This window comes from Metabacillus sp. 22489, assembly GCF_052044855.1.
In the GTDB taxonomy this organism is placed as follows: Bacteria; Bacillota; Bacilli; order Bacillales; family Bacillaceae; genus Metabacillus; species Metabacillus niabensis.
In genome coordinates, this window is sequence record NZ_JBQENT010000035.1 from 1 (window position 1) to 56748 (window position 56748).

Annotated in this window: 54 protein-coding genes and 1 other annotated feature; of the genes, 40 read left to right on the forward strand and 14 right to left on the reverse strand. The window is 35.0% G+C overall.

From position 1 onward, the window contains the following. Nucleotides 1-209: 209 nt before the first annotated feature. Entirely contained in the window at nucleotides 210-1508 is a 1299-nt protein-coding gene (locus ACTJJ9_RS18100) for a methyl-accepting chemotaxis protein (protein WP_145581741.1), read from the forward strand. A 57-nt stretch (nucleotides 1509-1565) separates the two neighbouring features. Here ACTJJ9_RS18100 and ACTJJ9_RS18105 read toward each other — a convergent pair whose 3' ends face one another. The 3 genes from ACTJJ9_RS18105 to ACTJJ9_RS18115 form a co-directional block, all read right to left on the reverse strand. Next, nucleotides 1566-2708 carry a glycosyltransferase family 4 protein gene (locus ACTJJ9_RS18105; RefSeq protein WP_440768793.1) on the reverse strand — a complete coding sequence of 381 codons (1143 nt, stop codon included), beginning with the start codon at nucleotides 2706-2708 and terminating at the stop codon, nucleotides 1566-1568. A 91-nt stretch (nucleotides 2709-2799) separates the two neighbouring features. Next, the gene (locus ACTJJ9_RS18110) at nucleotides 2800-3354 is read right to left on the reverse strand and encodes a phosphatase PAP2 family protein (RefSeq protein WP_145581739.1); all 555 of its coding nucleotides are present in this window, start codon (nucleotides 3352-3354) and stop codon (nucleotides 2800-2802) included. A 719-nt stretch (nucleotides 3355-4073) separates the two neighbouring features. Further along, nucleotides 4074-4592 carry a gamma carbonic anhydrase gene (locus ACTJJ9_RS18115; protein ID WP_145581738.1) on the reverse strand — a complete coding sequence of 173 codons (519 nt, stop codon included), beginning with the start codon at nucleotides 4590-4592 and terminating at the stop codon, nucleotides 4074-4076. A gap of 220 nt (nucleotides 4593-4812) precedes the next feature. Here ACTJJ9_RS18115 and ACTJJ9_RS18120 point away from each other — a divergent pair, with 220 nt between their 5' ends. Both ACTJJ9_RS18120 and ACTJJ9_RS18125 read left to right on the forward strand, forming a co-directional pair. Continuing rightward, on the forward strand, nucleotides 4813-5598 hold the full coding sequence (locus ACTJJ9_RS18120; RefSeq protein ID WP_095301700.1) for an alpha/beta hydrolase: 786 nt from the start codon (nucleotides 4813-4815) through the stop codon (nucleotides 5596-5598). 104 nt (nucleotides 5599-5702) lie between these two features. After that, nucleotides 5703-6782, forward strand: coding sequence for a tetraprenyl-beta-curcumene synthase family protein (locus ACTJJ9_RS18125; RefSeq protein WP_095301699.1), 1080 nt, complete (start codon nucleotides 5703-5705; stop codon nucleotides 6780-6782). Between the two features lie 198 nt (nucleotides 6783-6980). Here ACTJJ9_RS18125 and ACTJJ9_RS18130 read toward each other — a convergent pair whose 3' ends face one another. Both ACTJJ9_RS18130 and ACTJJ9_RS18135 read right to left on the reverse strand, forming a co-directional pair. Further along, a complete protein-coding gene (locus ACTJJ9_RS18130) occupies nucleotides 6981-7553 on the reverse strand; it encodes a class I SAM-dependent methyltransferase (RefSeq protein ID WP_440768794.1) in 573 nt (190 codons plus the stop codon). Continuing rightward, a complete protein-coding gene (locus ACTJJ9_RS18135) occupies nucleotides 7550-8515 on the reverse strand; it encodes a TIGR01212 family radical SAM protein (RefSeq protein WP_095301697.1) in 966 nt (321 codons plus the stop codon). The genes ACTJJ9_RS18130 and ACTJJ9_RS18135 overlap by 4 nt, the downstream gene beginning before the upstream one ends. A gap of 203 nt (nucleotides 8516-8718) precedes the next feature. On the opposite strand from ACTJJ9_RS18135, the gene ACTJJ9_RS18140 reads away from it, so the two are divergent. Together ACTJJ9_RS18140 and ACTJJ9_RS18145 are read left to right on the forward strand one after the other, a co-directional pair. Then, complete coding sequence (locus tag ACTJJ9_RS18140) at nucleotides 8719-8982, forward strand: YtzC family protein (RefSeq protein ID WP_095301696.1); 264 nt, start codon at nucleotides 8719-8721, stop codon at nucleotides 8980-8982. Between the two features lie 10 nt (nucleotides 8983-8992). Beyond that, a complete protein-coding gene (locus tag ACTJJ9_RS18145; protein ID WP_174880756.1) occupies nucleotides 8993-9160 on the forward strand; it encodes a glycogen biosynthesis protein GlgD in 168 nt (55 codons plus the stop codon). A gap of 132 nt (nucleotides 9161-9292) precedes the next feature. Here the strand turns inward: ACTJJ9_RS18145 and ACTJJ9_RS18150 are convergent, their stop codons facing one another. Continuing rightward, nucleotides 9293-9484: an alpha/beta-type small acid-soluble spore protein gene (locus ACTJJ9_RS18150; protein WP_095301694.1), complete on the reverse strand. Its 192-nt coding sequence runs from the start codon at nucleotides 9482-9484 to the stop codon at nucleotides 9293-9295. A 594-nt stretch (nucleotides 9485-10078) separates the two neighbouring features. Here ACTJJ9_RS18150 and ACTJJ9_RS18155 point away from each other — a divergent pair. The 8 genes from ACTJJ9_RS18155 (at nucleotide 10079) to ACTJJ9_RS18190 (ending at nucleotide 20177) form a co-directional block, all read left to right on the forward strand. Further along, a complete protein-coding gene (locus ACTJJ9_RS18155) occupies nucleotides 10079-11269 on the forward strand; it encodes an MDR family MFS transporter (RefSeq protein WP_440768795.1) in 1191 nt (396 codons plus the stop codon). Between the two features lie 235 nt (nucleotides 11270-11504). Continuing rightward, nucleotides 11505-11734, forward strand: a binding site (T-box leader). Between the two features lie 136 nt (nucleotides 11735-11870). Continuing rightward, on the forward strand, nucleotides 11871-14285 hold the full coding sequence (gene leuS / locus ACTJJ9_RS18160; protein WP_145581732.1) for a leucine--tRNA ligase: 2415 nt from the start codon (nucleotides 11871-11873) through the stop codon (nucleotides 14283-14285). Nucleotides 14286-14424: 139 nt separating this feature from the next. Beyond that, a complete protein-coding gene (locus tag ACTJJ9_RS18165; RefSeq protein ID WP_095301691.1) occupies nucleotides 14425-14745 on the forward strand; it encodes a rhodanese-like domain-containing protein in 321 nt (106 codons plus the stop codon). A gap of 231 nt (nucleotides 14746-14976) precedes the next feature. Then, the gene (locus ACTJJ9_RS18170; protein ID WP_145581731.1) at nucleotides 14977-15159 is read left to right on the forward strand and encodes a sporulation protein Cse60; all 183 of its coding nucleotides are present in this window, start codon (nucleotides 14977-14979) and stop codon (nucleotides 15157-15159) included. A gap of 681 nt (nucleotides 15160-15840) precedes the next feature. Further along, nucleotides 15841-17451, forward strand: a complete 1611-nt coding sequence (locus ACTJJ9_RS18175; protein ID WP_145581730.1) for an extracellular solute-binding protein — start codon at nucleotides 15841-15843, stop codon at nucleotides 17449-17451. Between the two features lie 157 nt (nucleotides 17452-17608). Beyond that, the gene (locus tag ACTJJ9_RS18180) at nucleotides 17609-18529 is read left to right on the forward strand and encodes an ABC transporter permease subunit (protein WP_145581775.1); all 921 of its coding nucleotides are present in this window, start codon (nucleotides 17609-17611) and stop codon (nucleotides 18527-18529) included. Nucleotides 18530-18559: 30 nt separating this feature from the next. Then, complete coding sequence (locus tag ACTJJ9_RS18185) at nucleotides 18560-19462, forward strand: carbohydrate ABC transporter permease (protein ID WP_095301688.1); 903 nt, start codon at nucleotides 18560-18562, stop codon at nucleotides 19460-19462. Nucleotides 19463-19547: 85 nt separating this feature from the next. Beyond that, nucleotides 19548-20177 (forward strand): YesL family protein, encoded by a 630-nt coding sequence (locus ACTJJ9_RS18190; protein WP_145581729.1) that lies wholly within the window; start codon nucleotides 19548-19550, stop codon nucleotides 20175-20177. A gap of 192 nt (nucleotides 20178-20369) precedes the next feature. On the opposite strand, the gene ACTJJ9_RS18195 is transcribed toward ACTJJ9_RS18190, so the two are convergent. Both ACTJJ9_RS18195 and ACTJJ9_RS18200 read right to left on the reverse strand, forming a co-directional pair. Then, nucleotides 20370-20771, reverse strand: coding sequence for a hypothetical protein (locus ACTJJ9_RS18195; RefSeq protein WP_145581728.1), 402 nt, complete (start codon nucleotides 20769-20771; stop codon nucleotides 20370-20372). Between the two features lie 21 nt (nucleotides 20772-20792). Next, entirely contained in the window at nucleotides 20793-22061 is a 1269-nt protein-coding gene (locus ACTJJ9_RS18200) for an NAD(P)/FAD-dependent oxidoreductase (RefSeq protein WP_145581727.1), read from the reverse strand. Nucleotides 22062-22377: 316 nt separating this feature from the next. Here ACTJJ9_RS18200 and ACTJJ9_RS18205 point away from each other — a divergent pair, with 316 nt between their 5' ends. Together ACTJJ9_RS18205 and ACTJJ9_RS18210 are read left to right on the forward strand one after the other, a co-directional pair. After that, nucleotides 22378-24006 (forward strand): polysaccharide biosynthesis protein, encoded by a 1629-nt coding sequence (locus ACTJJ9_RS18205; RefSeq protein WP_145581726.1) that lies wholly within the window; start codon nucleotides 22378-22380, stop codon nucleotides 24004-24006. Nucleotides 24007-24157: 151 nt separating this feature from the next. Continuing rightward, nucleotides 24158-24886 (forward strand): pseudouridine synthase, encoded by a 729-nt coding sequence (locus tag ACTJJ9_RS18210; protein ID WP_145581725.1) that lies wholly within the window; start codon nucleotides 24158-24160, stop codon nucleotides 24884-24886. A 111-nt stretch (nucleotides 24887-24997) separates the two neighbouring features. Here ACTJJ9_RS18210 and ACTJJ9_RS18215 read toward each other — a convergent pair whose 3' ends face one another. Further along, the gene (locus ACTJJ9_RS18215; RefSeq protein ID WP_046590011.1) at nucleotides 24998-25219 is read right to left on the reverse strand and encodes a DeoR family transcriptional regulator; all 222 of its coding nucleotides are present in this window, start codon (nucleotides 25217-25219) and stop codon (nucleotides 24998-25000) included. 330 nt (nucleotides 25220-25549) lie between these two features. Between ACTJJ9_RS18215 and ACTJJ9_RS18220 the strand changes: the two genes are divergently transcribed. The 4 genes from ACTJJ9_RS18220 to ACTJJ9_RS18235 all read left to right on the forward strand — a co-directional run bounded on the left by ACTJJ9_RS18220 (nucleotide 25550) and on the right by ACTJJ9_RS18235 (nucleotide 29551). After that, a complete protein-coding gene (locus ACTJJ9_RS18220; RefSeq protein ID WP_145584233.1) occupies nucleotides 25550-26263 on the forward strand; it encodes an ABC transporter ATP-binding protein in 714 nt (237 codons plus the stop codon). After that, on the forward strand, nucleotides 26260-27414 hold the full coding sequence (locus ACTJJ9_RS18225; protein WP_186324285.1) for an ABC transporter permease: 1155 nt from the start codon (nucleotides 26260-26262) through the stop codon (nucleotides 27412-27414). The genes ACTJJ9_RS18220 and ACTJJ9_RS18225 overlap by 4 nt, the downstream gene beginning before the upstream one ends. 269 nt (nucleotides 27415-27683) lie before the next feature. Then, entirely contained in the window at nucleotides 27684-28430 is a 747-nt protein-coding gene (gene map / locus ACTJJ9_RS18230) for a type I methionyl aminopeptidase (RefSeq protein ID WP_145584229.1), read from the forward strand. A 209-nt stretch (nucleotides 28431-28639) separates the two neighbouring features. After that, the gene (locus ACTJJ9_RS18235; RefSeq protein WP_095301680.1) at nucleotides 28640-29551 is read left to right on the forward strand and encodes an ArsR/SmtB family transcription factor; all 912 of its coding nucleotides are present in this window, start codon (nucleotides 28640-28642) and stop codon (nucleotides 29549-29551) included. A gap of 131 nt (nucleotides 29552-29682) precedes the next feature. On the opposite strand, the gene ACTJJ9_RS18240 is transcribed toward ACTJJ9_RS18235, so the two are convergent. Next, the gene (locus tag ACTJJ9_RS18240) at nucleotides 29683-30987 is read right to left on the reverse strand and encodes an NCS2 family permease (protein WP_145584226.1); all 1305 of its coding nucleotides are present in this window, start codon (nucleotides 30985-30987) and stop codon (nucleotides 29683-29685) included. Between the two features lie 247 nt (nucleotides 30988-31234). On the opposite strand from ACTJJ9_RS18240, the gene pepV reads away from it, so the two are divergent. Further along, the gene (pepV, locus tag ACTJJ9_RS18245) at nucleotides 31235-32629 is read left to right on the forward strand and encodes a dipeptidase PepV (RefSeq protein WP_440768796.1); all 1395 of its coding nucleotides are present in this window, start codon (nucleotides 31235-31237) and stop codon (nucleotides 32627-32629) included. A 238-nt stretch (nucleotides 32630-32867) separates the two neighbouring features. Here the strand turns inward: pepV and cysK are convergent, their stop codons facing one another. Continuing rightward, a complete protein-coding gene (cysK, locus tag ACTJJ9_RS18250) occupies nucleotides 32868-33797 on the reverse strand; it encodes a cysteine synthase A (RefSeq protein WP_440768797.1) in 930 nt (309 codons plus the stop codon). Between the two features lie 189 nt (nucleotides 33798-33986). Between cysK and thpR the strand changes: the two genes are divergently transcribed. From thpR to ACTJJ9_RS18275, 5 genes are all read left to right on the forward strand, one after another. Beyond that, nucleotides 33987-34556 (forward strand): RNA 2',3'-cyclic phosphodiesterase, encoded by a 570-nt coding sequence (gene thpR, locus ACTJJ9_RS18255; protein WP_145584220.1) that lies wholly within the window; start codon nucleotides 33987-33989, stop codon nucleotides 34554-34556. Between the two features lie 129 nt (nucleotides 34557-34685). Continuing rightward, nucleotides 34686-35666, forward strand: a complete 981-nt coding sequence (locus ACTJJ9_RS18260; RefSeq protein ID WP_145584218.1) for a nuclease-related domain-containing protein — start codon at nucleotides 34686-34688, stop codon at nucleotides 35664-35666. Between the two features lie 174 nt (nucleotides 35667-35840). After that, nucleotides 35841-36770, forward strand: a complete 930-nt coding sequence (locus tag ACTJJ9_RS18265; RefSeq protein ID WP_145584216.1) for a YegS/Rv2252/BmrU family lipid kinase — start codon at nucleotides 35841-35843, stop codon at nucleotides 36768-36770. A gap of 13 nt (nucleotides 36771-36783) precedes the next feature. Beyond that, the gene (gene pulA, locus ACTJJ9_RS18270) at nucleotides 36784-38919 is read left to right on the forward strand and encodes a type I pullulanase (RefSeq protein ID WP_440768798.1); all 2136 of its coding nucleotides are present in this window, start codon (nucleotides 36784-36786) and stop codon (nucleotides 38917-38919) included. A 369-nt stretch (nucleotides 38920-39288) separates the two neighbouring features. Beyond that, complete coding sequence (locus tag ACTJJ9_RS18275) at nucleotides 39289-40101, forward strand: phosphotransferase family protein (protein WP_145584212.1); 813 nt, start codon at nucleotides 39289-39291, stop codon at nucleotides 40099-40101. Here the strand turns inward: ACTJJ9_RS18275 and ACTJJ9_RS18280 are convergent. Further along, nucleotides 40098-40376, reverse strand: coding sequence for a YtzH-like family protein (locus ACTJJ9_RS18280; RefSeq protein ID WP_095301671.1), 279 nt, complete (start codon nucleotides 40374-40376; stop codon nucleotides 40098-40100). The two genes, ACTJJ9_RS18275 and ACTJJ9_RS18280, sit on opposite strands and share 4 nt — an antisense overlap. A 218-nt stretch (nucleotides 40377-40594) precedes the next feature. Between ACTJJ9_RS18280 and trmB the strand changes: the two genes are divergently transcribed. Then, nucleotides 40595-41239 carry a tRNA (guanosine(46)-N7)-methyltransferase TrmB gene (gene trmB, locus ACTJJ9_RS18285; protein WP_095301670.1) on the forward strand — a complete coding sequence of 215 codons (645 nt, stop codon included), beginning with the start codon at nucleotides 40595-40597 and terminating at the stop codon, nucleotides 41237-41239. A gap of 180 nt (nucleotides 41240-41419) precedes the next feature. Then, nucleotides 41420-42265 carry a YtnP family quorum-quenching lactonase gene (locus ACTJJ9_RS18290; RefSeq protein WP_145584210.1) on the forward strand — a complete coding sequence of 282 codons (846 nt, stop codon included), beginning with the start codon at nucleotides 41420-41422 and terminating at the stop codon, nucleotides 42263-42265. Between the two features lie 42 nt (nucleotides 42266-42307). Here the strand turns inward: ACTJJ9_RS18290 and ACTJJ9_RS18295 are convergent, their stop codons facing one another. Continuing rightward, on the reverse strand, nucleotides 42308-42619 hold the full coding sequence (locus ACTJJ9_RS18295; protein WP_145584208.1) for a PepSY domain-containing protein: 312 nt from the start codon (nucleotides 42617-42619) through the stop codon (nucleotides 42308-42310). Nucleotides 42620-42858: 239 nt separating this feature from the next. Here ACTJJ9_RS18295 and ACTJJ9_RS18300 point away from each other — a divergent pair, with 239 nt between their 5' ends. The 10 genes from ACTJJ9_RS18300 to ACTJJ9_RS18345 all read left to right on the forward strand — a co-directional run bounded on the left by ACTJJ9_RS18300 (nucleotide 42859) and on the right by ACTJJ9_RS18345 (nucleotide 53831). Continuing rightward, a complete protein-coding gene (locus ACTJJ9_RS18300; protein WP_145584206.1) occupies nucleotides 42859-43932 on the forward strand; it encodes a M42 family metallopeptidase in 1074 nt (357 codons plus the stop codon). 227 nt (nucleotides 43933-44159) lie between these two features. Beyond that, a complete protein-coding gene (locus ACTJJ9_RS18305; RefSeq protein ID WP_095301681.1) occupies nucleotides 44160-44678 on the forward strand; it encodes a DUF84 family protein in 519 nt (172 codons plus the stop codon). Between the two features lie 134 nt (nucleotides 44679-44812). Beyond that, on the forward strand, nucleotides 44813-45310 hold the full coding sequence (locus tag ACTJJ9_RS18310) for a hypothetical protein (protein WP_145584203.1): 498 nt from the start codon (nucleotides 44813-44815) through the stop codon (nucleotides 45308-45310). A gap of 116 nt (nucleotides 45311-45426) precedes the next feature. After that, nucleotides 45427-45744, forward strand: a complete 318-nt coding sequence (locus ACTJJ9_RS18315) for a thioredoxin family protein (RefSeq protein ID WP_095303351.1) — start codon at nucleotides 45427-45429, stop codon at nucleotides 45742-45744. Between the two features lie 36 nt (nucleotides 45745-45780). Beyond that, nucleotides 45781-46584: a DUF1444 domain-containing protein gene (locus ACTJJ9_RS18320; protein ID WP_145584201.1), complete on the forward strand. Its 804-nt coding sequence runs from the start codon at nucleotides 45781-45783 to the stop codon at nucleotides 46582-46584. A gap of 368 nt (nucleotides 46585-46952) precedes the next feature. Next, nucleotides 46953-49679, forward strand: a complete 2727-nt coding sequence (locus tag ACTJJ9_RS18325) for a DNA translocase FtsK (protein WP_145584199.1) — start codon at nucleotides 46953-46955, stop codon at nucleotides 49677-49679. Nucleotides 49680-49781: 102 nt separating this feature from the next. Then, the gene (locus ACTJJ9_RS18330) at nucleotides 49782-50414 is read left to right on the forward strand and encodes a hypothetical protein (protein ID WP_145584197.1); all 633 of its coding nucleotides are present in this window, start codon (nucleotides 49782-49784) and stop codon (nucleotides 50412-50414) included. 304 nt (nucleotides 50415-50718) lie between these two features. Further along, complete coding sequence (murC, locus tag ACTJJ9_RS18335) at nucleotides 50719-52017, forward strand: UDP-N-acetylmuramate--L-alanine ligase (RefSeq protein WP_145584195.1); 1299 nt, start codon at nucleotides 50719-50721, stop codon at nucleotides 52015-52017. Between the two features lie 120 nt (nucleotides 52018-52137). After that, entirely contained in the window at nucleotides 52138-53067 is a 930-nt protein-coding gene (locus ACTJJ9_RS18340; RefSeq protein WP_440768799.1) for an ABC transporter ATP-binding protein, read from the forward strand. Then, on the forward strand, nucleotides 53064-53831 hold the full coding sequence (locus tag ACTJJ9_RS18345; RefSeq protein ID WP_145584191.1) for an ABC transporter permease: 768 nt from the start codon (nucleotides 53064-53066) through the stop codon (nucleotides 53829-53831). Before ACTJJ9_RS18340 ends, ACTJJ9_RS18345 begins: the two co-directional genes overlap by 4 nt. Nucleotides 53832-53927: 96 nt before the next feature. On the opposite strand, the gene ACTJJ9_RS18350 is transcribed toward ACTJJ9_RS18345, so the two are convergent. Continuing rightward, on the reverse strand, nucleotides 53928-55043 hold the full coding sequence (locus ACTJJ9_RS18350; RefSeq protein WP_145584189.1) for an aminopeptidase: 1116 nt from the start codon (nucleotides 55041-55043) through the stop codon (nucleotides 53928-53930). Between the two features lie 295 nt (nucleotides 55044-55338). Here ACTJJ9_RS18350 and ACTJJ9_RS18355 point away from each other — a divergent pair, with 295 nt between their 5' ends. The 3 genes from ACTJJ9_RS18355 to ytxJ are packed head-to-tail and all read left to right on the forward strand — an operon-like array spanning nucleotide 55339 to nucleotide 56587. Then, nucleotides 55339-55770 (forward strand): DUF948 domain-containing protein, encoded by a 432-nt coding sequence (locus tag ACTJJ9_RS18355; protein ID WP_145584187.1) that lies wholly within the window; start codon nucleotides 55339-55341, stop codon nucleotides 55768-55770. A gap of 35 nt (nucleotides 55771-55805) precedes the next feature. Beyond that, nucleotides 55806-56231, forward strand: a complete 426-nt coding sequence (locus tag ACTJJ9_RS18360) for a YtxH domain-containing protein (RefSeq protein ID WP_145584184.1) — start codon at nucleotides 55806-55808, stop codon at nucleotides 56229-56231. 26 nt (nucleotides 56232-56257) lie between these two features. Then, on the forward strand, nucleotides 56258-56587 hold the full coding sequence (gene ytxJ / locus ACTJJ9_RS18365) for a bacillithiol system redox-active protein YtxJ (RefSeq protein ID WP_095303368.1): 330 nt from the start codon (nucleotides 56258-56260) through the stop codon (nucleotides 56585-56587). The last annotated feature ends 161 nt before the right edge of the window (nucleotides 56588-56748 follow it).

Consider the following 56748-nt stretch of genomic DNA (forward strand, 5'->3'; position numbering starts at 1 on the left):
ATTAGTGAGTAAATGTGGTGCAAAAGGGAAACCCATTCAGTGGGCCTTTAAGGCCGAGGCCGGAAAGAGAGGCTTTTAGCCGCAGAGCAAACCACCAGTTCTCACTGGTGGTTTTGATTTAATTTTAGAAAAATAGTAAAAAAAGACTAAATGACAGCGGAAACATAGCCGATATTACTAGTATAAATGAAAGAATGTGAGGGAGTAAAATGAATACCAGAATTAAGCCTATTCAAAAGGTGTCTGTACAATTGTTAATAACCTTGATTATTTTAGTCGTTGTTATGACTAGTTCTATTGGATTATTAGGTTATATATTCGCAGAGAATGCGATAGAAAAGGGGACAGCAGCTAGTTTTTTATGGATAATGCTTGGTGTAACAGCTGTTATTACGATTATTTGTTCTGCCATTTTGTATTTCCTTTTAATAAGAAAGGTGAAATCATTAAATGAATTGGTAAAAGCGTCGACACAGATGGCGGAAGGTAACTTGTTGGAAACTCCTTTAAAAGAAGGAACAGATGAAATTGGTTTAATTGCCAAGTCATTTAATCGAATTAATGATGGACTTCGCGGATTTTTTCGTAATCTACTTGAAACTGGACAATTATTGGACAAATCTTCAAATGAATTATCGTCATTGTCTGAGTTAACAAAAGTCACAAGTCAGGAAATTGGCACGGCGTTAAATGAGATTTCCCGAGGTTCGACATCTCAAGCTTCTGATATTGAAGCGACAAGTCATAAAGCAAATGATTTGCAGGAAAGCATAAACAAAATGTCTATGGAAAGTAATGGGATTATTCAGTTAACTGAAGACTGTGCGAAAGCCGTTGAAACAGGAAAGGAAAGTGTAACTGGATTACAAGTATCTAATAAAGAGAATAGTGATATGTTAGAACAAATTAGCATAGGTATTACAACACTTTTTCAAAGTGTTGATCAGATTTCAGGTATCGTTACAACGATTGATAATATATCCAAACAGACTAATTTATTAGCATTAAATGCAAGTATTGAGGCCGCTAGAGCTGGAGAGCATGGAAAAGGATTTGCTGTTGTTGCTGAAGAGGTTCGTAAACTTGCAGAAGAGACAAACCAGGCTACATCACAAATCCAATCAATGATTCAAAACATTGAAAAAGAAACGGAATCAACTGTGCTTATTATGGCTCAAACAACTGAAATCTCCAATGGGTTAAATAAAAGTGTTGTTGATACAGAAAATGAATTCAATCATATTTCAACATCAATTGATAAAATTATTGAGGGAATTTCCAAGCTCAATAAAGAAATTGATAAAGTATCAGCAAATAGTACTGTTATTTTAGATTCAATCCAGAATGTTTCTGCGGTTGCGGAAGAAACGGCTGCATCAACAGAACAAATTACAGCTTCTGTTGATGAACAGGTTCAAACGATTGAAGCAATTAATGAATCCTCTACGACAATTCGAGAAATTAGTGCAAAAATAAATGATATCGTTATTAATATTGCAGAAAAATAAAGCTTTTGAATAATGATATTAAAAAAGGTGAGTCCTAATAGGATTCACCTTTCTCATTTATGCATAACGAATTTGAGCATTTTCACTAATTGCATCTTTATACTCTTTTAATAGTTCATCAAAAATACTGTTCCATGTCTGTGATAATGCATACTTACGTGCTTCCTCAGACATATGCTTTCGAAGGATATGATTAGATAATAGATGAATAATAGCATTTTGAAACTGATTACTATTTTGTGGTTCGCAAAGAATTCCTGTTATGCCATCCTTGATGATATTTTTGACTCCTCCTGAGTTAGCACAGATCGCTGGTGTTCCTGATGCTAATGCTTCTAAAACAACATTACCAAAGGTTTCAGTTGGTGAAGGGAATACAAACAAATCTGAACTAGAATAAATTTCCGCAAGACTTTCACCGCTTAAATAGCCTGCAAATGTCATATTTTCTGGGGCATTCGTCATCATTTCTTCCTTTGACGGCCCATCTCCTACAATGATCCAATGGATATGTTTATTAAGTTCACTAGGAAGATGTAAACTTACATTCATTAATGTTTCGATATCCTTTTCAGGAGCTAAACGTCCGACATAAGTTAAAATAAATTTTTCTTTAATTTGGTATTTGTCTCGGATTTGTTGTTTTGAATAATTAGGGTGAAATAGTGCGCAATCAACACCTCTTCCCCAAATTCGTAAGTTAGCAAAGCCTTTTCGTTTCAATTGATCCAATGTTTCGATAGAAGGTACAAAGATTTTTCTTAATGGTTTATGAAACCAATGCATGTATTTCCATAAAACTTTTGATAAAAATTGTAAATCATAATATTTCAAATATTGATCAAAATCAGTATGATAAGACCCAACAATTGGGATGTTTAGTTTTTTTGCATAATGTAACCCACATAATCCAATGTTAAACGGTGTTGCAACATGAATTAAGTCTGGCTTAAAGCGCTGTAGCTCTGCCTTTACATGAAGCATATTCGGCAATGCTAGCCGACATTCAGGATATAAAAAGAACGGTAAACTTGTAAATCGGTGAATATGACTAGAAAATAGGCTCTCACTTGTACTTTCGGGAGCAAAAACTCTATATTCATACCCGATTTTATCAAGATAATCAGTAAACCGTTTCAGCGTTCTGGCCACCCCATTAACATCCGGAGCAAAAGTATCTGTAAATATAGCTATTCTCATCGTATCCCCCCAGTAACTAAGTGAAAAAAGGTACTAGAAATATGAAGCTTATTTAACAAGACTTTTTAAGCTAGGATTCTACATATTAAGGTTAAATAGCAGCTGTAAATATAAGCTGGTTAAGCATAAAGGAGCTTAATACACCAGATGAACAGCCTAGTAAACAACCGGCTAAAACATCGGAAGGATAGTGCAAGCCTAAATACATTCTTGAGATCCCAACGCTAATGGCTATAGGTAAAAGTATGAAAGAGAGTTCAGGGATAAATAATATAAATGGAATAATAACTGAGAAAATAGCTGTTGTATGTCCCGACGGAAATGAATGGTCCTTTAATGGATTAGCTGGTACCTTCGTTTCCATTAGGGTAATATACGGCCGTTTACGTGGGTACAGCTTTTTTACTAGTGCAACAGGTAGGTGACTAATTAAAAGTGAAATAGCACTTGCAATACCTGTTAATTGAATGAGTCCCTTTGTAAAAAAGATAAGGATAAGACTAGCTGTAATTGTTGCAATAGCACCTCCAAGATGTGTAATATGCCGAAAGTAAAAATTAAGGAACTTCCGGTCATAATGACGATTTACACTTCGAAATAACCTGCATTCGAAATCATACATGTTTGTAAAAAGCTTCGTTTTCATATGAGAAACTCTCCTTTTTAACTCCTTTAGTAATATTGTAAGTGACAAATATAAAGTTAATAATAAGAATTTGTAAATTATTTCATATAATATTTTTCAAAAAATTAATGTTCTCTACACAAACAGGTAATTTTGTTTTAGAAGGACAATTGCATGTAACATTTAAATGCAAATTAGAAGTTGATTCTTAGGAAATCAAAATGAGAAATGTCGTTTGATTTTTTGATATATGATTGAAGTAGTTTATTTCTATGTCAACCTTTAGAAAAAATAAGTGGATTGAAATCATAGGTTTTGAATTTTGACAATTTCAAAACAATTTGGAGTAAGGAGTGGTTAAATCATTCTTGAATGGTACTATATAAGTGGTAAGTACAACGGAAAACATCCCTACTAATGAAAATATGGTAGAAGGGATGTCTTTGTTCCAGTTTTTTACTTTGGCATTTTTTGCGAAAAAAGCGTTGATTTACTCTAAAGATGGTGCTTTGCTGATGGATGGCTGTAAATCTTCTTGGGGATAGTCTTCATAATTAGCTTAATCAACTTAAAAAAACAAAATGGTCATAGAAAATGTAAGAGTGTAGAAAACTTACAGGCTATTATTGGAGCTTGTAGGGCAATGCTGAATTTTTCAGTCTTGCTTCTGTAAGGCATGAAATCTATCTTAAATACTTAGCAGCCTATCTCCTTTAAATAAGCTTGCGCTTTTGTTCAATTTATTCGATATTTTGCAGCGACTTATAATATTGCCCTTTTTCAACGTATTCGTTTCGTATTCGTTCCATATCTTTTTCATCTTCATTCGTTAAGACTCTGATCACCTTTGCTGGTCTACCGAAGGCAAGGGAATGAGGAGGGATTTTTTTTCCTTGTGGGACAAGGCTACCAGCTCCAATAAATGCCCCTTCACCTATTTCTGCACCATCTAAAATAATTGATCCCATCCCAATTAACGCATTTTTTCGAATGATTGAACTATGTAAAATGACCTGATGTCCTATTGTTACATCATCCTCTATTATAAGCGGACGATTAGGGCTTTGATGGAGACAGCATTGGTCTTGAATGTTCACTCGTTTGCCGATAATAGTTGGAGAAACATCCCCACGGATAACTGATTGAAACCAAATGCTTGAATGTTCGCCGATTGTCACATCACCTGTTATCGTTACAAAATCAGCTATAAAGACTGAATCATCTATTTTAGGTGCTTTTCCTTTATAGGGGTATATCAAAAGTATCATCCTTTCTTTAAGAAGAGATATTATAGCCTTTTTATTAGTGGATAAAGCATTGTTTTCTACCATATATTATAACAAAGGTAAAAAGGAGTTACGATTTTAACTCTTCCAAAGTGTACATTTAGCAAAGAGCACCTAGATTTTTAAGGACATGTCCATTTATCCATAAGGAGATTTACTTTTGCTCGTAATGATTAAAGGGAGGCTTTCTTTCATGTGGAAATGGAAAACAGAGGTGGAACAGCCAAAGGGTGTTGTGATCATTGTTCATGGTGCTGCTGAACATCATGGACGTTATAAATGGCTAGCTGAAATGTGGAAATTGTCTGGCTACCATGTTGTTATGGGTGATTTACCTGGACAAGGTACGACGACGCGAAGAAGAGGACATATTCAATCATTTGACGAATATATACTAGAAGTAAATGAATGGGTGAAGGAAGCGACTCAATTTGGATTACCATTATTTTTATTAGGACATAGCATGGGTGGACTTATTTTAGTTCGAGCTCTTCAAGAGAAAAGCCTTAATGCTCAAGCTGTCCTGTTATCATCCCCGTGTTTAGGAGTCTTGTACAGGCCGAACAAGGTTATCGATCTCGCTTCAAAGGGACTAAATATCGTTGCACCTTCTTTTAAGGTTGAATCCCATTTAAGCATTGACTTGGCAACAAGAAATAAAGCTGTCCAGGAAATAGATGAGAATGATTCATTATATGTGACAAAAGTGTCAATTAGATGGTATCGTGAACTAGTTAAAGCAGTGGAAGAAGCTCATAAACAAATCGATAAATTTCAAGATATCCCCCTTTTTATTATGCAAGGTGGAGAAGACAAAATTGTTGATAAAGCAGCTGTAAAGGATTGGTTTAATAAGGTAAACATTCTTGAAAAATCGTATAAAGAATGGAAAGGTTTTTACCATGAAATTTTCAGTGAACCTGAGCGTGAAGCTGTTTTTGAAAGAGCAAGGCAATTTTTCGATGCCCATTGTAAGTAAAAAAGTGGTAAACTTAATGGTGAGAATTTATAAACGAAAACGTACCAATAGTATTTTTAATATCGTTTGAGCGTGAATAATGAAAGTAAGAGGTGACACCCCCTTTGACAGTACCAGAGCATCCTTTAAGATTAATGACGAAAGTATATAAAGAAATTTTCCCAATTGTGCATTTTTATATTCGATATTGGCGTGAGCAGGCGGAAAAGATCCCGAATGAGGAATTAAGAAATCAGGCATTGAGCAGTATTGATAAAAAGGAATTTCACTGTGAAGGCGGCGGCATTCTTGCGATGATTTCAGGAGAATATAAGCAACAATGTATAGAATTTATCGTCGCCTATCAAACAATTAGCGATTATTTAGATAATTTATGTGATAGAAGTACTTCATTAGATCCTGAAGATTTTCGAATGCTGCATCAATCAATGTTAGATGCCTTAACTTGTGGTGCACCGTGTAAAGATTATTATCGTTATAGAGATGACAAGGATGATGGTGGGTATTTACATAAGCTTGTGCAAACCTGTCAAAATGTATTAGCAGATATTAAGCATTATCCAATTATCGCAAAGTATTTGCTTGAATTGTCTAGCTATTATTGTGATTTGCAAGTACATAAACATGTACGTAAGGAAGAACGTGTTCCTCGTTTAGAGAATTGGTTTGAAGCTCATAAAACAAATGTGCCTGAAATGGAATGGTATGAGTTCTCAGCATGTACAGGCTCTACGCTTGGCATTTTTTGTTTAGTTGCATATGCCTTTCAGGATGGGTTTGATGAGAAACATGCGTTACAAATCAAAGAAAGCTATTTTCCATATGTACAAGGTCTTCACATTTTGCTTGATTACTTAATAGATCAGGAAGAAGATAAGCTTGGCGGGGATTTGAATTTTTGTAGTTATTATGCTTCAGAAACAGATATGATGGAAAGACTTGAGTATTTTGTGGAAAAGGCAGACGAGCATCTTACAGGGATTCCGCATGAGAATTTTCATCGTTTAATTAACCGAGGATTATTAGGAGTCTATTTATCAGATGATAAGGTAGCGGAACATAAGGAGCTGCATAAATTAGCCAAAAGACTAATCAAATTAGGTGGGTTAACGTCGTTCTTTTTTTATTTCAATGGAAGAGCGTATAGGACAATCCAAAAGCTTCCATGGAAAAGAAGTTCATAAAAAAGCAGTGGGTTTCGACCACACTGCTTTAGGCATTTCATAAAGATAAAAATCTACAATAATAAAGAGCAAATAGATTAAATTCTTCTTGACTTTGTTTGCTTTTAAGAAAAAAACGTAAGTTAAATTATTTCCTTCGCACTGCTTTGATAGAACTAGGCTTCAAAGGAATTTTTTCTCCTATGACATCACAACCGTTTAACATTTTTCAATTGCAATAATAAATGGTGGATGATTGTTTTTGTTAATAAACTGATACTTCAAGACATGTGCAACACTCGGATCAATTGTTTGAACATAGTTCATTACTTTATCACGCTCTATTTGACCTTCTTTATGACCATGATAAATGACAAGTACAATGAGTCCTTCTGGCTTTAAAATAGCTAATAGTTGTTCAATTGCCTCAATCGTTGTTTCCGCAATGGTAACGACTGCTTTATCTCCTCCAGGTAGATAACCAAGATTAAAAATTGCTCCAGCAATCTCACCATGTTTTTCCTTAGGCACTGTTTGAAAAATATGCTGATGACCTTGATGAAAAAGTGTTACACGGTCTTCGAGGCATTCTACTTTTAACCGTTCATTTGTGTTAGCAATCGCTTCTTCTTGAATATCATATCCATAGACATGTCCTGATTTACCGATTAATTTAGCTAAAAAAACAGTATCATGACCATTTCCAATCGTTGCATCGATTACATAATCACCTTCGTTAACTGAGGCTTCGAGTAACTGTTTGGCAAATGGTAAAATCCGTTGTAATTTCATCTTTTAATAACTCCTTCTTGCTGGTAAAACCTTCCTTGATAGCTATTTCTTTTTATTAACTCAGCATCGATTGAATTTAGCACGTTCCACTTATTTACACTCCACATAGGACCGATCATTAAATCAATTGGACCGTCACCAGTAATACGGTGGACAATCATTTCTGGTGGAAGTATCTCGAGTTGATCACAAACGAGATTCACGTAATCATCTTGTGACAAAAATTGTAATTGACCTTTTTCATATTGTTTTACCATTGGTGTACCTTTTAATAAATGAAGGAGATGAATTTTTATCCCTTGAACATCTAAGTTAGCAACTGCTTTCGCGGTCTCCAGCATCATCTTTTCATTTTCTAAAGGCAATCCATTTATAATATGGGAACAAACATTAATTCCATGTTTACGAAGCTTGTTGACTCCTTCAACATAACAATTGAAATCATGTGCCCGATTGATTAATAATGCAGTTCGCTCATGGACTGTTTGTAAACCGAGCTCAACCCATAAATATGTGCGTTCGTTAAGTTCAGCCAAATATTCTACAACATCATCAGGTAAGCAATCAGGTCTTGTTGCAATTGATAACCCGACAACACCTTCTATGTTTAAAACGGATTCAAATTTTTCTTTTAATACTTCAACTGGAGCATGAGTATTTGTGTACGCTTGGAAATATGCCATGTATTTCCCATCTTTCCATTTTTCGTGCATTTTAGCTTTAATGCTATGAAATTGTGTTACAAGGTCATCTGCTCGATTACCCGCAAAATCCCCTGAACCGGCTACACTGCAAAATGTGCATCCTCCATGTGCTACAGTACCATCACGGTTCGGGCAGTCAAATCCTCCGTCTAAAGCAACCTTAAACACTTTATGGCCAAATGTTTGTCGTAAATGATAATTCCATGTATGATACCGTTTGTTGTCAGATGCAAATCTAAATGGATTTGTCTGTTTCATATGAAAGCTACCTCTCTTTTCTCCGAATGCTCGTTATGCAAACAAATGTGTCCTGTCAAAAAATTTTATCATGATATGTGCTTAATGGACAGTGTTCAACGTAACTTACCAATTATTTTAACTCAAGTTTTTTAACAAACATGCAAACAATAGTAACTGATGAAGCTTATAATGACTTCATACCGTTTGGAGGAGAGACTTAGATGGCAACAAGACAATCTGTTGACGAATATATGCAACGCTGTAATCAAGCACTCGAATATGCACGTGAGCAACAAAAAATCGGTGCAGAACAGGAACATTATAATGAAACTGAATATACTCAAGCTCTACAAGGGCTTGAAAATGCTGTGAATGACATCAATCATTTAGCTTTAAGTGCTAATGATGAGCAGCAAGATCGCATTTACCGGATGAGACTACAATTGCAGCAAGTGCAGAATGAAATGATTTTAAGAAGATATTAGGGGGATGACAGTGAAGAAGCGGTCTAAGCAAAATAATCCTGAGCAGAAAACAAAAAACGGTGTAAATAGCAATGATTTAGAATTAGGCAAAGATTACGATCCTGTTAAGCTTATTAAAAGCAATAATGCAAAGAAGGGTCAGCCGATAAAATCGAAACAGCGAGATGAAACGAAGTAAATTTAAGGTAGGGCTAGATCATTTGATTTGGCCCTTTTCTAAGTAGTTATACATAATCGAACAAAGAACTGTAATTAGATGGCTATAATAGCAAGGAACCCCACAACATGAGGTTCCTTGTTAATCATCAAACTATTGCTTTTGATTCTGTAGCTGGCGTTCACCTAAAGCGATCAAGCGCTTTGTCATTTCTCCACCAACAGAACCATTTGCACGAGCGGTCGTATCGGCACCTAGTTCAACTCCTAATTCGTTTGCAATTTCCTCTTTTAAGGAAGCTAGAGCATTTTCTGCACCTGGCACTAATAGTTTATTTCTAGCCATTGTACAACACCCCTTTTATTGAATATAGGAAGGTACCTTATGAGCACCGATTTAATGCTCAAGATTATGATTCCCAGCTACAGCTTTTTTACACGCTTTTCCTTATATATAAAGGTAAGAGCTGTTTATTAGCGGAAATTTGTGAATTGGGGCTATTTCTTTTCTGATTTTAATATAAGCTATGTTGGAACGGATACATAAGACTCCTGCATGGTTACGTGTGCTAGCAACAAATAAAAGTGCATACCAGTTTTACAAAAAATGTGGGTTTATTAAATAGGGAAGGCATATCAAGGAATCTTATCTGACAGTAAATTTGTCGACCATATCTTAATGTATGTTCTTGTAGATTAACGGGTAAAAGCAGGCAGAAAAGTCGGTAAATTCCCATTATTACAACATTCCTTAATAGGTGTAATATTCATTGCAAATAGGGTGAAAAGGGGCTAAAATTCTCTGAGGAACAGAAGGAAACACTAGGTAATTGTGTCTATTTTTATTTGAAAATAGCATGCTTTTTTTGTTCAATGAAAGCTATAAAATTCGTAGAAAACTAGTTTTATAGCTGTAAATTTATTTGTTAGGAGGATGAAGATGCCACGATCTCTTTGGTTACTTGTAATTGGAATGCTAATAAATGTAATGGGTTCGTCTTTTTTATGGCCTTTAAATACCATTTATATTCACGACCACTTAGGGAAAACGTTAACTGTTGCAGGAGTTGTTTTAATGCTAAATGCAGCGGCAACAGTAATAGGAAATTTAGTTGGTGGTGTTTTATTCGATAAGATAGGTGGTTATAAAACAATTCTTATTGGAATAATCATTACATTAGTTTCTGTCACATTACTTATGTTCTTCCATGGTTGGCCAATCTATGTTTATTTACTTATTTTGATCGGCTTTGGTTCAGGGATTGTTTTTCCGGCGACATATGCGTTAGCAGGAACCGTATGGCCAGAAGGTGGAAGAAAACCGTTTAACGCGATTTATGTAGCACAAAATATTGGTGTTGCAGCAGGTGCCTCACTTGGTGGAATTGTTGCTTCATTCTCATTCACATATATTTTCATAGCAAATGCGGCGTTATATGCAATCTTTTTCTTTATTGCTATTTTTGGTTACCGAAATATAGATGATACAAATGTAAGTCAGACATCAATCCTTGAGGAAAATCGAAAAGGGAATAATGGACCGAGATTTCAAGCGCTTGTTATTCTATGTATTGGTTACTTATTATGCTGGGTTGGATATGTACAATGGTCAACAACGATTTCTTCACATACTCAAAGTTTAGATATTTCGTTAAGTCAATATAGCTTATTATGGACAGTCAACGGTGTTTTAATTGTATGTGCACAGCCATTAATATCATTATTTGTTAAATATTTTGCTAAAACGTTAAAGAAACAAATGATTGTAGGGTTTGTTGTTTTTATTATTTCTTATATAGTTGCAGCGAATGCTGAGCAATTTGCTGGTTTTCTCGTTGCGATGGTGATCTTAACCTTTGGAGAAATGTTAATATGGCCAGCCGTCCCAACGATTGCTGATAGCCTTGCCTCAAAGGGAAGACAAGGATTTTACCAAGGCTTCGTTAACAGTACAGCTACTGGTGGAAGAATGATCGGCCCGCTACTAGGCGGACTCATCGTAGACCATTACAACATGAACCTTCTCTTCCTCATCATCATCAGCCTACTATTCATCGGAATCTTCACAACCTATATTTATGACAAAAAGCTCGTTACTGGGGACAGTCCCCAAAAAGAGGCTCTTCAATAATTATTAGGTGAAAGCAATGATGATTGGGGACAGTCCCCAATCATCACTTAAACCTGCCTGTTCAAGGGTTTGAGCGATGAACTTTGGTAGAGATTAGTGATTGGGGGACAGTCCCCCAATAAGTGGTTTATCGATAATAATCGACTCAGTTCAACGAAATGGGGACTGTCCCCCATTTTACATACTTGCATATCATGACAAATTTATATAAAATAAGGTTTAATAAATGTATACGAGATGAACGGAGAGAAGGAATAGTAGGTAGCATTTGATCGTTCAGAGAGTTGACGGCTGGTGTGAGTCAATCGATTGTTGCTATTGAACTCGCCTTTGAGTTACAAATGTGAAAGCCAAATTAGGGTCCTGTAATATTTGTCGTTAATCCACGTTACGGATGTCAAAGTGGGCATACAGTCTATGCCAAAGTTGGGTGGTACCACGGGAACTAAACCTCTCGTCCCTGTTTGGGATGGGGGGTTTTTCATTTTTTTCATATATCTATGAATAAGTACAGTCATTTGGTCCATACTTTGATCCGTTCAAACGGTTAATACTATAAAATCACGATACATATTGGAAGTTTAGAGAAGGAGGATGCAAAATGAGCTTCGATCATCAACAGATTGAAAAGAAATGGCAAAATTATTGGTTACAAAATAAAACATTTAAAACTACTGAGGATACAGATAAGCCGAAATTTTATGCGCTAGATATGTTTCCATATCCATCAGGTGCAGGATTACATGTTGGTCATCCTGAAGGCTACACTGCAACTGACATCCTTTCAAGAATGAAGCGGATGCAGGGCTATAATGTACTTCACCCAATGGGTTGGGATGCTTTCGGTTTACCTGCTGAGCAATATGCACTTGATACAGGGAATGACCCTGCAGAATTTACAAAACATAATATTGATAACTTTAGAAGACAAATCCAATCGTTAGGATTTTCCTATGACTGGGATCGTGAAGTAAATACGACAGATCCTGAATATTACAAATGGACACAATGGATTTTCCTTCAATTATATAAAAAAGGCTTGGCATATGTAGATGAAGTTCCTGTAAACTGGTGCCCTGCACTAGGTACAGTATTAGCAAATGAAGAAGTTATCGATGGGAAAAGTGAACGTGGTGGTCATCCTGTAGAACGACGTCCGATGAAGCAATGGATGTTAAAAATTACAGCCTATGCAGACAGACTGCTTGAGGATTTAGAAGAAGTTGATTGGCCAGAAAGCATTAAAGATATGCAACGCAACTGGATTGGTCGTTCTGAAGGAGCGCATGTCCACTTCCAAATCGATGGTCACGAGGAGACTTTTACAGTTTTTACTACACGTCCTGATACTTTATTCGGTGCAACATACGCTGTATTAGCTCCTGAGCATGCATATGTAGAGGAAATTACAACAGCAGAGCAAAAAGCAGCTGTTGATGCGTATATTGATCAAATTAAACATAAAAGTGACTTAGAGCGTACTGAGCTTTCAAAAGAAAAAACAGGTGTATTTACTGGAGCATATGCAATAAATCCAGTTAATGGTGAAAAAATGCCAATTTGGATTGCAGATTATGTTCTAGCAACATATGGAACAGGGGCAATTATGGCCGTTCCTGCTCACGATGAACGTGACTTTGAATTTGCGCAAAAATTTAATCTACCAATTAAAGAAGTAGTTAGTGGCGGAGACATTTCAAAAGAAGCTTACACTGGTGATGGTGAGCATGTAAACTCTGATTTCTTAAATGGGCTAGGCAAGCAGGAAGCTATTGAAAAAATGATTACATGGCTTGAGGAAAATAAAAAGGGTGAAAAGAAAGTAACTTATCGTCTCCGCGATTGGTTGTTCAGCCGTCAACGCTATTGGGGTGAACCAATCCCAATTATTCATTGGGAAGATGGTACTATGTCAGCCGTTCCTGAAGAGGAGCTTCCGCTCGTATTGCCGAAGACAAAGGAAATTAAACCATCAGGTACAGGTGAATCACCACTTGCGATTATTGACGACTTTGTTAATGTCGTTGACCCTGAAACAGGGAAAAAAGGTCGCCGCGAGACAAATACAATGCCGCAATGGGCAGGTAGCTGCTGGTATTACTTACGTTATATTGACCCGAAAAACAGTGAAGCATTAGCGGATGATGAGAAATTAAAGCAATGGTTACCTGTTGATATTTATATTGGTGGAGCAGAGCATGCTGTTCTTCACCTGCTTTATGCACGTTTCTGGCATAAGTTTTTATATGATATTGGCGTAGTACCAACGAAAGAACCATTCCAAAAATTATTTAACCAAGGAATGATTCTTGGAGAAAATAATGAAAAAATGAGTAAATCAAAAGGAAACGTTGTTAACCCTGACGAAATTGTTGAATCACATGGTGCTGATACACTTCGACTTTATGAAATGTTTATGGGCCCATTAGATGCTTCTATCGCTTGGTCTACAACTGGACTTGATGGAGCAAGACGCTTTTTAGATCGAATTTGGCGTTTATTTATTGAGGATAATGGTGAATTAAGTCCAAAAGTAGTTGATCAAAAAAGTGATCAATTAGAACGTGTTTACCATCAAACAGTTAAAAAGGTAACGGAAGATTATGAAGGCTTACGTTTTAATACAGCTATTTCACAACTGATGGTGTTTATAAATGAAGCATATAAAGCAACAGTTTTACCGAAGGAATTTGTTGAAGGCTTTGTAAAATTATTATCACCGATTGCACCTCATTTGTCCGAGGAATTATGGAATAAGCTTGGTCACGAAACAACAATTTCATACGAAGCATGGCCTACTTATGACGAAACAAAGCTTGTCGAAAATGAAGTGGAAATCGTTGTTCAAGTAAATGGAAAAGTCCGTGCAAAGCTTAATGTTGCAAAGGATATTACGAAAGAGCAACTAGAAAATGTTGCCCTTGAGGATGAGCGCGTTAAGGAACAAATCGAAGGTAAAACCATTCGTAAGGTTATTGCTGTCCCTGGAAAGCTTGTTAATATTGTAGCTAATTAAGGGAAATTTGAAAATCGCCTCGGCCTATACTGAGGCGATTTTTTTGTAACAGACAGATTGCCCCATGATTGGCATCTAGTTATGTGAGTTTGTTATAATGCAAATATAAGTTGATTTTTAAAATGAGAGGATGTCTATGATGTTTGAAATAAAGGAAATATCACCAGAAGAAGTTCAAGAGAAATTAGAAAATGGAGAAAAGCTAGAATTAATAGATGTTCGTGAAGACGATGAAGTAGAAGCAGGAATGATTCCACAGGCGAAGCATATTCGAATGAACGATATTCCAGATAAACTAGATGAACTAGATAAGGACAAAGAAACGATTTTTATTTGCCGTTCAGGTGGTAGAAGTGCAAACGTATGTGCATATTTGCATGACAAAGGTTTTAACGTTGTAAATATGACAGGTGGAATGCTTTCATACACAGGGGAAACGAAACCGAAAAGCGAGATATAAACAAGGATTTTAATTTATTTTAAAAAGGGTGGCTTAAAATTAAAGGTTCAGCCCCATCAGACACAATATATAGACTAAAGACGAGGTTAGTTTACTATATACTGGTGTTTGTTGGAGGGGGCAGACATTTTTGAGTCATCCTCTTTTTTGTTTTTTTAATACTAAGAGAGCATAGCTTGGCATATGTAGTACACCTCAATAATAAACTAGTCAAAAAGAGGTGAATACTAAATGTTACAAGTAGCAGTATTTGATGAAGAACACGAAAAGGATTTAGAGGAAGAAATGAACGCCTTCTTAGCAGAATTAGATGATATACAAGTTAAGGACATTAGATACAGTGTTACGTTAACAATTGATGAAGATGGTGAGCAAATATATTGCTATTCTGCGCTAGTTTTATACCAAATATAAAAAGGATTTATATGAAAGATAATCTATTTATCGAAATTGTAGAAGGAGGGTTAAATTACTCTCCTTATTTTATTTGGAAAATCCTAATTTTTACAACTAGAAAAAATGAGATTTGTCTTTCAAAAGGTTGATGGAATCCTTAAAAGAACATAGATGTGAAGCATCTATCCTGAAAAAGTTACATAAGGCGCATTTTGATAAATTTAATAACAGCTTTATTCGACAAACAATGACAAAAACCTAGAAAGTCTAACAAAAGGATATGCGCTGTCTTCATATGATGGTGTATATTTTTTTTTATTGAATTTGATTAAATTTTACTATTTTTATCAAGAAGGAATGCCTGAACAAAATCTTGAAATTAAAGCGTTTTTGAAAGCAGTTAAATAGATATTTTAGTATTTTATGATTGAGTTAAATAAAATGAACTTTTTCAGTTAAGTACAGAAAAAATAGAAAAATACAAAAAAAGATATGTTTTCTAAGGAATTGTGAATTCTCATCAATAGAAGCAGTAGCGTAATATAGGATTTAACAGGGAGTTAAATGAAAAGTATGAAATGTCAAGTAATTTGCTCAAAGGGAGATGTTTTTGGGAGAAGTAGTTATTTTGCATGTATATGTAAGGGGTTGCATAATAACTATTTCGATAGAAAAGTAGAGTAAAAGGGGGAGTGTAGGATGAAAAGAATTTCGAAGATTGCCTTCAGCGTTTTTCTATGTTCTGCTCTAGCGTTAGCTGGTTGTAACAACAATGCTGAAACTGTTGAAAAAACTGATGATGGTAAGGTTGTATTAAAAGCACTTATTACGAAACACCCTTTAACACAGGAGCTTGATAAAATGGAGTGGCTCCAAGAGGCGGAAGAAAGAGCCGGTGTAGAAATTAAATGGGAAGAGGTTACAGCGGATTGGGACCAAAAAAAGGGAACAATGCTAGCTGCTGGGGATGTGCCTGATTTAATTGTCGGTCCCAATGCAATTACGGATGCTGACTTTGTGAAATTTACAGGGCTATTCCATGATATGACGGAATTAATAGATGAGCATGCGCCGAATGTTAAAAAGATGTTTGAGGAGAAACCAGAATTAAAAGCGCTTTCAACACAAAAGGATGGAGAGATTTTTGGTTTACCGAAATATCAACGTTTCTGGCCGGAAACTTCAACTAGACAATTTATTAATAAACAATGGTTAGATAATCTTGGATTAGAGATGCCAACAAATTGGGATGAATTATATGATGTGCTTGTAGCGTTTAAAGAAGAGGATGCAAATGGGAATGGCGATCCAAATGATGAAATTCCGATGGACTTTTCTCCAACGGGTACATTAGGATTTGGTCAATTCCAACCTACCGTATTACTTGGGAGCCTTGGAATTACATTAACAGACGCTAGTGGTGATGGTGTATTTTTAGAGGATGGTAAGGTGAAAAACTTCCTCATTGATGAGCGATATAAAGAGGTTGTTTCTTTCTTAAATAAATGTTGGGAAGCAGGTTTAATAAATAAAGAAGTGTTTACTCAAGACTATACAAAATATCAATCAGTGGCCCGTGGGGATGGAGAAACAGCTAAAGTCGGTTATACATATGGCTGGGAAGTGACGGATCGATTTGGTAATACATTAGCACCACAATATGAATCAATGGCACCGTTAAAGGCTTCTGCTGACTCAACAGAAGAGATATCCTGGAGCTATGATTATAATATGCTCAACTACGGAGTGAATTTTATTCAAATGTCCTCGACAAGTAAAAATAAAGAAGCAGCAATGAAATTTATTAATGAACTCTATGACCCGACAGTAAGTATGCAAGTTTTATTTGGTTCATTAGGAACGAATATAGCTGAAAATGAAGATGGTTCTTATTCTGTCTTGCCTCCACAGGATGAAAGCATGGACCCAGGTACTTGGAAGTGGACGACAACATGGGCGGATAATGGACCAATGTATATTTCAGATTCACTAAATTTAACACTTGGCACTGATATGCAATCTGTAGGGGAGCAAACGAAGCCATTAGAGGTTGCATTTAATTCAATCGATAAGGAAAAGGATGTCCTACCTCGTATGTTCTTTAAATATACCGATGAGGATAATAATGCTCTTAGCTTAACAAATACAGAAGTAATGAATTTAGCAATGGCTAAATATTCTGAGTGGATTACAAAAGGTGGTATTGAAGAGCAATGGGATGGTTATGTGGAGGAGCTCAAGAAAATTGGGATTGAAAAAAATACTGAGATTATTCAAAAATATTACGATGAATATATGAAGAATAAGTAATTTAACCGTGAGGATGTTGAATAGGAGATAAGCCCCTCTAAACAATGGCTTTTTGAGTCTGGAGGGGTGTTCTCCTTCCTTCATCGTTTATGAAAGGAGATAATCCTAAATGGCCTTGTTAAACTCTCAAACAAATAAAGCAAATCATGCTCCGAGCATGACAATTGAAAAAAAGCCGACAATTTTTAATACATTTAAACGGGATTATCAATTATGGCTAATGATTCTTCCAGCGATAATCATCGTGATTATTTTTAACTATATTCCTATGTATGGTGTTCAATTAGCCTTTAGAGAATATGACTTTACAAAAGGATTAACTGGGGGAGAATGGGTAGGATTAAAATATTTCCAGCAATTCATTGAAAGTCATATGTTTACGGATTTGTTAAGAAATACGCTTTTTATTAGCTTGAGTACAATTATTTTCGGATTTCCTGCTCCGATTATTTTAGCATTACTGATTAATCAAATTAAATGGAGGAAGGGAAAACGGATTCTACAAACAACAGTGTATTTGCCGCATTTTATTTCAATCGTTGTTGTTGTTGGATTATTAAATGTTTTACTTTCTCCGAATACCGGGATTATTGGTCATTTATTGAATGCGCTTGGATTTAAGGATTTGAATTTATTAGCATCACCATCTACTTTTGTTCCAGTTTATGTCTTATCAGATATATGGCAGCATGTCGGCTGGAACAGTATTATTTATTTAGCTGCACTATCAAGTGTTGATCCGCAGTTATATGATTCTGCGAAGATAGATGGAGCGAATAGATGGCAAATTATTCGTAATGTAGAAATACCGGCGATCATCCCAACGATTATTATCCTACTTATCCTTAATATGGGATCTATTATAAGCACAGGATTTGAGAAAATCTTTTTATTGCAAAATCCGTTGAATTTACCGGTTTCAGAGGTTATTGAAACATACGTGTACAAAATCGGGATTATTTCAAATCAATTCAGTTATGCAGCAGCAATTGGATTATTTAATACCGTCATCAATTTCATTCTGTTAATAACGATGAATTACATTGCTAAAAGATTTTCAAATATTAGCTTATGGTAGTAAACCTTTAGGATAGTAAGGAGGGATAGTATGGCGCTCTTAACGAAAAAAGGAAAAAATATGTCGGAACTGTTTTTTGATATTTTTATTTATATTGTTTGTGGACTTGTTTTTTTAGTCATTGCGTATCCATTGTATTTTGTTGTCATCGCTTCAATTAGTGATTCAACATTAGTATCGACAGGAAAGGTACTGCTTTTTCCTAAAGGGATCAGTTTCTTTGGCTATCAAGAAATCTTCCAGGATACTAGGATTTGGAATGGCTATAAAAACACAATGATTTATTCATTGCTTGGTACATTAGTAAATCTTTTACTAACATTGCCAGCAGCATATGTGTTATCAAGACAAGAATTCAGAGCTAGAAGGATATTAATGTTTTTCTTCGTTTTTACGATGTTCTTTAATGGTGGGTTGATCCCTACATATCTACTAATGAAAGATTTACAAATCATTGACACAATGTGGGTATTTATTGTTCCATTCTCGGTTAATGTTTTCAATCTCATTATTACAAGAACCTTTTTTGAAAGTAATATACCAAAGGAAATGTATGAAGCAGCGTCTATTGATGGATGTAGTCATTTTACCTTCTTCTTAAAAATTGTTCTTCCATTGTCAAAGGCGGTTGTATCTGTTATTGGACTCTACTATTTAGTTTGGCATTGGAATGACTTTTTTACAGGATTAATTTATGTTAGAGATTATAGTTTACAGCCTTTGCAAATTGTTTTGAGGGATATCCTGCTGTCGAATCAAGTGTTTGCTGAAGGGGCTGGAAGTGGTGGCTCTGCTGGTGGATATGCACAGCGATATGCGGATCAAATTAAATATGGTGTTATTATCGTTTCGACATTACCGATTTTAATCGTATACCCATTTATTCAAAAGTACTTTGAAAAAGGGGTAATGATTGGCTCTGTAAAAGGTTGAATGAATAAAGAAAAGCTATTGGTCAAAAGGTCGGTAGCTTTTCAGTGATTTCAAGGGAATTTCGATTGTTTGGAGGCGGAAATGAGTGAAAAACATAAGTGAATGGTATATCCGTTTTGGTGAGTGGAGTTTAAAATTATTTCTGTTAAACCTTCTATGGCTATTATTTTCGATTGCTGGACTATTTGTGTTCGGTTTGTTTCCAGCAACTGTTGCACTGTTTGCTGTCATACGAAAACTCACTATGGATTCAAGGGAAATCTCTATTTTTAAGCTTTTTCTCCACACGTTCAAAAATGAATTTTTAAAAGCAAATCTCTTAGGATATATTTGGGCAGCTATCGGGCTTATTTTATTTTTAGATTTACGAGTTCTCCAACAATTACAAACAACGATTTTCCATCAATCGTTAACAATTATTTTGTACGTAATTATATTTGTTTTCCTGTTGCTCTCATTATATCTATTACCAATCTTCGTTCATTTTCAATTAAAGAAAAGAGAGTATATTAAGTATGCTTTTGTATTAGCGGTCGGTCGTCCAATACAATCGATATTAATGATAGTAGCCTTTTTGGTCACCCTTTATCTCATGTGGAGCTTCCCGGGAATCATTCCTGTTTTTGGTGCAAGCTTATTAGCCCTTGTTCTTATGAAGATGGCGTCGATTTCTTTTCCAAAATTGAATTCTTCAGAGATAGAGGTAAATCAGTAGAGGGAAAGCAAAAGCTAAAATCGAAACTGCTCTGAATAATATTTAAAAGGATTTTTCTTATCATGTGAATTTTACCTTCAAATTGGAAAGTCTTTTTTAATAGCCTGTTAAGCTAAATTAAGGATTATTTGTGTAGCTACTAAAAAGAAAAGGGGTTTGTTATCCAAATCCCTTTTGTTCAAATTTAATGTGTTAAAGTTTATTCCGAAGAGTTAATGGAATTTTTGTAAGGATATGCTCAGGAATTCCTCCATCTGCTTTAACTTGTATTTCTCTCCCACTAACTAAAATATTAAGATATTCCCAGTAGGCTATAAAAAAGTTTTCAGAGGAGTCGTATAGAAATTCCATCCATCCTTCAGCGACGACTATATTTTGCCTGTTCAGTACTTTAATTCCTGAAAAATTTTCAACAGTTCCATCTAAATATTGTTCGTCATGTCCCTCTATACAGCTGTTAGTCCAATCAAAGAACAATGCTTTATCCTGTATGCCATAGTATGTTAAATCATCGATAAGCTGATGTTGGACAACAGCTCTTAACCTTGGGCCCATCTTATCAGAATGACCGCAATCGAGATAAGTGTTCTTCAACTATTATTCCCCTTCTTACGCTTAATTTGTCTTTGAATAGAGTGCCGCATTCATGCCAGCGAGTCTCCCGGTTACGAGTGCAGAAGTGATGTTGTACCCTCCTGTATATCCGTGAATATCTAAAATTTCTCCACAGAAATACAAGCCTTGTTTAAATTTAGATGCCATTTCCCGAGGGTGAATTTCTTTTATCGATACTCCTCCACCTGTTACGAACGCTTTTTCTAATGGTAAGGTTCCATGAACTTGAAATTGAAATTGTTTACAATCCTTTATAAAGCCACGGAGCTTCTCGTTTGAAAGATTATCATATGTAATTTGCGGATCGATTTCGTTTTTTTCTAATAAAAACAATAAGTACCGTTCGGGAAGAAGACCTTTTAACACATTTTTTATCGCCTTTTTTGCATCTGTCTTTAAATTTCTGACAACTTCTTGAAAGAGCTGCTCCTCATTTTTACTAGGAAGTGCGTCAATGCTAACGGTAATTGCATTTGTTTTAAATTTTTTCATCGCTTTAACGACATATTGGCTACATCTTAAAACTGCTGGACCTGATATCCCAAAATGAGTAAAGATCATATCCATTTGATGAGTAATGATTGGTTTTCCTTTTGGATTTAACACACTAAGGGCTACATCTCTTAATGATAAACCTTGAAGAGTTTTATTTTGAATAAACGGTTCATTCGATGTGATAGGTACCTCTGTAGGAAACAATTCAGTAATCGTATGTCCTGCTTTTTCAGCCCATGGGTATCCATCTCCTGTACTCCCTGTATGTGGAACGCTTTTACCGCCAACTGCTAAAACAACTGCTTTTGTTTCAATCGATTCTCCGCTCTTTAATATGACGGTTGTTACTTTTGTATCATCATACATAATATCTTTAACTGGCTCATTCGTTCGGACTTCTACTTTCAATCTTTTAAGTTCATTCAATAAAGCATCGACAACAGATTGTGCTTTGTCTGTTACCGGGAACATTCGACCATGGTCTTCTTCTTTTAGTTCGATCCCTAGCTTTTCAAAAAATGTAATGATATCTTCATTGCTAAATTCAGAAAAGGCACTATATAAAAACCTTCCATTCCCTGGAATGTGTTTAATGATTTCATCAACTGGTAATCGATTAGTAACGTTGCAACGACCCCCACCAGATATTGCGAGCTTTCTCCCAAGCTTATTCCCTTTATCGACTAATAATACGCGAGCACCTTGTTCGCCAGCAGCAATTGCCGCCATTAAACCTGATGGTCCACCACCAATGACTAAAACATCATAGTTCAAAATATGTTCACAACCTTTATTATTCTAGAGTCTATCCTATTATAGCTGAAACCTATAAAATAAAAAAACGTATTATAAGTTTGGGACAATGAAACAAAAATATGTATAAACAGAAGTAGTAGAGCTATTAGATAAAAAAGGATAATTTTATCAGTCTAAATCGACAGAATCCGCAGTAGGGAGTATAAAGTTGCAGGAATCGACAATATCCGCTACTTTTTAGAAAAATCAGGTATAGATACTTATGGTATAAGCATAAGATTGTGGTAAAATAGAAAAGTTGAATCTTCATAGAGAAGAATGGTGAATAAGAAACATGTCGAATAATTTATTAAGAGGTACATTTGTTTTAACCTTAGGTACATATCTCTCAAGAATTTTAGGGATGATTTACCTCATTCCATTTGCGGCAATGGTTGGAACAGATGGTGGAACTCTCTTTCAAACCGGGTATGCCCAATATACAATTTTTTTAAGTATAGCGACAGCAGGCTTTCCGGCTGCAGTCTCGAAATTTGTTTCAAAATATAATGCGATTGGTGACTATAAAACAAGCAGGAAAATGTTTAAAGCAGGGATAATGGTCATGTTTGTAACAGGACTGATTGCTTTTATCCTCTTATATGTTCTTGCGCCAACCCTCGCTCATAGCGCCCTAGCAGAGAAAGAAATTAGTAATATTACTGTTGATGATGCGGTTTTAGTTATCCGGATGGTCAGCTTAGCTCTTATCGTTGTCCCGCTAATGAGTTTGATTCGTGGATTTTTCCAAGGTCATGGTTCAATGGGGCCAACAGCTGTTTCTCAAGTAATTGAGCAGCTTGTAAGGATAGTCTTTTTACTTGTTGCTACGTATATTGTGTTAAATGTCTTTAATGGAGGCTTAGTTTTAGCTGTTGGATACGCAACATTTGCTGCGTTTGTTGGAGCGATTGGTGGATTGTTAATTTTGTTTGTTTATTGGGTAAAGCGAAAGCATACGTTATTGGCAATGCAGGAAAACCGAGTGGCTTCTCGGAATATTCCGCTTGGGAAAATGTTTAGAGAAGTTTTTACGTATGCAGGTCCTTTTGTATTTGTAGGCTTGGCAATCCCAATTTATAACTATATTGATACGAATACGTTTAACCGAGCAATGATTGATGCGGGATATAAGGATATAACAGTAGAAATGTTTTCGGTATTATTGCTCTATGTACCGAAATTGGTAATGATTCCAGTGTCATTAGCAACAGCATTTGGATTGACATTGATTCCTTCTGTGACGGAATCTTTTACAAAAAATAATCGTGAATTATTGCATAAACAAATTGATCAAACGTTACAAATCATAATGCTAGTTACTTTACCAGCAGTTATAGGATTATCTGTTTTAGCTGGACCGGCTTATAGCATTTTTTATCATGGAGTATCTGAAGAAATTGGGAAAGAAATATTAATGTGGTATTCACCAGTTGCATTGTTATTCTCCTTGTTTACAGTGAATGCTGCGATATTACAAGGAATTAATAAGCAAAAACTTGCTGTCATTAGCCTTGTCCTTGGAATTATTGTTAAGCTTGCTCTTAACTCAACACTAATTCAAATGTATCAAGGTGTTGGCTCGATATTAGCAACGGCTGCAGGCTACTTATTATCATTAATTTACGGATTTGCAATGATTAAAAAACATACTGGCTATTCGTTTAAACTGCTAATAAAAAGATCAGTGCTAATGGTTATGATGTGTATTTTTATGGGGTTAGTCCTATCTGTTGTCCAATCTATTTTAGCGATTTTTGTTCAATATCAAGATGGATTGGTACAATCAGCAATCGTTGCTGGAATAGCGATTGTTATAGGAGGAGCATCATATCTATATTTAGCATACCGTACACATTTATTAGAAAAGGTGTTGGGAAACCGTCTCAATCGCTTTTTACCAAAATCACGTGCGAAGGGCTAAGTAACTTACATCTAGGAAACAATAGCATTACAATAAACGAAGGGGCTGTCTTACATTTAGGGTCAGTCCCCACCTAATACTGTGGTGGGGGAGTGCTCAGAAAAGACAGCCTCTTTCAAAACCTTCTTTACGAAATAGGAGAGAGTTTTTTATGAGAGTTGATAAATTATTAGCAAATGTCGGCTATGGTAGCCGTAAAGAGGTAAAAAAACTCCTTAAAACGGGTGTAGTTGTTGCGGATGGAATCGTTATAAAGGATCCGAAAACACATGTTGACCCCGAAAAACAACAAATTACAGTTAATGGAGAAAAGATTGAGTATAAAGAATTTGTATACCTTCTTATGAATAAGCCTGCAGGATACTTATCTGCAACAGAGGATGACTACCAGGAAACGGTCATTGATTTATTAGAAATGGAAGATGCGATACTCCAGCCTTTTCCGGTCGGACGACTTGATAAGGATACTGAAGGCTTATTGTTTCTAACAAACGATGGGCAGCTTGCACATCAATTACTTTCACCAAAGAAGCATGTGCCAAAAACATATTTTGCGACTATTTTAGGTAAGGTGACAGAGGCGGATATCGATGCCTTCAAGCAAGGTGTAGAGCTTGATGATGGCTATGTAACTAAAACAGCAAAGCTTGAAATTCTTTCAGCAGGGAATCAATCAACGATACATGTCACAATTACAGAAGGAAAATTTCATCAAGTGAAGCGGATGTTTGAAGCTGTAGGCAAAAAAGTAACCTATTTAAAACGGATATCGATGGGGCCAATTGTATTAGATGAAGAAGAATTGAATTTAGGAGAATATCGCGATTTAACCGATGAAGAGGTAGAAGCTCTAAGACAGGCACAACCAATTGATTTGTAAAGCTTTGGAATATAAATGGATGATTAAACAAATTGATAAAACGGAGTGGAGCAAAAAAGAGGAACCTTAATTTTAAGGTTCCTTTTATGTATAATTAGTTTTTTTCGTTTCTTAAGAAGACATCTTTACCTTTTTCTTTGTAGTGGCCCATTTACCTCTTGTTGGGCTGTGTACCAAATCGTTATACGCTAACACATTTAAATCACGCTGAATTGTTCTTGGTGTTATACCAAATTCATCAACAAGTTGTTGTGTGGTCACGGTACCACGCTCATTAATAAACATGTAGACAGACTTGATTCTGGTTAGCATACGGTTTGTTGAAGGTTTCAAAAAACCACTCCTTATCGTTTGATCGCACTGGCAATGCCGACTACAACCTTTCGATGACTGCAACTTCAGATGTTCTTCTAACATATCTTAATGATTGGTAAAGCGTTATAACAATATTTTACACGAATTCGACATGGAAAATCCATAGAAATGATTAAATTTACAAAATATTAATATTTTTGCATTACCAAAAGGACTACTACTATAGCTTTCTTACACTAAATTTATATGACGATTATTCTAACTTGTATGACAGTAAAGTGAAATTCTTTGCTTGATTTTGAATCCTTTTTATTGGAAAAACGTATGTAAATATAAGGAGTGAGCAAAGTGGATATTTTAAATATTTCAATTGAAAAAGCTGGATATGAAGAAAATCAATCCATTATTCATGATGTCCAATTTTCCCTACATGAAGGTGAACTAATTGGAATTATCGGCCCTAATGGTGCTGGAAAGAGTACAACGATAAAGACATTATTAGGAGTAATCGAATATGTAGAGGGGGAAACTTGGAAACGAGAAGGAAGTACATATGCTTATATACCCGAACGACCAATCTTTTATGATCATTTAACATTGTGGGAGCATCTAGATTTATTAGCTTCTATCAACGAGATAGATGACAAGACTTTGGAGGCAAGAGCTGAAACATATTTAGAAATGTTTAAAATGGACAGTGTAAGACATGAGATGCCAGCTACTTTTTCAAAGGGGATGCAGCAAAAAGTAATGATCATTCAGGCTCTATTATTAAAACCAGATTATTATATTGTTGATGAACCATTTATTGGACTTGATCCAAGTGCGATAAAAATGTTTATTCATGTAATGGAGGAAGAAAGGAAGCGTGGAGCTGGAATACTTATGTCAACACATGTGCTTGATACTGCTGAGAAAATATGTGATAGATTTCTGTTAATTTCTGAAGGGACTGTATTTGCTCAAGGAACATTAAGAGATATCCAAGAGAAAAGTGGATTACGAGATGGGTCGTTACTTGACTGTTTTCATCTTATGGCTGAAGGTAGGTTATATGGGTGAGTGGATATCAGCTATTTTATGGACGGTTAAAGCAGGATCTTCGCAATCAATGGAAGATCATTCATTCCATTTTTGATTGGACAATTATCGTGTATCTCCTCATCCCTGCACTCGTTTTTGGGGGGATTATGTATTATTCCTGGTGGCAAGCTCCGCCTACATGGCTTAAAGGCTTTTCGATTATCAGCTTTGCATTTATAGGTTTTTTCCTTTCATGGCAAGGGATGATTCGCACTTTTATGGAAGAGGCTGATCAGTTATATTTATTACAGCATAAGGAAAAGGTAATCCAGATGAGGTGTTTGGGGGCTATCTATTCTTTCGTTTTATTGCTAGTAAAATGGGTAATTGTTTTACTTCTTCTTTTACCATTAACAAAACATTTTAATGAATGGAATGTAAATCTATTAATTACAACGATTTATTATTTTTTTAGTTTAAATTTATTTATTTCTACATATAAACAGCTTACGTTTCGATATCACTTCTGGAAAAAATGGCTTGTGATTTCGTTTGCTGCTATTTTATTAGGTATTTTAACTTTCCTAGTTATGAATCAATCATCCGTGATAGTTCTTCCTGTATTAGCGTCTGTTTTATGCATTTTTTCAATTAGACAGCTGTACATATACCAAAGGCAATATCGAACCTTTTCTACAGATGTTGAAAACGAAAAAATGAAAAAGGTGAAATTATCATCATTCATTTTAACTATAAATCCAGAAATACATATGCCAAAACAAAAGCCTAAAAAGCGCTCAATTATATTATGGGGTCGTTCGGAAAGGATTTTTAAAAGTCGAACACCTGTCAATGGTGTTACAGAATTATTCATCAAAGCGTTCTTAAGAGAAAAGACGTATATTTTTAACTATATTCAGTTTATATCTTTAACATCGGCACTCATTATTTTATCACCAATTTGGTTGAAGTGGGGGGTCTTTATAGCGTTTTGGTTCTTTTTTCAGGAATGGCTTCGTTTATTATTTCATGAGTTAATTAAGCAAAATCCATACTTTGTCATTGAAAAGGAGAAGAAAGATTATCTAATTCAGGCACAAGGAAAATGTAAAAGAATTTTTGCTTCACCAGGGATTATTTTTCTATTTATCGTTACTAGTATAACGACGGGGATAGCAATTATTTTTTAATGGTTAGTTTGGCCTAGACTTTTCAATTTCATGATTTTTTCTATCGCTGTTTAAGCTCTCCTTTTTGCTTCTTGTCTGAGGAGAGCTTTTTCTCGTATTTTAATAGAGTCTATGTGTGTAATATTCATAAATCAACAATATGCTTGTAACAATGTTTAATTAAGACAATCAATAGATGGAGAAACACGTTTGTTTTTCCAGGAAGTGATTCATGGTATCCTTAATGTATATACTAGTAGCATCACCTAATTTATCGGAGGGAACGTATTTTGATTAAATTAAAAAGCAAACGAGAAATCGATTTGATGCATAAGGCAGGGCAATTGCTTGCAAATTGTCATAAAGAAATTGCCAAGCGAATTAAACCAGGTGTAACGACATTTGAAATCAACTCTTTTGTTGATAAATATTTGTCTGAGCATGGAGCAACCCCTGAACAAAAGGGCTATAAAGGCTATGAATATGCAACATGTGCATCAATCAATGATGAAATATGCCACGGTTTTCCACGACATACGCCGTTAAAAAATGGCGATATTGTTACAATAGATATGGTTGTAAATTTAAATGGTGCTTTAGCTGATTCTGCATGGTCATATGCAGTTGGAGAGGTTTCAGATGAGGCAGCAAAGCTTTTACAAGTAACAGAGGAATCATTAAATCGTGCAATTGAAAAGGCTGTGATTGGGAACCGACTTGGAGATATTGGGCATGTGATTCAATCATATGTTGAAGGAGAAGGGTTTTCGGTAGTCAGAGACTTTACTGGCCACGGTATTGGGGAAACGATACATGAATCACCGACTATTTTGCATTATGGAGAACCGAACAAAGGTCTACGGATAAAGGAAGGTATGGTCTTTACTATCGAACCGATGGTCAACATTGGTTCTTGGGAATCAAAAATGGACGATAATGGTTGGACGGCAAGAACTATAGATGGGAAGCTTTCAGCACAATACGAGCATACGATTGCAATAACGAAGGAAGGGCCGATTATTTTAACAAAGCAATAGAACTGGTAAAAGAGGGGGGGCTCAAACCCAAGGGGTTCAGACAACTCATATATAGAATGAGGTTAGTTTACTATAAATGGTGTTTGTTGGAGGGGGGCCGATCCTTTTGAGTCACCTCTTTTTGTTTTTTTATCATGAATCTATTCTTGTCAGAGAAATACATAAAACGATATGATATTTCATATAGTCATGTACAAATGGGGGCAAATATGGAATTAGATATTTCAAAACATTCACTACCAGTTTTTGAAGCACTTGCAAGCAATGTTCGCATCAATATTATTCATTTATTAGCGGAACAGCCAAGAAATATGAAGGAATTGGCTGACGCGTTAGGCTTAAGCAGTGCGATTATAAGTATGCATGTAAAAAAATTGGAGAAGGCAGGAATAATTCGAACCGACCGGATACCTGGTAAGGGAGGAGTTCAAAAATTATGTGTTCTTTATGTAGATAAAATGGAAATTACGTTTCCAACCAAACAACAAGTAAAACAAGAATACCATCAAACAGAAATTTCAATCGGTCATTATACAGATTTACAAATAAGACCTACTTGCGGGTTAGCTACTCCAGAGAAGATTATAGGTGAGTTTGATGATCCTCGTTACTTTTTTGATGGAGAACGTGTAAATGCAAAAATTCTTTGGTTTTATCAAGGATATATTGAATATAAAGTTCCTAATTATTTACTTTCAAGTCAGCATCCGAAGGAATTGGAAATATCTATGGAGCTATCCTCAGAAGCACCGTTTACAAATAGTAATTGGCCGTCTGATATTGACTTTTATTTAAATGATGTTCATTTAGGTCAGTGGACTAGCCCTGGAGATTACGGTGATAGTCGGGGGAAATACACACCGTCTTGGTGGCCAAGTGTTGTCAATCAATATGGGCTCTTAAAGAAAATTAGAATTACAGGCCATGGAACATATTTAGATGGAAAACTATTCTCAAATGTTACATTGAACGATGTTGCTATTCGCGAAAAACAATGGACATTTCGAATTGCTGTTGAAGAGGATAGTGTTCATGTTGGTGGAGTAACTTTGTTTGGGAGTGGGTTTGGGAATTATAACCAGGATCTAGTGTTTCAGCTTTTCTACGAAAAAGAGAATTAATCAACTTAAAGAAAAAAGAGGGTGGCTCAATACCAAAGGTTCAGACCCCTCAAACACAATATATAGACTTATATATCAGTGTTTGTCGGAGGGGTCTGAACCTTTTGAGTTACCCTCTTAAAAAAGCTAAGTTAATGGCCACCAATAAATGCGAGTTGGATAAAGAAAAGAATAGCAAAAATATAGACGAAAATGTGAACTTCTCTCCATTTTCCTTTTGCGATTTTTACTAATGGATAAGAGATAAAGCCTAGAGCAATACCTGTAGCGATGCTTGACGTTAACGGCATACTTAAAACGACAAGAAATGCTGGAAATGCTTCATCAAGCTCCTTCCAATTGATTTCGGCAATTGCACCCATCATTAAACTTCCGACAATAATAAGGGCTGGAGCAGTAATTGCTGATAAATTTGAAACTGCACTAATTAATGGACTAAATAATAATGTTAAACCAAATAATATTGAAACAGTTAATGTCGTTAAACCAGTACGACCACCTGCAGCAACTCCTGAAGAGGATTCAATATAAGCACTTGTAGGGCTTGTTCCAAACATTGCACCAACTGTTGTAGCTGCTGAATCAGCTAATAACGCAGTTCGTGCTCTTGGAAGCTCATTTCCTCTCATTAAGCCTGCTTGTTGAGCAACTCCAATCATCGTACCTGTTGTATCGAAAATTGTAACTAATAGGAATGAAAATACAACGGCATAAAGACCGTGTGAAATAACATCACCGAATGCTGTAAATGGATTTGCGACAATAATTCCTTCAGGAAGGCTTGGGAGAGAAACGAATCCATCTTTAAATTCAAGCTGACCAGTAAAGAAAGCGATTATGGCTGTAATGACCATTCCTATAAATAAAGCACCATGGACATTTAAGCTCATTAACACTAATGTTATGGCTAGCCCGACAATAGCTAAAATAACAGATGGTGAATGAAGATCGCCAAGCTTCACTAGGTTGTTTGGATCTGCTGTTATAATTCCTGTTAAACGTAAGCCGATAAAGGCGATAAATAATCCTATACCTGCTGTAATTCCATGCTTTAAATTATTCGGGATTGCCTCAATTAATTTTTTACGGAAAGGTGTTAACGATAAAATAATGAAAATAATTCCAGCAACAAACACAGCGGAAAATGCTGTGGAATATGTAATATTTTCATTTGCACCAACAACAGAGTAAGCGAAATATGCATTTAATCCCATTCCTGGTGCAATTGCAATAGGGTAATTCGCTGCTAAAGCCATCCAAAGTGTTCCGATAATGGTAGCAATTATCGTTGCAGTGAATACTTGATTAAATGGAACCCCTGCGTCAGATAATACGATCGGATTAACAACTACTATATAAACCATCGTTAGAAAAGTTGTAATACCTGCGAAAATTTCTGTTCTGACCGTTGTCTTATTTTCTGCTAGTTTAAACATATGTACCCCCGTTATACGAACGTTTTTTCAAAACATATATAATAATATTCGTTATTTATATATTTTGCAATAGTTTTTTTATTATTTACCTAATGATTCTTTATCTTAGCAAACAAATACGCTACGATTTTGATATTAGTATGTACGGGAAAAGAAATAATAGACCATTAAGACCGTTTCTTTTGCTTATTTTATCTACATACTAATATAGTAGAAGAATGTACAGAGTAAATGGAGGTTAATCGTTATGAATTGGAAACAAGAAGTTGAAGCTAGAAAAGATGATTTAATTAATGATGCTAGGGCATACCTTCAAATCAAAAGTGTTCTAGATGAAACAACTAAAAGTGATTATGCTCCTTTTGGAAAAGGAATAAACGATGCATTTAATCATTTATTACAACTCGGTGAGGATTCAGGTTTTCAAGTGAAAAATTTGGATGGGTATGCTGGTCATATTGAGTTGCCAGGAAGCGGTGAAGAAATTGTAGGAGTCCTTTGTCATGTCGATGTCGTTCCTGAAGGTGATGGCTGGTCAAGCGATCCTTATGGTGCGGAAATTAGAGATGGAAGGATTTATGCGCGTGGTGCACTTGATGATAAAGGACCGACGATTGCTGCATTTTATGCGATGAAAATTGTAAAGGAGCTAGGTCTCCCGTTAAAGAAAAATGTGCGAATGATAATAGGAACAGATGAGGAAAGTGATTGGCGTTGTGTAGAGCATTATTTTAAACATGAAAAAATGCCAACAGTAGGATTTGCACCAGATGCTGATTTCCCAATTATATATGCAGAAAAAGGGATTATCGATTTAAAGTTAAAGCACACTGCTGATATAAAAGATGAATCACATGGGATGAAGCTTAAATCTTTTCATGCTGGATGGAGATTTAATATGGTACCAGATTTAGCAGAAGCAACTGTAATTGTTAATGAAGAAATAGCAGATATAAACAAGTTATTTACTGACTTTTTAACTAAGGCCAATGTGTCTGGTGAATATAAATATTTAAATAATGAATATATGTTTTCGGTAAAAGGGAAATCAGCTCATGCGATGGAGCCAAATAATGGTGTAAATGCTGGAATTGTATTGGCAAGCTTTTTACATACTTTACAAATAAATGGCAAAGGAGCACATTTCGTTTCGACGATTGATCAGATTTTCAAAGATGACACAAGAGGGGAAAAACTTCAAATTGCATTTTCAGATGACATAAGTGGTGATTTAACGGTTAACCTTGGCATCATTTCTTTTGAAGATGAAGCAGGGGAAATTGGGATTAACATTCGCTACCCTGTAACAGGTAATGCTGACAAAGTAAAGGCAGGATTTGAGCAAATAGATGGTTTTGAGTTAAATTTATTTAATGATTCAAAACCACATCATGTCGATGAGAAGCACCCACTCATTAAAACCTTACAGCGTGTTTATGAAGAGCAGACAGGAGAAAAATCAGAATTGATAGCGATTGGTGGAGGAACTTATGCACGTTCTCTTGATGCTGGTGTTGCATTTGGACCGTTATTTCCAGGGAGACCAGATGTCGCTCATCAAAAGGATGAATATATAGAGATTGAGGATTTACTGAAGGCAACAGCTATTTATGCACAAGCCATTTATGAATTAGCAAAATAAAGAAAAGTAGATGGCTCGTGTGGGTCATCTATTTTTATTTAAGAAAACTAATAAAAGTAAAATTGTCACAAAAGAGGGTACAGCGAGTTATCTTATTTTTAGAGGTTTAGAATAGTAGCTTTATGCATTTAGGGAGACGTTTTTAATAGATTTTTTTTACAATGAGGAGAACGTGGTAAAGTTATAAGAGAAGAACTGCTTCCTCTCTTATAACTAAATGGAACAGCTTTTTTATAAATTAAAATGAAAATACATCAGTAGATAAGTATCTTTCACCCGTATCAGCAATCATACATACAACGACATCATTAGGTGTTAACCGCTTTGCAATCTCAATTGCTGCATAGCAAGCTGCACCTGACGACGGTCCTACTAGGATTCCTTCTTCACTCGCTAAGCGTCTCGTAATGTCATATGCTTGGTCATCTTCAATTTTAAGAATTTCATCATACACATTTTCATTTAGAACTGAAGGGATAAAGCCTGGACTTGTTCCAACTAATTTATGCTTACCTGGTTTACCACCAGAAAGAACAGGGGAACCAGCTGGTTCAACGACATGAACTTTTAAGTTTGGATAATGTTCCTTCAACGCTTCACCTGTTCCGGTTATTGTTCCACCTGTTCCAGCAGTTGCAATGAAAGCTGATAATGGTACTCCGATAGAATCCATTGCTTCAATAATTTCGGTTGCCGTCGTTTTACGATGAGCGTCTGGATTAGCGGAATTATCAAATTGCATCGGCATAAAACTATTTGGAATTTCCTTTGTTAGTTGCTCTGCTTTACGAATTGACCCTTGCATTTTTTCGTCACCAGGAGTTAGGACAACCTCAGCACCATATGCTTTTAAAATATTTATCCGTTCCTGTGTCATCGTATCAGGCATTACTAGTATAGCTTTATATCCTCTTGCAGCAGCATTCATCGCAAGCCCAATTCCAGTATTTCCACTAGTCGGTTCGATTATAGTTGAGTTAGGCTTTAATAAGCCCTTCTTTTCAGCATCGATAATCATATTATAAGCAGCGCGATCTTTTACACTTCCGCTTGGATTAAAATATTCGAGCTTTAAATAAACAGCAGCTCCATTTTCAGGATTTAAACGATTTAATTTGACTAAAGGGGTTTGACCAATTAGGTCTGCAATATTGTTTACAACTCTCATTTAAGACACTTCCTTTAAAAATTGCTATATTCGGACAAGTAAGTCATATAAAATCATAACATAACAAAAATAAAAAACCTATTTGAATGGATATCATTCTAAATACATCAAATATTGCTATAGGTTTTATATGATGGAAAAGTAGGATAGAATAATCTTCAAGTAATAATTCTTTGAAGGGAGTTTCACATGGATCGACAATTTCATTATTTTCTTGCTGTTCCAATTGCTAAGGATCAAAAAAGCTATTTACATAATTGGGTAGTTCAACATAAAGAACAGTATCCTTTTAAATCATGGGTTCATCAAGATGATTATCATATTACTTTGGCTTTTTTAGGTGCCGTAGCCTCTCCTCAACAATTAGCTAACTTAAAAAATCAAGTTTCACATATTGCACAAAGCCACTCACCTTTTGAATTGAGTTTATCTGGAATTGATGTGTTTGGTAAAAAAGAATCCCCTAGAATACTGTGGGCTGGAATAAATGAATCATCATATCTTCATTCTTTACAAAGACGGGTATTCCATACATGTATCGAAGTCGGCTTTTCCCTTGATAAAAAACCATTTAATCCACATATTACGTTAGCAAGAAGATGGAAATCAGAAGTTCCATTTCAATATACAAATGAATTACGACACATATTTGAGGCTGATAAGCAGACGTTTCTAGCTGATAAAATTCACTTATATAAAACCCATTTAGATCGAATTCCTAAGTATGAAGCAGTCGAAATCTTTTCTTTAAAAGGGTGAATTTATTAAATTTCACTGTAAAAAATTTAATTCAATACGATATAAAGAAGAGGAGCGTCATACAAACGGAACTGTTAACGAATTTTTTAAATATATGAAATAACATGGAATAAAGGAGCTGATTAACGGTTGGCACAATTAATAAAATTATATGATTACATTTCTCGTTATGAGCTCGATGCATATCGTTATCCTAGTCAATTTATACGGTTTAAGAAAAAACAATGGGCGAAGGTCTATGATGCTTGGAAAAGTAACAGATTTCATACCGTTATGAAGGTTAGTGAGCCGGAGTTTACACCATTTATGGATGATGGGGAAAAGAAATCGCTTTTAAAGAAATTAAAAAGTAAATTATCAAAGGAAGAGCCAAGCATCCAAACAATAAAACCTTTGGTTCAAGATGCAGCTCTTGATGATGATGAATTGCAGTTCCAATTTACTACTGTTCCTAAATCTGAAAATGATCTCAAACTTTTGTTTTTAGATTATATATTTCGTTTTCAAATTCGCTGGGCTAGCTCAACTCTTCGTGAAAAATCTTCTGTCGATAAGAAGGTTTATCGTGATAGATTATTACAATATTTTATGCAGCGATTACCAGATCATTATCTTTTGTTGTATAAACCGGTTTTTCTCATGAAAAATGCACCAGTAGAATTAGATTTGATCATAATTGGAACAACAGAAGTTTATTGCTTAACAGTTGTTGAGCATCTTAATGAAACCATTTATACAGGTTCAAAAGATAAATTTTGGCTTGCTAGAAACGGAAATGATACGAAAAAAATCTTGAATCCCGTAATAAGCCTTAATCGAACGGCAACGGTAGTCCAAAAGGTGTTATCAGTAGGTGAAGCAGATTTACCTGTAAAGAAAATTATTGTAAGTCGCAACGGATATATTGATTATCCATTTGCTCCACACGATATCACATTATTAGATAAAAGGACATATGGACAGTGGTTTAATCGGCTACGAAGCTCTTCTGCACCATTAAAGCATATTCAATTAAAGAGTGCTCAAGTATTGTTATCACATTGTCTAACAAATTCCTTTTATCGAAAGGAATGGAATGAGCAATCATCAGATGAACAACATATAGATTAAGCTAAAAAAGGACAAGAAGAAGCTTGCCCTTTTTTACTATCTACTCTTTCTATGATTAGTAGAGTACACAATTAATAGATTTGAAAGTTTCCGAAGGATTTTAAGCTTTTTATCGAGGATATGAACACAAATAAACAAATGACATAAACTAGTAGAGATAACGGAGAAGCGAATATGAATGGTTTATTTTTTATAATAAATCCCGTAGCGGGGAATGGTAAATCAATCAAGATTTGGAAGAAGATAAAAAAAGAACTAGAAAAAACGAACATCACCTATCGTACATTTCAAACAGAGTATTCTGGTCATGCAGAAGTTCTTGCGAGACAGGTAGCCACAATTCAAAATTATCATTTAAAAACAATAATAGTTGTTGGAGGAGAAGGGACGATTCATGAGGTTATTAATGGATTAGCGACATTTCAAAAAGTTAAGATAGGTTTTATTAATGCTGGAAATGGCCATAACTTGGAAAGGGAACTACAATTACCTTCACATCCTGTTAAAGCGCTGAGAAGTATACTCCAAAAAATGAACAGGCGTTCCGTCCAATATGATGTAGGTGAGATAAATTGTGAGGGGAAAACAAGTAGTATACACTTTATCCGTTCTCTTGAAGTTGGAATTAATGTAGTAATCCAAAAGGAAATCGATATGTTTCCACTTAAAAGAATAATGAACTTTCTCCATTTGCATTCTTTTATGTTTATCATTTGTCTTTTAAAGGTATTATACCAATACAAACCAACTTCACTAAAAGTTCATTATGATGGAGAAATGGTTGAATATGAAAATGTTTGGTTGTCTACTGTTTCGAATCTGCCACATCGATTTAACAAAATGGAGATTGCGGAAAATACAAACCCAAAAGATGGTTTATTAGATGCGACGATAATACACAGTCTAAGTCGAAATCAAATAATTTGTTTATTCTTGTTTAATATGAAAAGTAAGAAATGGAGGGAAGATGCTATTTCAACATTTCCCTGTACATCAATCAAATTATACGGAGATAATTCTCCTGTATATGCAGATGGAGAGCATATTGGTGAAGGACCAGTTTCAATTTCTGTAAATAAATCGAATGTAACACTAATAAAATAGTTGTTTAGCGGGGGTGGCTCGGTTGCTTAAGGTAAATAGGAAGTATGAAGCTTATTTAGACCGAATGAATGAAATTGTCATCCTACTACCTAAAGAAATGCAAAATGAAAGAAAATCATTTTTTATTGAACATGTTAATGGAAACCATCCATTAGACATTATCGATGTGTTGGATATCGGTAGCCATATTAAATATAGTTGTCAGCATCAGCTTGAAATTGTATTTGGTAAGACTGTAATGATAGTGGATGAAAATGGTGTTTCGACAGATCTGCAAGTAGGTGCAGTCATTCGAACGAATGAGTTTGATCAAATGTTTCGCTACGATGGAGACGATTTAGGAGTTACGTACAAAAAAGAACAAACACTTTGGAAGGTTTGGGCACCAACAGCAACAGCGGTTAAAATGAAACTTTATCAACAAGATAAACAGCAGGTTGCTGTGTATGAAATGGAAAGGCATGAGAATGGAGTTTGGTCTCTTACTTTACAAGGTGACTTTGAAGGATTTTTATATACATTTCTAGCATGTGTTAATCTCGTTTGGAAAGAGGCTGTTGATCCGTATGCAATTGCTGTTTCGATTAATGGTGAATACGGTGTTATTGTTAATAAAGAGAAAATAGCTGTTTCATCAAAAATTCTGCCTCCTTTCCAAAATAAAAATGATGCAATCATCTACGAAGCTCACATAAGAGATTTTTCTAGTCATCACGATAGTGGAATGACCCAAAAAGGAAAATACGCGGCATGGTTAGAAACGGATACTAACAATCAAGCGAGTGATTCAACAGGCGTCTCATATTTAAAGGAGTTAGGAGTTACACATGTAGAGTTATTGCCTATTAATGATTTTGAGGAAGTTGATGAATATCATCCGAACGATCGATACAATTGGGGATATAATCCATTACATTTTTTTGCTCCTGAGGGAAGCTATAGTTTAAACCCTGAAAATCCAACAGAGCGAATAAGAGAAGTAAAAGCCCTGATTCAATCTCTCCATAATCATGGAATTAGAGTTATATTAGATGTAGTTTATAATCATGTGTACTCGAAAGAGAATTCCTCCTTCGAGAAACTAGTCCCCGGTTATTTTTTTAGATACGATGAAAATGGAAACGCTTCAAATGGGACTGGTGTTGGTAATGATCTTGCTTCTGAGCGGTTTATGGTAAGAAAATTTATCATTGATTGTGCATGTTATTGGATGAAAGAGTATGATATCGACGGTTTTCGCTTTGACTTAATGGGAATCCTTGATGTTGATACAATGTCAGAACTAAAAGATAAAATATACGCATTAAAGCCTGATTCGATTCTGCTAGGTGAGGGATGGGATTTGAATACACCACTTCCAATTCATCAAAAGGTAATCACACAAAATGCAAAAATACTTCCATCAATTAGCTTTTTTAATGACCAATTTCGCGATGTTGTAAAAGGGAGTACTTTTAATCTTTATGAAGCTGGATTCGTACATGGGCATGAAGGTGTTTTCGAACAAATGAAACAGTTAGTATGTGGCTCTCCTTCACGTTTTAGTGAACCAATACAGTCCATTAATTATGTTGAGTCACATGATAATCACACGATGTGGGATCGATTCCTGATCTATTCAGAACAAGAATCAGTTGATATACGGATGGCAAGACATCGTCTAGCAACAAGCATTGTCCTTCTATCCCAAGGGATCCCTTTTCTTCATGCAGGCCAAGAGTTCTTTCGGACGAAGCAAAGAGTTGAAAATAGTTATAACTCACCAGATGAAATCAATTGGATAAATTGGAGTGATAGATCGCGATATAAAGAAAATGTTGAGTATGTTAAAGGACTCATTCAAATAAGAAAAATGCACGGTGCTTTTCGCTTACCAAATTATGAGTTAATTGAAAAACATGTTACTTTTATCGATGTTCAACAAAATCTTCTATCGTACCAATTAAAAGATGTCGGAGAATTTGGTCCATGGTCGCAAATAATTGTTGTACATCATAATAAGATTAGTCATGAGTTTAAAATCGACTTACCAACTGGAAAATGGTACTTAATGATAACTCCTGATACTATTCATTTAACAAGTCCGATAGGTGTTGAAAACGATGTAGGAATTAATAAAATAGGAACGTATGTTTTTTGTAAAATCTAGGCTTTTAGTTTTGCTTGACTATCATTATCCTATGGATATAAAATTTATAAGGATGGCTATTGTGCAATTTTCCATAATCACCAATAGCTATCCTTTTTATTTCAGTTAAATGAAATTATTTTAATATTTTATTATGGTTGCGCGGGTCAATGCCTAATCAGTAAGTTATGTAGGAAAAGTACCTAGTAAAACCTAATAAGTGGTACAATACTAAAGTTAATGTAAAATATTAAATGATAGATGATGCAAGGCGTATACGCTTTTCTAAATTGTCTAGCATAAGCAGCATCTAGCCCCTCGAGGTCTCAAGCCTTGTCGGGGCTAAGCAACGCTTATGCTTTTCGATAAATTCTTAAATGAAATGTTGGGTTGAAATTGAAGGGAAACTGGTTGGAACAAGTATTAGGTAGTGAATGGAAAATAACTCCTGCTGGGGGAGCGACAGGTAATTCATTTTTTGCAACAAGGGATGGACAGGAGCTTTTTTTAAAGCGAAATAGTTCACCTTTTTTAGCTGTGCTTTCAGCGGAAGGGATTGTTCCAAAGCTAATTTGGACAAAGCGGATGGAAAATGGTGATGTTATTACAGCTCAACATCGCTTAGTAGGACGTGAATTAAAACCATCTGATATGAAAAGTTCAAATGTAGCTGAGCTTCTACAAAAAATTCATCATTCAAAAGAGTTATTAAATATGTTAAAACGTTTAGGGAAGCAACCGCTCACTCCTAACAAAATACTTGATGAAATCCAGCAAGCAGTTGCATTTGAAAAAATAAAGCAGCCTGAAATTATCCAAGCAGTTGAATTACTTGAGACTCAGCTTCCTGATGTTCAATGCCAGGATCAGGTCGTTTGTCATTGTGATGTCAATCATAATAACTGGTTATTAACTGATACGAATCAGCTGTTTTTAATTGATTGGGATGGTGCAATGATTGCAGATCCTGCAATTGATATTGGAATCCTTTTATATTGGTATATTGAAGAAGCTGATTGGAAGGATTGGCTGTCATCCTATGGCTTGGAGTTAAATGATCAGCTGCTTAAACGAATATATTGGTATGTGTTATTACAAGCAATAACATCGTACTTATTGTATTATGCAAAAAATAATGTCCAAGAAATGCAAAATTGGATCGAGCATATCAATGTCATTATGAGTAAAATGAACAAGAATTAACTAAAAGTATCAATATCTTGTATCCATTGTGAAAGTTCATTCTGGTGTGATTGGATATGTTGGTTCAGTGAAGTGGAATTTTTTCCAGACTGACTGTACGTATAAATGTTTTCCAGAATCGCTTTCGTTTGCTGGTCCGTACTGGTATTTGCCATTAATGACTTTACAACTCGTTCTAATTGCTCGCATTCAGCTACTGTTCCGCAGCATTCACTTTGATGCTCAGATAAAATATCTTTAATTAAATTTAATTGATCGTTGTATTGAATTGGCATTTAAAAATCATCCTTTCATAATGAAGCTATTGAAAAAAAGTCCTATGTTAACTGTAGACAAGCTTATATAGATATAACATGCCAAATTAATTAGGAATTATACAGCCCAGAGAATTGATGACGATCGTTTGTTATTGGGAAATATAAAGAAATAAATTATTTGTTTAGTTTTTTCATGGTCTCTTTAAGAGCAAATTTTAATTGATAGAGGTGTCTTCATGCGTTTACGACATAAGCCTTGGGCAAGTGAGTTTATCGCCCAGCAATCTAATTATGCTATTGCAAATCCTGAGCAACATAAAGGGAAATGGCATGAGGTATTTGGAAATAACAATCCTATCCATATTGAAGTTGGTACGGGGAAAGGACAATTTATCGTCGGAATGGCACAGAAAAATCCTCATATTAACTATATAGGGATTGAGCTTTTTGACAGTGTTATAGTTGCGGCACTTCAAAAGGTAGTAGATTTACAGCTGCCAAATCTAAAGTTGTTAAATGTTAATGCAAAGAACTTAACAGAGTACTTTGCAGACAATGAAATTGAACGGGTATATTTGAATTTTTCCGATCCATGGCCAAAATCAAAGCATAGTAAGCGCCGCCTTACGTATAAAACATTTTTGGCTTTATATGAGAAAATTCTTGTAAAAGGCGGAGAAATCCATTTTAAAACAGATAATCAAGGACTTTTTGAATTTTCATTAATAAGCTTTTCCGAATATGGACTACAGTTGAAGTTCTTAAGCCTTGATCTTCATAATAGTGATTATGAAGGAAACATTATGACGGAATATGAAGAGAAATTTTCAAGTAAAGGTCAACGGATTTATCGTGTAGAAGCAAAATACATGAATGAATAAAAGCAAAGGAAACGGCATTTATGTCATTTCCTTTTTTTGTTTATGTTTAAGTCATAAAAGTGTGACATGAACTTCCTTTTTGAATTTGAATATATTCTCATCGATGATAAGTACCACACATCGTACGAGATGAAAAAATGACATAAAAATATGATAGAATAACATGAGGGGGGTTGGAAAATGGAGACATTAAAAATTGGTCAAACTAAAATTTCATGGTTAAACGGTGGTGTAACAAACCTTGATGGTGGGGCAATGTTTGGGGTTGTGCCAAAACCATTATGGTCGAAAAAATATCCGGTAAACGAGTTAAATCAAATCGAACTTCGAACAGATCCTATCCTAATACAAAAGAATGGCTTACATATTTTACTGGATAGTGGAATTGGTAATGGAAAATTGAATGAGAAGCAGTTAAGAAACTTTGGAGTTTATGAACAATCGTCAATTGAGGAATCATTAAAGGCTTTAGGTTTAACTGTTACAGATATTGACATTGTTATAATGACGCATATGCATTTTGACCATGCATGTGGGTTAACCAAATGGAAGAATGATAAGCTTGTCTCTGTATTTCCAAATGCGAAAATCGTTACTTCTTCGATTGAATGGGAAGAAATGAGAAATCCTAATATACGCTCACGTAATACATACTGGAAGGAAAATTGGGAAGCAGTAGAAGAACAAGTGGAAACTTTTGAATCTTCAGCTGTTATAACCGAAGGGGTTGTCATGCATCATACAGGTGGTCATAGTGACGGTCACAGCATTGTGATTATTGAAGATGGTGGAGAGATGCTTGTCCATATGGCAGATTTAATGCCTACACATGCACATAAAAATCCATTATGGGTGTTGGCCTATGATGATTATCCGATGGATTCCATTCAAAATAAACAAAAATGGATACAATATGGACAAAGCCATCAAGCGTGGTTTATTTTTTATCATGATGCTTTTTATCGTGGAATAAAGTGGAATGATGAAGGGGCTATTATTGACAGAATTGAACGAAAAAGGGATTAATCGGTGAAAGGAAGGACATGGTAATGTGCCCTTCCGGTTACCTTATGCAATTTGTTCGACATGAATTATCGCACCTGTCTTCGTGTCGACAAAAGCTTCATATTGCTCACATAGATTATCAACTGTTCTAGAAATACCAGCTTTATATACATCAAATGTTAAATGATTAGTTTCATACTTTTCTGGTATTGTATAAATCCAAGAGCCGTCGATAGGGCCCTTTTGTTTAAATGCCTTTTTCACAATGTCTAATGCTTTTTCAGATGAAATTGGGCGCGTTTTTATGTTTTCTTTAAGAATGTAGGTTGCTACTACACCGAGTCCTAAACCGAATAAGAAATATTTACCTTTCAAGGTTGTCACCTCTTCCATGATTTAATAAGGAATATGAGAACACAGTATGTAAAGTTAATTGGCAAAGAATTATGATTTGACATTCCTATCAATTCGTTCAGATAATGATTTAAATTAGTTTTGTTGTCCGTAAGTTGAATAGGTTCCCATTCTAATTATAACATGTTTTTATTTATACCAATAAGATAGTGAACGAAATGAAAAATTGGCGCATAAAGCGCTTGAAATGAGGGTGGAAAATGAATAGTGAAACGTTACAATTATTCAAAACTTTAACAGAAATTCCAGGAACGTCCGGTAATGAACACCAGGTTCGTGCCTTTATGAGAAAGGAACTAGAGCCATTATCAGATGAAATAATACAAGATAAATTAGGAAGTATTTTTGGTGTTCGTTATGGAAAGAAAGAGGACCCAGTTATTATGGTAGCTGGGCATATGGACGAAGTAGGATTTATGGTAACCCAAATTACAGATAACGGGATGTTACGCTTTCAGCCATTAGGTGGCTGGTGGAGTCAAGTTATGTTAGCCCAGCAAGTCCAAATTATTACGGAAAACGGTCCTGTTATTGGAGTTATAGGTTCCATTCCACCACATTTATTAAGTGAGGCACAGCGTAATAAGCCGATGGATATCAAAAATATGTTAATCGATATTGGTGCAGATGATAGGGAGGATGCTAAGAAAATTGGAATTAAGCCAGGTCAACAAATTGTGCCAATAAGTCCATTTACGCCATTAGCAAATCCGAAAAAAATATTAGCAAAAGCTTGGGATAACCGGTATGGATGTGGTCTCGCAATCGAATTATTAAAAGAAACGAAAAATGAAACTTTACCAAATACTCTTTATTCAGGTGCAACCGTACAAGAGGAAGTTGGCTTAAGAGGAGCTCAAACAGCAGCTACAATGATAAACCCTGATATTTTCTTTGCGTTGGATGCAGGTCCTGCAAATGATATGAGTGGTGATAAAAAAGAATTTGGTCAATTAGGTAAAGGTGCGGTTTTAAGAATTTATGATCGATCTATGGTTACACATCGTGGATTAAGGGAATATATCCTTGATATGGCTGAAACTCATAATATTCCTTATCAGTATTTTGTATCACAAGGTGGAACAGATGCGGGACGTGTTCATGTATCTAATAAAGGAGTACCATCTGCTGTTATTGGCGTATGTGCCCGCTATATACATACATCTGGATCAATCATGCATGTTGATGATTATGCAGCTGCAAAAGAGTTATTAATTAAATTAGTAAAATCATGTGACTCTTCAACAATTGCTTCTATCAAAAATAACGCATAAGATAAGTTTTATGCTTTAGCTCGTTTTTTAAATTGTTTTTAGCCCGATTGGAGCTAACCTGCGAAGCTCCTGATTTGAGTATGTGGAACAGGTTAGCTAAGGTGTTTGTGTATACAACTAAGCCTTTGGTGGTGAGAATCAACCATATGTTAATACTTAGTTAAAACAACAAAGTCTGAGGAACAATTAGGTTGAAAATGGAACTATTGTGAAAGAAGGAAAACGAAGTGAAAATTGCTATTGGGACGCAAAACCCAACAAAGGTAAATGCAGTAAAAAATTCCTTTATGCCCCATATTACTGCTGAATTCTTTTCAGTAAATGCCCCATCGAATGTATCGGCACAGCCTCTATCAGATGATGAGACAATAGAAGGAGCTATTAACAGGGCATTTAATGCTCGTACTGCTATACAAGCTGACATTGGTGTTGGGTTAGAAGGCGGATTAATCAAAACAAAACAAGGGTATTTCCTTTGTAATTGGGGTGCAATTGTTGATCATAAGCTCGAACCAATAGTTGCAGGTGGAGCAAGAATTATTGTCCCTAATGAGATTGGCAGATCGGTATTTCATGGCAAGGAATTAGGTGATGTAATGGACGAGTATGTAAATCTACATAAGGTTAGACATAATCAAGGAGCAATTGGGATTTTTACAAATGGTCTAGTTGATCGTACCTCAATGTTTACACACCTATGCGACTTATTAATAGGGCAGTATTTATATCAGCAACAACATTCATAATGGAAAAGCGGCTATGTGCCGCTTTTTTTGTAGGGAAAATCTCCTTTTCAAACAGTTTTCTTGTCACAATAAAAAAAATAAGGGTATCATAAAAAGGTACTAATTTCCTAGTAAAGCTTATGAGGAGGAGAATCGTGAAATTATTAAAGTCGCTTATTTTAGTATTATTTTTGCTGCTTGCAGCCGGTTGTACTCAATCAAAGGCTGATATTAAAGAGGTATCTATAGATGAAGCAAAGCAAGCTTTTGAAAATAATGGAGAGAAGCCAAATAATAAAACTGAGCAATTTTCTTTTTATTTACCTGAGAATTATAAGGTTGAGAAAGCGGATAAATATAATGTCATATTAGCCAAAGGTGCACAAAGATATATTTTATTTGTAAATGAAAATGAAGAGGAAAATAGTCAGGTTTCATATGATACTTTAGTTAAGCAATATGAAAATCCATTTATATCAAAGACGTTCAAGAAAAATGACAAGCTAGGCTATTTATTTGTTCATGAACTAGATTCTAAAAAATATGAAGTAACAGTAGGAATTGGTGGAACAAAGCTAACAACTGAGACAGAGCTGAAAAACATAAAAGAGGATACGAGAAATATAATGATTATTGTTTCTTCCATTCAATAACTTGAAAAGTTCGTTCACTGGAAACTAAAGAGGCATTCATATACAATAAAGATTGGATTGTCGTTTTAGTAGTTAAACAAAATAATAAGACTTATTTATAAACTGGAGGTATATAAATGAAAACATTACAATCTATAGAAGAATATAAACAAATAATTGAAGGTGAAAACATCATTCTTATGTTTTCGGCAGATTGGTGTCCTGATTGTCGGTTTATTGAGCCGTTTTTACCAGAATTAGAACAACAAAATAGTGAATTTACATTTTATTATGTTGACCGTGATCAATTTATTGATTTATGTGCAGAACTAAATGTGTTTGGCATTCCAAGCTTTGTAGCCTTTAATAACGGAAAAGAAATAGGAAGCTTTGTAAGTAAAGACCGAAAAACACAAGAGGAAATTCAAGCATTTATTAATGACTTAAAAAACTAACTCGATGATTCACTCTTTAGGAGAGGAGGTAGCAGCATGAAAATGACATCAAAAAAGTTAGTGGAAATGATAAAAGAAAAGCTAAACCATTCTTCATTTACATTTGACTTTGATAAAGAAAAGGATAGCCTAAGAATAGTTGATGAACAGTTATCCAAAGGAGTTACTCTATCATTACCTGGAATTATCGCAAAATGGGAAACAGCTAAAGACAAAGCGATAGAAGAGGTAGTTTATTATGTTGAAGAATCCTTAAAAGCGATGAAGGAAAATCAAAATCTCGCTGGTAAGGAAAAATCAATATTTCCCGTGATTCGTTCAACATCATTTCCTGTTAAAAGTAATGATGGTATCCCATTATGCTTTAGTGACCATACAGCTGAAACACGTATCTATTATGCTCTAGATTTAGGAAATACGTATCGACTTATCGATGAGAAAATGATGGATAATGAAAATTGGACAAGAGATTATGTGAGGGAAGTATCGAGCTTTAATTTAAGATCATTAAAGACGGTTGTAAAGGAAGATCATGTTGCAGGAAATGTTTTTTATTTCCTGAATGCAAATGATGGATATGATGCAAGTAGAATTTTAAATGAAAGTCTATTACAATCTTTCAAGGAAAAAATTGAAGGGGAAATGGCTGTAGCAGTTCCACATCAGGATGTCCTTATTATTGTAGATGTTCGTAATAATACAGGCTACGATATTTTAGCTCAATTAACAATGAGCTTTTTTGCAAGTGGGACTGTCCCGATTACTGCATTATCATTTTTATACGATAATGCTAAATTAGAACCGATTTTTATATTAGGGAAAAATCGTTCGAAAAGCTAAAAGAGTAGTCGGTATCATATCTTTGCCCATAAAGTTTGAATCTAGATCGAACAATTTAATAGGTTTAATATAAAAAGAGGTACTGAGGAAACCATCCAATATTAAGTCCGGATAATTTCCCCTGTTAAACCTCTTTTTTCTTTTAAAGGATGATTCCATATTATCTAATTAATAAGTTTTAGTAGGAGTTGGGGATCTTATACATATTTGCTAGTCCAAATGAAATAGCTCTATTAAAAAAGATACAAACTTTTTTCATGATGTTTTGTGAGAAATATTGCAAACACGAAGAGAATCAACTACAAATTTAATTTTTTATTGATACAATAGAGTATGCGATATATGAATTGTTGAAAGAGTGATTAATTATGAATTGGTTAAAAAAACTAGTCAACCTGCTTACAGGTGACGAAGATGAATTTGAAATTGAAGAAAGTATTGAATCTAAACAAAATATGCAACAAGCTAAGGCGGACATCGATGTAGAACACTATGATAATTACAAGGCTGAAGCGAAAATTGCTTATCAATATCCTAAGGGGAATTTTAGATTTCCGATTATACCTGATGAAAAATTAGGAGTTCGTAAGGAACAGCCAAGAAGTAAACGTCAGTCAACCTTTACAACCGAAGAAATAACGCCAATCCTGAAAAAAACAGAGGCACCGACATTACCAACAAAAAGAACGAGAAGTAGAGAGACTGTTAGAGGTGTTGATACATCAGATACTGTACAGCCTAGAAGACCATTTCAACCTACTGCAATTCCATCACCTGTTTATGGGTTTCAGCCACGCCAGCAGCGCGAAAGAAAAATCAATCAAGAGCGTGCATCAGCAAATATGGCAACACGCTTTCAGAAAATTGAGGCCGACAATGCCGGTCCTGCAAAACTTCCATCAGTTTTTGAAAAAGATTTGTTTCAACTAAAAGAGATGGAGGAACAGAAAATAAATCATCTTCAGTCAAATGAACAAGAAGAGCAACAATTTACTAGAGAAATGGAAGATGAATTTGAAGTAAGTAAAACACTGCAGCTGGAAGAGGAAAAAACAAATGAAATTAATTCAGGCGAGGAACGAGAAGAGCAGCAATTTACTAGAGAAATGGAAGATGAGTTTGAGCCAAATGAAACACTGCAGCTGGAAGAAGAAAGAACAAATGAAATTAATTCAGGTGATCAAGAAGAGCGACAATTTGTTAGTGACTTGGCAGATGAGATTGAAATAAGTGAAACAATACAGCTGGAAGAAGAAAGAACAAATGAAAGTGATTCAGATGATCAAGAAAAAGTACAACAATTTGCCAGAGAATTAGAAGATGAGATTGAATTAAGTAAATCGCCACAGATGGAAGAGGAGTTATCAAATTCCATTGTTAATAGTAATGAAGAAGAAGTCTTTTTATTTGAAACAGATAATAATCAGAATGAGATCATGAAGGGTAGTTTTCCTTATCAAGCTCAAGAGGAAGGGATAAAACCAACTTCAAACAGGCTAGTTGAATCGAAAAATGAACATGATGTAACGAATGTAAAGCAAGAGGATGTCAAGATACAAACAGAGCAAACAACAGCTCATTTAGAAAAGAGGAAGCCTGCAAAAATTAATTCCTCAAAGCCGTTTAATGTCATGATGCTAGCAAGAGATAAACAGCGAATGCGTGAAAAGCAAAGAGAAACAAGCTATCAATTTCCGCTTTTAAGCTATTTAAATATACCTGACAAAGAAATGAATGAAGACAATTCTTGGTTGAATGAACAGAAAGAATTATTAGATAGTACATTACTAAATTTTAATGTACGAGCAAGTGTCGTAAATGTAACGCAAGGCCCTTCGGTAACTAGATTTGAGGTCCATCCTGAGCCGGGTGTTAAAGTGAATAAAATTACAAATTTAAGTGATGATATTAAGTTAAGTTTAGCTGCTAAAGATATACGGATTGAGGCTCCGATACCAGGTAAAAACACAATTGGTATTGAAGTACCAAATAAAGTAAGCAAAATGGTATATTTAAGAGAAATTTTACGCAGTACTGAGTTTCGCTCGAATCAATCGCCAATGACTGCTGTTTTAGGATTAGATATTTCAGGGCAGCCAGTTGTCACAGATTTAAAAAAGATGCCTCATGGATTAATTGCTGGGGCAACAGGATCAGGAAAAAGCGTATGTATTAATACAATCTTGGTTAGCTTGCTTTATAAGGCAACGCCACAGGAAGTAAAATTAATGCTTATTGACCCTAAAATGGTAGAATTAGCACCATATAATGAAATCCCACATTTAGTAAGTCCAGTTATTACAGACGTAAAGGCAGCAACGGCAGCTTTAAAATGGGCTGTTGAGGAAATGGAAAGACGCTATGAATTATTTGCTCATACAGGAACGAGAGAGATTACACGTTATAATCAGCTTGTTAAGGAGCATAAACAAGGGGAGCATCTACCATATTTAGTGATTGTCATTGATGAGCTTGCTGATTTAATGATGGTTGCACCTAATGATGTCGAGGAAGCGATAGCTCGTATTGCCCAAAAAGCTCGTGCATGTGGAATCCATTTAATCGTTGCAACACAGCGTCCATCTGTTGATGTTATAACTGGTCTAATTAAAGCAAATATACCTACAAGAATAGCGTTTTCCGTCTCATCACAAGTAGACTCTCGGACGATTATTGATGTTGCAGGAGCAGAAAAGCTACTTGGAAAAGGAGATATGCTATTCTTAGAAAATGGTTCATCAAAAGCTGTAAGACTACAAGGGACGTTCGTGTCAGATGAAGAAATTGATAGAGTTGTAAAGCATGTAAGACAGCAAGCAAAACCAAACTATTTATTCCATCAAGAGGAGCTTGTTAAAAGGGCAGCTATCCAGTCTGAAGAAGATGAACTCTTTATCGAAGCATGTGAATTTGTAATAAATCAAGGTGGAGCATCTACTTCTCTATTACAAAGACATTTTCGAATTGGCTATAATCGTGCAGCAAGACTTATTGATATGATGGAAGAGCAAGGAATAATATCCGAAAATAGAGGAAGCAAGCCTAGGGATATCCTTATTACAGAGGAAGAATTAGAGGTCATTCAAGGAGAATAGTGATCGTATGGTCAAAGGGTAAGGGTGAAGAATTCATGAAAAAAGGTCCTATATTGATTGGGGTAATGAAAGAGATTATAAGGATCGAAAAGATGGGTGAGAATGGGTAATATTATTGATTTTGAAGCAATTCGAAAAGAAAAAGAAGAACAGCTTCTTACCCTTACCCTAGAACATGCTAGTCAATTGCAAAATTATATCAATAAAAATGTGAATATTAGAGAAATGGTGAAAGCCAAACATATTTTTAATGCGAAAGTTGAACGTAATCGTTCAGTACCTTTTTCATCGTTGGAAGACTTGCTTTTTCAAGATTGGTTAAAGCATGATTATCTAACAATAAGAGGTACGACAATTTATCAAGAGTTTATCCATCAATTCTCAAAAGCTAATGGGATACATCCATTACAACAGGTTCTCCATGCTTTATTTATGGCAAGTGTACTTGAACCATTTAAAGTAATAAAATTTGAAGAGCATCATATATATGCAGAGAAAATATTAACAGGAGAACAAGCTTTTATATATGTAACTTCTCCTTTGGAAATCACAACTAATAAAATTGTATTTTTTCGCTCAATTCCAATTTTTACACAACTCCTCTGCATTAGTGACTTATTCGTAGTGGATGAAGAAAAAATGAATAAATTTTTCTTAGACTTTCATAAAAGTCAAGACAGTTGGCGTACATTTTTGAAGAAAAATGCGATAAAATATGTATGGAATTGCCCATGAAAGTAGAAATTTGAGACTTTTGAATTAAAGGAATTCATAGTCAAGATAACTTTCAAGTGATATAATATACAACCGTAAGCTTATTACATACGTCAGGGTTCGATAACGTAGGATAAGATTTATAAGGAATAATCAAAATATAATCAATATAAAAATTAGCTCTTATGAGGATAGTATAAGAAAAATAAGTGATTACTTTTTAAAGTGGTTTTTTGTTTTTCTAAAGGTTTCATATAGATGAGTTGCAAATCTAGATGAGCGTCATATACTGTCAATCAGATAGACGTTTGTTGGAGGTTCTATTATGACTGTTTATCATTTTGTTGGTATTAAGGGTACGGGGATGAGTGCCCTTGCACAAATTTTACATGACATGAATTATCATGTTCAAGGATCAGATATAGAAAAGAAGGTCTTTACACAAAAGGCACTTGAAGCTCGAAATATAAAAATATTACCCTTTGCTAAGGAAAATATTAAAGAAGGTTTAACAGTAATCGCAGGGAATGCATTCCCAGATACACATCCTGAAATTGAAGAGGCGAACCGCATAGGCTTACCTGTTATTCGTTATCACCGTTTTCTAGGGGAATTTATGGAAATGTATACGAGTGTTGCAATAACTGGTGTGCACGGAAAAACATCAACAACAGGTTTATTATCACATGTTATTCAAGGAGCTGAACCAACTTCTTATTTAATTGGTGATGGGACAGGAAAAGGAATTCCAAACAGCAAATATTTTGCCTTTGAAGCGTGTGAATATCGCAGACACTTTTTGGCATATAAGCCAGATTATGCGATAATGACAAATATTGATTTTGATCATCCAGACTATTTTGCTAATCTAGATGATGTATTTGATGCATTTCAGCAAATGGCTTTACAAGTAAAGAAAGGAATCATTGCATGTGGAGATGATGAACAGTTACAACAAATCCAAGCGAAAGTTCCTGTCGTTTATTATGGCTTTGGAGATGATAATGATTTCCAAGCAAGGAATATTGTAAAGTCTACTGAAGGTACAGCATTTGATGTATTTGTACGGAATACGTTCTATGGGTCATTTAAAATCACAACATTTGGTGATCATAGCGTATTAAATGCGTTGTCTGTTATTGCTTTATGTCATTATGAAGGAATTGACATCGAAATTATCCAACAGCGTTTGCTAACATTTGAAGGTGTTAAGCGTCGCTTTAATGAAAAAAAACTTGGCGATCAAATCTTAATTGACGATTATGCGCATCATCCAACTGAAATTAACGCAACGATTGATGCCGCAAGACAAAAGTATCCAGAACGTGATATAGTCGCCGTTTTCCAGCCACATACATTTACAAGAACACAGTCATTTTTAGATGAGTTTGCAGATAGCCTTCAAAAAGCAGACTATATTTATTTGTGTGATATTTTTGGTTCAGCGAGAGAGAATGCAGGAAAACTGACAATTGATCATTTGCTTGAAAAAATTAATAATTCGCATTTAATCATTGAAGAAGATACATCGGTTTTAAAACAACATGAAAATGCTGTAATCGTATTTATGGGTGCGGGAGATATTCAAAAATATCAAGAAGCATACGAAAAGGTTTTGGCATAAAGATATAAGATTTGCTGACTATATAAGAGGATTACCTTCGTAATGTTCTTATTGATGTCAGCTTTTTTATTGTAATGAGCCATTTAACTAGAGGGATACCTCGAATGGAGGCGAATCAAAATGGAAGAGGGACAAGTTGTATTAAAGGTTGATAATCTATGTAAGAATATTAAAAAGTCATCGATTATAAAAAATGTTAGCTTTGAATTGAAGAGAGGGGAAATATTAGGTTTATTAGGCCCGAATGGATCAGGTAAGACAACGATTCTTAAAATGCTAGTTGGCTTAATAAAACCAACAGCTGGTACAATTGTTATTGAAAATCAATCATTATCAAATCATTTTGAATATGCAATTCGCCATATCGGAGCTATAATTGAAAATCCGGTAATGTATGATTATTTATCAGGGTATGACAACCTTCTTCATTTCTTTCGTATGACCTCAGAATTTTCATATAATCGGATAGCTGAAGTAATTGAACTGTTAAATATGGAAGATTATATTCACGATAAAATGTCTACCTATTCATTAGGTATGAAACAAAGAGTTGGCCTAGCACAAGCAATTTTACATCAGCCTACGATTCTCTTATTAGATGAGCCAACAAATGGCTTGGATCCTGAAGGAATAATTAGCCTAAGAGAAATACTTAAACGTTTGGCAAGGAAAGAGAGTGTATCTGTTATCATTTCAAGTCATATTTTGGCTGAAATCGAAATGATTTGTGACAGTGTTATGGTAATTGATCAAGGGAAATGTATTAAAAAAGGACAGATGAGCGAGCTAAATAATGGAGACATTGGGAAACAGACCTACACTTTTACTATATTAAACAAAAATAATGTTCATGAATTACTAGAGGAATTATGTTCACCTTACAATATTCAATTCAAGGATCAGCAATTTACTTTAGACTTAATTAGTACAGAGGTTGCGATGATTAATAAAAAACTAGTTACTGCTGGTATCGACGTTATTGGTATTGAAAGGACAAGTAATCCTTTAGAGGCGTTATTTTTAAATACGTTGAGAGGTGAAGACAAATGAAAATGACATATCTTCACTTATTAAGAAATGAATACATGAAGCAGTTTAAACGTCCAAGAATTTGGATGTTTATCGGCTTTATGATCGTCATGAATATTATTGCTGGTTTGTTTTTTAAATTATTATTTCGACAAACTGACTTTACGTTTTGGGATTATATCCATGCAAGCTCCTATTTATTACTTGTCATTCAATTTATTTGTATTATCATTGCGGGTGATATCGTATCAAGTGAGTATGAAAGAGGTACTGTAAAGCTATTATTTACCCGTCCAGTTAAGAAGCTACATATTTTATCCTCTAAATATGTAATGATACTTTACTGTATTCTATTTTTCGTCTTGATGCAATTCGCCATGTCAGGTTTAATTGGACTAATATTCTTTTCAGATACTTTGCTTGCTTTGAGTGAGCAAGTGTTAATTAGTTTAGGGAGTTATTTGTTCACATTTATAGAAATGATTGTGATATGTACGGTTGCTTTTTGCTTATCAGCAATAACAAGAAGTAGCGTTATCTCCATAGCTGTTTCAATCTTTTTAGTGTTTACATCCAGTATTGTGATTACCTTATTACAGCATTACAAGTATGAAGCTGGAAAGTATTTATTATTTGCTAATTCGAATTTGATGCCATATTTTTTTGGAGATCCTTTATTTGAAGGGATGACACTCGTTTCTTCCATCGTGAACATTCTTGTCCATTTTATCTTTTTATTTTTCCTTTCCTATATTTTTATAGCGAAGAGGGATGTTCACGTATAGTCCCATAAGCTCTCTGTTGCGTTGTTGATGATTAATAAAAAGGGATAGTTGTTGCATGAATTAAATCGAAGTGCTAACTATCCCTTTTACTATATATTATTTTAGATTCTCACTATTTAACGCTTCTAACTCAGGAATGACAAATTGCCCATCTTTTCTAATGAGAACATCATCGAAATAAATTTCTCCGCCACCATATTCAGGACGTTGAATCATTACCATATCCCAGTGAATATTTGACTTATTTCCATTATAGGCATCATCATATGCTTGTCCTGGAGTGAAATGGAAGCTACCAGCGATTTTTTCATCAAAAAGGATGTCCTGCATTGGATGAAGAATATATGGATTAACACCAATTGCAAACTCGCCAATAAATCTTGCCCCTTCATCAGTATCAAATATTTTATTTATTCTCTCTGTGTCATTTGCTGTTGCTTCAATGATTTTACCATCCTTAAATGTTAATGTGACATTTTCAAAAGTAAAACCATTGTAAGGTGATGGAGTATTATACGTAATTTTTCCGTTAACCGAATCGCGAACAGGTGCTGTATAAACCTCTCCATCAGGAATATTCATTTGACCAGAGCATTTGATTGCTGGGATATCCTTAATGGAAAATGTTAAATCAGTTCCTTTACCTGTTATGCGAACTTTATCTGTTTTGTTCATCAATTCTACTAATGGATCCATTGCTTTATCCATTTTACTGTAGTCAAGGTTACAAACATCAAAATAAAAATCCTCAAATTGCTCAGTGCTCATTTTCGCAAGCTGTGCCATTGAAGCGGTTGGATATCGTAAAACAACCCATTTTGTTTTAGGCACGCGAATATCGCGATGAACTTTCTTTCCAACGGTAGAACCTTGAAGCTTCATTTTATCGTCTGAAACATCCGCAAATTCATTGATGTTATCACCTGATCGTAACCCTATGTATGCATCCATATTTTTCATTACTTCCGCTTCAAAATCAGCAATCATATTATATTGCTCTTCTTGCCCGCCCATTAACAATGCACGGTCAATTTGGTTGTCCTTAAGTGATACAAAAGGAAAACCTCCAGCTGCATATGCTTCTCTTATTAATGCAACGACTAATTCCTTTTGTAAACCGAAATTCTCGATTAGTACCTTTTCACCTTTTTGTAGTCGAATAGAGTAATTAATTAGATTTTTTGCTAAAGTATCAATTCGCTGATCCTTCAAAATTTATTCCTCCTTTGTTATTTAGGTTTTTCTATCAATATTGAAAAATTAGAAACCCTACAGTCTACATTATAGCAAAATAATAGTCACAAATAGAAAAATTCACCATAAGTAGTCTGCTAGAGCCTACGTGCTTTATTGTGCCCAATGTCAATCATTGCTTGTATGAGGGATAACTTGTAAAATAATACAGGAAGGGGTACGAATAATGCTTAATAGACTTTACCTATTCGTATTTATTTATGTTTATAATAGATGATGACGGGTATGGGTATTAACATAGGAGGTGTAAAAGTTGATTATTATCTTGTACTTAAGTATTGCATTAATAGCAATTGCATTCACGATTCTAGTTATTTACGTTTCGAAAACATTAAATGCTTTACAAGGAACATTAACAAATGTAGCTAGCACATTATCAGCTCTTGAAAAGCAAATGGAAGGAATTACATCGGAAACAACACAACTGTTACATAAAACAAATAATCTTGCAGAAGATATTCAACAGAAGTCTGAAAAGCTTAATTCTGTTGTTGATTCGGTGAAGGATATTGGGACAACCATTCAACAGCTAAATCAATCTGTGAAAAATGTTACAACATCTGTTGCTACCAATCTTGAACAAAACCAAGATAAGGTTAATCAAATTGCTCAATGGAGTAATGCTGTGATTGAATTATGGTCAAGATGGAAACAGAAGAAAGAATCTAAGCAAGTTGGTGAATAATAATAAATGTACATAAGTAAAGGAGGAAGTTTATTATGAGTAATCGAGATTTTATGATTGGTTCAATTGTAGGTGGACTTATTGGCGCAGCAGCAGCATTAATGCTTGCTCCTAAATCAGGTAAAGAAATTCGTGAAGAACTTGGTCAACAAGCGAATAAGATGAAGGAGCAATCTGGAAGATTTTCAGCTGAACAAATCTTTGAGAAAGGGTCAGATTTTGTAAATGTAGCAAAGGATAAGACATCAACACTTTCTCAGGTTGTATCTGAGCAATCATCTCAAATAATGAATAAAGTTCGAGATATTACGAAAAACTCGAATGGACAAGCTAATGAGGTAATTGAAAATATGGTTGGGGATGCATTGGAACAAATTGCTGATGATTTAACGGAACCAAATACGAAAGATACTAATGCAAATTCACAGCCATCTGAGAACGAAAACAAACAAACGCTATAAAAAGTTAAAACTTAGAGGGTGAGAGAGTGAGCAATAAACCGATTGCAACAATTGAGGAATTTGAAGAGTTATTTAACAAACACGATGAATTTTTATTTATGAAAAATAGCCTAACGTGTCCAATCAGTCAGGCTGCATATGAAGAATTTATTGACTTTACAGAGAAGCATCAAGACTATCCTAGCTACCATCTACATGTTCAAGAGGCTAGACCACTTTCAAATTATATTGCAGAAACATATCATATTAAACACGAATCTCCGCAGGCTCTATTATTTAAAGGGAAAGAAGTTAAGTGGAATGCATCACATTGGAAAATTACCTATGATGCATTGAAAAAGGAAACCGCTCAGTAAAAAAAAGAAGATGGTTGCATATAAGTGCAAAATCCATCTTCTTTTTTTTGTGAAAAAGAAAACCCTAGGCTAGGCCTAGGGTTCCAAAAAGCTTTCAGCGTGGTATTAAAAAAACTCTTCCGTGGTGCTAAAATATTTTTGGTTCCCCAACCAAAATATGA

Coding starts and splice junctions, on each gene's coding strand:
- ACTJJ9_RS18315 (WP_095303351.1), top strand. CDS start 45,427: ATGAAAACATTACAATCTATAGAAGAATATAAACAAATAATTGAAGGT.
- ACTJJ9_RS18175 (WP_145581730.1), top strand. CDS start 15,841: ATGAAAAGAATTTCGAAGATTGCCTTCAGCGTTTTTCTATGTTCTGCT.
- ACTJJ9_RS18235 (WP_095301680.1), top strand. CDS start 28,640: ATGGAATTAGATATTTCAAAACATTCACTACCAGTTTTTGAAGCACTT.
- ACTJJ9_RS18110 (WP_145581739.1), bottom strand. CDS start 3,354: ATGAAAACGAAGCTTTTTACAAACATGTATGATTTCGAATGCAGGTTA.
- ACTJJ9_RS18210 (WP_145581725.1), top strand. CDS start 24,158: ATGAGAGTTGATAAATTATTAGCAAATGTCGGCTATGGTAGCCGTAAA.
- ACTJJ9_RS18140 (WP_095301696.1), top strand. CDS start 8,719: ATGGCAACAAGACAATCTGTTGACGAATATATGCAACGCTGTAATCAA.
- cysK (WP_440768797.1), bottom strand. CDS start 33,797: ATGAGAGTTGTAAACAATATTGCAGACCTAATTGGTCAAACCCCTTTA.
- ACTJJ9_RS18155 (WP_440768795.1), top strand. CDS start 10,079: ATGCCACGATCTCTTTGGTTACTTGTAATTGGAATGCTAATAAATGTA.
- ACTJJ9_RS18360 (WP_145584184.1), top strand. CDS start 55,806: ATGAGTAATCGAGATTTTATGATTGGTTCAATTGTAGGTGGACTTATT.
- pepV (WP_440768796.1), top strand. CDS start 31,235: ATGAATTGGAAACAAGAAGTTGAAGCTAGAAAAGATGATTTAATTAAT.
- ACTJJ9_RS18205 (WP_145581726.1), top strand. CDS start 22,378: ATGTCGAATAATTTATTAAGAGGTACATTTGTTTTAACCTTAGGTACA.
- ACTJJ9_RS18180 (WP_145581775.1), top strand. CDS start 17,609: ATGACAATTGAAAAAAAGCCGACAATTTTTAATACATTTAAACGGGAT.
- ACTJJ9_RS18240 (WP_145584226.1), bottom strand. CDS start 30,987: ATGTTTAAACTAGCAGAAAATAAGACAACGGTCAGAACAGAAATTTTC.
- ACTJJ9_RS18135 (WP_095301697.1), bottom strand. CDS start 8,515: ATGAAACAGACAAATCCATTTAGATTTGCATCTGACAACAAACGGTAT.
- thpR (WP_145584220.1), top strand. CDS start 33,987: ATGGATCGACAATTTCATTATTTTCTTGCTGTTCCAATTGCTAAGGAT.
- ACTJJ9_RS18265 (WP_145584216.1), top strand. CDS start 35,841: ATGAATGGTTTATTTTTTATAATAAATCCCGTAGCGGGGAATGGTAAA.
- ACTJJ9_RS18300 (WP_145584206.1), top strand. CDS start 42,859: ATGAATAGTGAAACGTTACAATTATTCAAAACTTTAACAGAAATTCCA.
- ACTJJ9_RS18120 (WP_095301700.1), top strand. CDS start 4,813: ATGTGGAAATGGAAAACAGAGGTGGAACAGCCAAAGGGTGTTGTGATC.
- ACTJJ9_RS18130 (WP_440768794.1), bottom strand. CDS start 7,553: ATGAAATTACAACGGATTTTACCATTTGCCAAACAGTTACTCGAAGCC.
- ACTJJ9_RS18165 (WP_095301691.1), top strand. CDS start 14,425: ATGTTTGAAATAAAGGAAATATCACCAGAAGAAGTTCAAGAGAAATTA.
- ACTJJ9_RS18185 (WP_095301688.1), top strand. CDS start 18,560: ATGGCGCTCTTAACGAAAAAAGGAAAAAATATGTCGGAACTGTTTTTT.
- trmB (WP_095301670.1), top strand. CDS start 40,595: ATGCGTTTACGACATAAGCCTTGGGCAAGTGAGTTTATCGCCCAGCAA.
- ACTJJ9_RS18345 (WP_145584191.1), top strand. CDS start 53,064: ATGAAAATGACATATCTTCACTTATTAAGAAATGAATACATGAAGCAG.
- ACTJJ9_RS18325 (WP_145584199.1), top strand. CDS start 46,953: ATGAATTGGTTAAAAAAACTAGTCAACCTGCTTACAGGTGACGAAGAT.
- ACTJJ9_RS18170 (WP_145581731.1), top strand. CDS start 14,977: ATGTTACAAGTAGCAGTATTTGATGAAGAACACGAAAAGGATTTAGAG.
- murC (WP_145584195.1), top strand. CDS start 50,719: ATGACTGTTTATCATTTTGTTGGTATTAAGGGTACGGGGATGAGTGCC.
- ACTJJ9_RS18330 (WP_145584197.1), top strand. CDS start 49,782: ATGGGTAATATTATTGATTTTGAAGCAATTCGAAAAGAAAAAGAAGAA.
- ACTJJ9_RS18320 (WP_145584201.1), top strand. CDS start 45,781: ATGAAAATGACATCAAAAAAGTTAGTGGAAATGATAAAAGAAAAGCTA.
- ACTJJ9_RS18290 (WP_145584210.1), top strand. CDS start 41,420: ATGGAGACATTAAAAATTGGTCAAACTAAAATTTCATGGTTAAACGGT.
- leuS (WP_145581732.1), top strand. CDS start 11,871: ATGAGCTTCGATCATCAACAGATTGAAAAGAAATGGCAAAATTATTGG.
- ACTJJ9_RS18280 (WP_095301671.1), bottom strand. CDS start 40,376: ATGCCAATTCAATACAACGATCAATTAAATTTAATTAAAGATATTTTA.
- ACTJJ9_RS18340 (WP_440768799.1), top strand. CDS start 52,138: ATGGAAGAGGGACAAGTTGTATTAAAGGTTGATAATCTATGTAAGAAT.
- ACTJJ9_RS18105 (WP_440768793.1), bottom strand. CDS start 2,708: ATGAGAATAGCTATATTTACAGATACTTTTGCTCCGGATGTTAATGGG.
- ACTJJ9_RS18150 (WP_095301694.1), bottom strand. CDS start 9,484: ATGGCTAGAAATAAACTATTAGTGCCAGGTGCAGAAAATGCTCTAGCT.
- ACTJJ9_RS18100 (WP_145581741.1), top strand. CDS start 210: ATGAATACCAGAATTAAGCCTATTCAAAAGGTGTCTGTACAATTGTTA.